This window comes from Providencia sp. PROV032 (assembly GCF_028484875.1).
Taxonomy (GTDB): Bacteria; Pseudomonadota; Gammaproteobacteria; order Enterobacterales; family Enterobacteriaceae; genus Providencia; species Providencia rettgeri_E.
This window is the reverse complement of the sequence record NZ_JAMPSX010000010.1, coordinates 1-57671: the sequence shown is the minus strand read 5'-3', so window position 1 is coordinate 57671 and position 57671 is coordinate 1. Positions and strand designations below refer to the sequence as shown.

Below are 57671 nucleotides of genomic sequence, written 5' to 3'. Positions count from 1 at the left end.
CTTCGCCTTTGCAGAATGCACGCTATTTTAGACAGTATTTAGTCTTTGAAATTCAACATGATTACTACAACAAGATGGGCTTTCGCCCACAACTATCTGAATATCCTTACAATGTATCTTCCATTTGAGGAGATAACAGTCGGATAACCTTTTCCAAGCAGTTAAGCAATATTTTAATTTTTAGTATGGCCAATAAATAGCACTGTGAAGTCCATTTTCCCTTCTTCAGAACTGTGTATCGGTTAAGCTAAAACGTAATCACTTCAACAGTAAAGAACAGACAAAATTATCACATATATCGCTTAATTAATCTCACTATTAATATGTACTTTTGTCATTTTGCGACTTTTTTTGCTGATTTTTGTCAATTTAATCGTTATTTCTTTATTGGCACTTTCAAGAGTGCCACCATAATCACCGATGGAAAGAAAAATTGATGTTCTTCTTCTGCATAATGATATCTAAAATATGTCCCACCAGCGACCCAAAATAGTTAAATGATAAGAATTACAGGTAATAGCCTGACCACCCCAAGAGCAGTCTAAATTAGGTTAATCAATCTGGTTTTCTACCATTTGCGTCAATCAACTTCCAGAACCCGTTATTGTATTGAAATGTCATTGTGAATTGATTATTAACCATCTCAGACCAGTAATCCAATATGATGGTGTCTTCTTCAATATAAATAACGCTTAAATGATGAGGGAAGTCAGGCTCATTAGTGCGACTATAAAAGTATCGTTGAACTTGGTTATCAAAGTCTGGAATCGCTCTACTAATTTCTACTATAAAGCCTTTTAAGTTATCAAAGTTAGCTATTTGCTCAGGCTCTAGTCCAATAACAATGTCGTGCTTTGGAGATACATTAACCTCATCACCACTGAGAATGACATCACCTAGCGTTGTAATAAAATCCTCGACCTGATACCTGTTGATTCTTTTCATCTCTTCACTCCCTCAATGAATTTCAATAATGTTAGCTTAGCGGGGGGCAAATTCTATTTGTCATCTAGTTTATAAGAGGTGTAACCAGAAGATCAATTTACTACACAAAAACAAAAAGAAAAAACCCGCTACATCAATGAGATGTAGCGGGTTCTTATTTGGTGCCGGCTACCGGAGTCGAACTGGTGACCTACTGATTACAAGTCAGTTGCTCTACCAACTGAGCTAAGCCGGCGAATATGGCGGAGAGATAGAGATTCGAACTCTAGGATGGTTGCCCATCGGCGGTTTTCAAGACCGCTGCCTTCGACCGCTCGGCCATCTCTCCATGGGGCGCGATTATGGAGGAATCCCACCAACTTGTCTACCCCTGAAAGTAAAAAAATTGATTTTTTTACTTCGTTTGGCTAATCTTCACTCAATTGTTCTCTGTTTTCCAATAAAAATGGTAATATCTGTGCAAAATCGGTGTCTATCCTTTCTCTAGGCGTATGATTTTTAACCTAATACTACTTTGCCGATGGGACGACTTGCCACAGTATGTACAAACAATCATTATTAAAACCGAGCACGCTTTTTCGTATCTTTGCCGCATTTATTCTGTTGCTAATTGTGATGCTCTGTTTATCACTCTTTAATTACTACCAAGCATTGGTTCAAAGCCGTCAAACCAGCTTAAACAGCATGGCCAGTCGGTTAGCATATCAAATCGAAGATTATCGTTATCAAGCGAGCCATATCTACAAAATTGCCAATGACAAATCTTCAGTCCCCCCTACCGATAACCTTGCTGTGACAGGTATCCGTCATGATATTTTTTGGCTAAGTAGTGCGAATCAATCCATTGATGCCATTGTATTTGGTAATAATAAGCAAAGTAATAATGTTTTAGCCTCTAAACTTGCAAATTATATGGAGATTGTGTGGGGAGCCCGTAACGAATATAACTCGATGTATTATCTCAATGGATTGGACAACACCTTAGTTTTAGTGACCACCCATTCAATTCTTAAACCTGAGCTCCGTTTTAAAGAAAGTTATCTCACATTAACAGCTGAAGAAAAGCGTGCTGATATGTTGACCCAATCAACATTGTTAGATCGACGGGAAATAATTTCAAATATTCAAAAATACTCTCCCGATAACCTTTTCTACTATACTTATCGGCTAATGTTCAATTCACCGGGGCAGTTAACTAGCGTTATATCCTTTGATATTTCTATCAATTCACTGATCCCTCCAAGTTTAAATGGGAATTTTTTTACGATTAATGCGCGCCCTTCAAGTACGGGAAGCAATGAATCACATTCAACTTGGTCAGGGACCAACCTCATTTTCTCCCACCCTATTGATGGCACTGGATATCAGCTTTACTACCATGTTTCATTAAAAAGTATTATTTTTAATGTTATTAGTTATAACTTATGGCTAATGACAGGCATGCTTATCATGATCTTATTCGCTTTACTGATCATGATTTTTATTCGTAAGCGCCTTATTTCACCCAATACCAATATGTTGCAAGAGCTGAGTTTTAATGCCTCACTGACTAGCGACATTATCAGTCATATTTCATATGGCATTTTAGTTTATGACTTTAACACTAACAAAAAGATCCTGAGCAATGACATTGCTAACCAACTATTACCTTCGATGGATCTTGTTCACATTAAAGAAATGGCGATGGAACACCATGATGTGATTCAAGTTTCTATCGAGAATATTGTATATGAAGTTATACTTGTCGATAACATGTCAAAATCAAACACTGCGCTCTTTATTATTATGGACAAAGATAAAGAGGCGTTGACACAAAAACGCCAAGAACTTGCTAATCGCGAATACAAAAAAAATATTCACATGCGCAAGGTAGTATTTGAGAATATGTGCAGTGAAATATTACCCTCATTAATTAAAGTGGATAATCAATTAGCTAGATTAGCTGAAATAACCGATATAAATAACCGTGGATTTATTTTAAAAATTGAAAATCAGCTTTTCCTTATCAATCGTTGGTTTCAAAATATTAGCTTATTAAATCAGCTAGAGTCCCAAGCTGAACCTATCAAAACTGAGAATGTTTCTATCAGTAACTTAGTTAGCCAATTTTTGAAGCAAAATCTATCCCACTGTAATAACAAAGGGTTATCGCTTTATTTTCATAATAACGTTAATCCAGATTCACTTATCGTGGCAAATCCAGATTATTTAACGCAGTTAATACAACTTATTTGGGATTATTCTATTGCTACAACCTCTTTTGGAAAAATTTCATTCACGCTATCTTATGACCCCAGTAAAAATGTAATCCTGTTGAGCATAAAAGACAGTGGAACGGGAGTCAGTAACCAAGAACTGAGTAATTTACAAAGCCCCTTTACTGGGCAAATATTGAACGCTTCTAACTTTACACGCTCTGGCATAACGTTTTATCTATGTAAGTTACTGGTCAAAAAAATGAATGGTGTTTTTTCTATTCGCTCAAGTGATGCAATCGGGACTCATTATGAAATTACGCTTCCAGCAGCCAAGGAGATGCTCATCAATGACTACCCCGCTTTATTGGAAGATATTTGTATTCGCTTAAATATACATAATGCGGATATCTCTCGGATTGTGAGGAACATACTCACAAATTATGGCGCGGAATATTTGGATTTAAGTGAGAGTTCTCCCCATACTAACTGGGATCTTTTGATAACTGATAATAATGAGGAATGTTTTGAAAATATTGTTAAAGTGAATGGCTCTCTATCTGGAATCAATCAATTACAACCTCATTACATTGAAGCTAACTATAATTTTGCTGATGAATTAATTGATGCTATCTCATTGCTGATCGAAAATGCAGGTGATGAACATGACTATTATGGTAATTTGATTTCACACCATGTTGATACTCAAGTGCTTTCACAGAGCTCGAATGAATCAATAGAAAATGCAATTGTAAGTTATCAATTATCACTAGCAAATAGTGGATATCGAGATTTGTTTATCACAACAGTACCGATAGATATTAATAAACTGTATAATAGTGAAAGTGTTGAGGATTTGACCGAATTGAAAAACACTGCACATCGTTTAAAAGGAGTTTTTGCTATGCTCGAATTTACTTATCTTCATACGCTTTGTGAAGATTTAGAGCGTTACATAGCAGATGAAAACGGATTGGAAATAAAAAATTGCATTAGCATGCTGGATAATTCAGTCAAAAAACTAATGCCAGAAGGTAACCAATAATATGAATAACCTAAATGTCATTGTTGCCGATGATCACCCTATCGTTCTTTTCGGCATCAGAAAATCACTTGAACAAATTGAATGGGTGAATATCGTAGGGGAATTTGAGGACTCAACTTCTTTGATTAATAACTTAGCACGTTTAAATGCAGATGTGCTAGTTACTGATTTATCAATGCCAGGTGATAAATATGGTGATGGTATAACTTTAATCAAATACATCAAACGGCATTATCCTGACCTATCAATTATTGTTCTTACAATGAATAATAATCCAGCCATTCTTAGCGCGATCTTAGAGTTGGATATTGAAGGGATTGTGCTCAAACAAGGTGCACCGGCTGATTTACCTAAAGCGTTAGCGGCTTTGCAAAAAGGTAAAAAATTCACACCAGAAAGCGTGAGCAAACTGCTGGAAAAAGTCAATGCAAGCGGCTATGGTGACAAACGTTTATCACCAAAAGAAAGTGAAGTGCTACGTTTGTTTGCTGAAGGTTTCCTAGTCACTGAAATTGCCAAAAAACTTAACCGCAGTATAAAAACAATTAGTAGCCAGAAAAAATCAGCCATGCTGAAATTAGGCGTTGAAAATGATATAGCGCTACTGAATTACCTTTCTTCCGTCAGTATTGATAACTCGCCTTCAGAGTGATCTTATTTCAACTACAAGACTACACCAATAAAAACCCAGCTATGGGTTTTTATTTTTGCCTTTATTTTTCAGCCACTTTCAACAATAACGAGTCAAGGTCTCACGTAAAATTGCAATTGTTGTCGGTTTTGATAAACAATCATTCATTCCTGCATTAATACAACGTTGTTTTTCTTCTGCCATTGCATTAGCAGTTAATGCGATAATTGGTAAGTTAAACGTTAAACGCCGTAGCTCTTTTGCCAGCTGGTAACCATCCATATTTGGCATATTTACATCTGTTAAAATAATATCAACATGATGATTATCTAAATATTTTAATGCATCTAACCCATCTACTGCTGTGCCAGTAGTAAAACCGATAGTCGTTAATTGTTCACTCAATAATGCTCGGTTAATTGGGTGGTCATCAACAATCAATACATGACATTCACCTAACGTATGATCAGCGACCAACAGTTGATTTGTCATACTATTTTTTTGCGATTGTTCCATGGTTCTCATGATGGCTTTATCAATTAACATAGGTAATTTATCTAATTGATATGTATTATAAATCCATTGATTCTGTTTTATTTCCTGAAGCTCACCTGCATAACCACTTGATAACTGGATATGATGTTCGTAGATTATCCCCTCAACATGCTCATAATCGGTTATTAGTAAATTATATTTTTGTGTTTTATCAATTGTGCTATGGCTAACAACTGTAAATTGCTCATGACTTAACAAACGCAAGAGAAAGCTCATTAAAAATTCATTTCGACACAAAATAGCAATGCGATAATGTGCTCGATATTCTGGAATATTTTTCTTCGTATACTCTTGCCCATATAAAGGAATACGAATAGTAAATGAACTACCAAGCCCAATTTGTGAGCTGACTTCAATATCACCATCCATGAGGTTAACCAGTTTTTCACAAATAGCTAAACCTAAACCGGTTCCTTTATGACCCAAATTATTTTGCTCATAAACTTGAAAAAATGGGTCAAATAATTGCATAACCACTGAATGGGTCATTCCAATCCCTGAATCACGGATTTCTATCTTTAAATAATTTTCATCTTTCCAAACATAAAGCAATACAAAACCGGATTCCGTAAACTTAATACTATTATTAACAATATTGGAAATCACTTGTTGTAGACGAACTGGATCATTCAAAATGAGATCAGGAATATCTGGTTCAATATAGGAATATAATGATATTTTTTTCTTAGTCACTAATGGCAAATAGTTCGCTAATACAAACGCAAAAACCTCTCGACAATTAAATAATTTACTTTCTATTTTCAATTGCTTAGATTCAATTTTTGAAAAGTCTAAAATATCACTAATAATCTGTAATAAAAGTGATGATGAATTATCCATAGTTGAAACTAAACGTGTTGCTTTCTCTGATAATTCATAACGTTGTAGTAACTCTATGTTACCAATAATTCCATACAATGGCGTTCTTAATTCATGGCTAACAGTCGCCAAAAACATTGACTTAGCATGGTTAGCTTGTTCAGCTGCATCGGCCACATCTTGCAGCGATTTTTCCATTTGCACGCGAATGCTGATATCGACTAAAACACAAATAGCGACGTCTTCATTTTGATATCGTGAGTTTACAAAGCTAATTTGCAAGTGTGTACCATTGGTTGTCACTACATCAATATAGTTGCTCGTTTTCTGGCGAATAATTGTCAATATACGCTGTTTATCATCATCATTTAATAACCGAAAATAGTCATGAGCTAGTTCATTACTAAGAATATTACCGCCATCGGTTAATCTTAAGATGATGATACCCACAGGGGCTGATGCCACAATTTTATGGTTGAATTGTTCGTGTTCCTCAAGCCGTATCGCAGTGTTCTCTGCGGGTTCGAGCATTTTCCTTTCAAGTAACCAAATTAAAAAGAAAATCAGTCCACCCGTAAAAATATTTAGGAGGATACCGTAAAAAATGGTGTTTTCTAAACTCGCTAATATTTCCGACGTCGCAATTGAGAAAATGACCGTAATTTGAGAAGGTGCTAACCTTTTTTTGAAGATTAATTTTGAGTAATCTGAGTTAAAACCGAAAAATGAAGGCGCAGAAATATTGAGCAGTGCTGAGTCCTTAGGGTTGATATCTATCGGCGAATATAAAACAGGCTGGTTATAATCATTAATAATCAATATTTCAATAGCTTTATTGCGGCGAATATTAAATTGATTCAAATTAATTGTACGTTCTAGCCCAATAAATGCGGGGAGCAGATTATCATGCTTAATTGCTTGAATTAAGTAAACCTGTCCATAATCCGGCTGAGCACCATGCATAATTGTAAATAATTTACGCTCTTTGCCTTGTAGCCTTAAACCTTGATAAGTTCGCACACTTTCGTAACTGACTTTTTTTAGTATTTCTATATCCGATATGGTAGAACGAATAGGATAATCCACCAGACAATAACTTTTCGAACCCACTAAAAAGACATGATTTAAAGCTTGAGGCGCTGCAATACTCTCTTTCCAAAAATAATTTAATTGTTCAAAAGCCTGCAAATAGTTTTCAGCTTTATCCCTAAAATGATCACAATCCGTATTCGGAGTTAATTTATAGAACGAGTAATTAGAGGCATTTGGCAACTCCATAAATTTACTCGTAAAAGTATTTTCCTCTGTCGATTCTTGCAGCTTTATTTGGTACAGATCAGTCATCGACTGAATAGAATTCAGAGTCGCTGCCGTTTGCTGAATATAGACTTGTAGGTTTTCATACCCAGAATAGAACTGCTGACGAAGATCAGATTTGTATTCATTAAATTGCGAATAAAGGAAAAATAAAGTGATAAAAACACCCATGCCCCACAACATCAAGCCGAGGATACGAAATAAATCCCGAGAAAGTCTAAGTGATGTTTTAAACGAGGGTAAATATCTCAAGCGCTTTCCTGTATATTCGATACTATGATCGCTAATTATACTCGATTACATGATAAAAAAGCGACAAACATGAAAAGTAATAAAATAAAGACATTTAAATTAGAAACTAAAACGGGCAGCTAGTTATGCTGCCCGTTCATTAAATTAAACGTTGTGATTACTCTTGATCGTCGATATTTGCATCATCAACACCATTTTCTTCCGTGTTTTCATTTGCATTCTCGTTATCAATGTTTTCATCATCAATGTTTTCATCATCATCCGTTTCAGCAACGCGCTGTAAACCAACAACTTTTTCATCTTCAGCCGTTCTAATCAAGGTAACACCTTGTGTATTACGGCCAACGACGCTCACTTCAGACACACGTGTACGCACTAATGTTCCTGCGTCTGTGATCATCATGATTTGGTCAGTTTCATCAACCTGAATGGCACCAACAACATTACCGTTACGCTCACTCACTTTAATGGAGATAACCCCTTGAGTTGCACGAGACTTAGTCGGGTACTCAGCTTCTTCAGTACGTTTACCGTATCCGTTCTCTGTCACTGTTAAGATGTGCCCTTCGCCACGTGGGATAATCAAAGAAACGACTTTGTCGTTATCCATTAATTTAATACCACGCACCCCTGTAGCGGTACGTCCCATTGGGCGAACAGCATCTTCAGCGAAGCGGACGACTTTACCTTGAGCGGAGAACAGCATAACTTCATTTGAGCCATCTGTTAAATCGACACCAATCAGCTCATCACCGTCATTCAAGTTAACCGCAATGATACCTGCGCTTCTTGGGCGGCTGAATTCTTGTAAAGGTGTTTTCTTAACGGTACCACTTGCGGTTGCCATAAAGACATTATAGCCCTCTTCGTACTCACGCACTGGCAAGATAGCGGTAATTCGCTCATCTTGTTCAAGTGGCAATAAGTTAACGATTGGACGACCACGAGCACCACGGCTAGCTTCTGGTAGTTGGTAAACTTTCATCCAATACAAGCGACCACGGCTTGAGAAGCACAAAATAGTGTCATGCGTATTGGCCACCAAAAGGCGATCAATAAAGTCTTCGTCTTTCGTTCGTGCTGCAGATTTACCTTTACCACCCCGGCGCTGTGCTTCGTAATCAGACAGAGGCTGATATTTCACATAACCTTGATGTGATAATGTTACCACCACATCTTCTTGGTTGATCAGGTCTTCAATATTGATATCTGCAGTATTTTCAGTAATTTCTGTACGACGAGGGTCATTATAAGTATCGCGAATAATTTCTAATTCTTCGCGGATGACTTCCATCAAACGTTCAGGACTACGCAAAATAAACAGTAATGCTTCAATTTGTACGAGAAGCTCACGGTACTCTTCCAGTAATTTTTCGTGCTCAAGACCCGTTAATTTTTGGAGACGTAAATCCAAAATAGCTTGGGCTTGTTGCTCAGTTAGGAAATATTGCCCTTCATGGACACCAAACTGAGGCTCTAACCACTCAGGACGAGCGGCATCATCTCCCGCACGCTCTAACATCGCAGCGACATTACCTAAATCCCAAGAACGTGCAATCAAACCAGCTTTCGCTTCTGCTGGTGTTGGTGCTTTACGGATCAGTTCAATAATTGGGTCAATATTAGCAAGGGCGATTGCCAGTGCTTCAAGGATATGAGCACGGTCACGCGCTTTGCGTAATTCGAAAATCGTACGACGAGTGACGACTTCACGGCGGTGACGCACAAAAGCAGCAATGATATCTTTTAAATTCAGTATTTTTGGCTGCCCTTGATGTAGAGCCACCATATTGATACCAAAAGAAACTTGCAATTGAGTCAAGGAATATAAGTTGTTCAGTACAACTTCACCTACCGCATCGCGCTTGACTTCAATAACAATACGCATACCGTCTTTATCCGACTCGTCACGCAGTGCACTGATACCTTCAACACGCTTGTCTTTAACTAACTCAGCAATTTTTTCAATCAAGCGAGCTTTATTCACTTGATAAGGGATTTCGCTGACAATAATGGTTTCGCGACCATTTTTCTCATCGACTTCCACTTCAGCGCTTGCACGGATATAGACCTTGCCACGCCCTGTGCGATAGGCATCAATAATCCCACGACGGCCATTAATAATAGCTGCGGTTGGGAAGTCAGGCCCTGGAATGTGTTCCATTAAACCTTCAATACTGATGTCTTCATCTTCTATATAAGCAAGACAACCATTAATCACCTCCCCTAAATTGTGAGGAGGAATATTGGTTGCCATCCCAACCGCAATACCAGACGACCCATTCACCAACAGGTTTGGGATTTTCGTTGGCATAACTTCAGGAATATGCTCTGTTCCATCATAGTTTGGAACGAAATCAACGGTTTCTTTTTCAAGATCAGCAAGTAGTTCATGGGCAATTTTCGCCATACGGATTTCCGTATAACGCATTGCTGCTGCGGAGTCTCCGTCAACAGAACCGAAGTTTCCCTGACCATCAACCAGCATGTAACGCATTGAGAAAGGCTGAGCAAGACGAACGATTGTCTCGTAAACAGCGCTATCACCATGTGGATGGTATTTACCGATGACGTCCCCAACAATACGGGCAGATTTTTTATAGGGTTTATTCCAATCATTTCCCAATACATTCATCGCATACAGTACTCTGCGGTGTACTGGCTTCAGTCCATCTCGAACATCTGGAAGTGCACGGCCGACAATAACGGACATTGCATAATCCAAATACGAACTTTTAAGCTCTTCTTCGATATTAACTGGTGTGATTTCTCTGGCAATCTCGCTCATGGAACCACTGTCCCTCATAACTTCGGATTCAAAGAGTAGAACTATACCACAATTCGCCAATTTAATAAAAATAAGAGACGGGTATTTGTCTTCCAAGCTATGTATAATAGCGGAAAATTAAGTTTATGTGTCCGAAACTTGATGGTTTATCAATTAATAACTGCAATAATTACATTGTTGTTTATATTTTAGCCATCAATGCTTATCGGGCTACTATTCCCCCTATTAAACGTAGTTTAAATACAGTTTAAATATAACTATCGTTAATAGGCTTTCGGGTAATAGGTTAAAAATAGGAGCTTCTTTGTATGAATGACACCCAAACCCCAACCTACCTTAACGTCGATAAGCAAGAAATCGAAAAATTCGAGTCCATTGCCTCACGTTGGTGGGACTTAGAAGGGGAGTTCGCCCCACTACACCGCATCAACCCATTGCGTTTAGGTTATATTATGCAGCGCGTAGACGGGGTTTTCGGTAAAAAAATTCTTGATGTTGGCTGTGGTGGTGGCATTTTGTCCGAAAGTATGGCGCGTGAAGGCGCGGAAGTGACTGGCCTTGATATGGGCGCAGAACCCTTAATGGTTGCTCGCTTGCATTCTCTTGAGTCTGGTGTTCCAGTTGAATACGTACAAGAAACCGTTGAGCAACACGCAGACAAGCACCCACAAGCCTATGATGTTGTGACCTGCATGGAAATGCTTGAACATGTTCCTGACCCTCAATCTGTCGTTAGAGCTTGCGCTAAATTAGTGAAACCTGGCGGACATGTTATTTTTTCTACCATTAATCGCAATAAAAAGGCGTGGTTAATGGCGGTGGTTGCTGCTGAATATGTGATGAAAATGGTGCCAAAAGGTACCCATGATGCGAATAAATTTATTCGCCCTTCTGAATTGATTAGCTGGATTGATGGAACTCAATTAAAAGATCAGCACATCATAGGGTTACACTATAATCCGTTGACTGACAAGTTCTGGCTTGGCCCGAATGTGGATGTGAATTATATGCTCCATACCATTAGTGAATAACGATTTAGTCACTAAAAGAATAAATCACAAGCAGTACGTTTAAGAAAGCAGCAAACGATCGCATTTTACAAAATTTATTTTAGTCCTCATGTCGGAAGCATTTTTTTTATTAATGCCTTTTACCATGCAGCTTACCGACATGATCATTTTTCTTATCCAACCAGTTATCCACAAGATCCCGCTAATTTGTTCACTTGATAAAATCACACATTAACATTATCTTGTTATGGTATTCTAAACAAACTACTACATATAGTGGTACAACAAAACATAACACAACTAGTCTCATGGCATTACACCATGAGCTTTTTTATGTTTATTTTAAACTATTTGTAGTTCAACCAAGGTGTACTTGCTCATGAACCAGAGTCTGTTAGTCACAAAGCGTGATGGACATAAAGAACGCATTGATCTCGATAAAATCCACAAGGTAATCACCTGGGCTGCTGAAGGCCTAAGTAACGTATCCGTTTCTCAAGTGGAGTTACGTTCACAGATTCAGTTTTATGATGGGATCAGAACTTCTGACATTCACGAAACGATGATCAAAGCAGCAGCCGATTTAATTACGGGTGATACACCTGATTACCAATATCTCGCTGCTCGTCTTGCTATTTTTAACCTGCGCAAGAAAGCCTATGGTCAGTTTGAACCGCCTGCATTATACAAGCATGTTAAACACCTCGTTGAAATGGGGAAATATGACAAGCATTTGCTGGAAGACTACTCTGAAGCAGAGTTCGAGCAAATGGATAGCTTTATAGACCATTGGCGTGATATGAATTTTTCCTATGCTGCGGTAAAACAGCTTGAAGGGAAATATTTGGTTCAAAACCGCGTTACCGGTGAAATCTATGAAAGCGCACAGTTTTTATACATTTTAGTCGCTGCTTGCCTGTTTTCACACTACCCAAAAGAGACGCGTCTTGATTATATTCGCCGTTTCTATGACGCAGTTTCAACATTCAAAATTTCATTACCTACGCCGATTATGGCGGGGGTACGTACTCCAACACGTCAATTCAGTTCTTGTGTACTGATTGAGTGTGGCGATAGCTTAGATTCTATCAATGCAACCTCAAGCGCAATTGTGAAATATGTCTCACAACGTGCAGGAATTGGGGTAAATGCGGGTCGCATTCGTGCATTAGGCAGCCCAATTCGTGGCGGTGAAGCGTTCCATACGGGTTGTATTCCGTTCTATAAGCATTTCCAAACTGCGGTTAAGTCCTGCTCGCAAGGTGGTGTTCGTGGTGGTGCAGCAACTTTGTTCTACCCGATTTGGCACCTTGAAGTTGAAAGCTTATTGGTACTGAAAAATAACCGTGGGGTTGAAGGTAACCGTGTTCGCCATATGGATTACGGTGTGCAACTAAACAAGTTAATGTACGAACGTTTGATTAAAAACCAAGACATTACATTATTCAGCCCATCCGACGTTCCAGGTCTTTATGACGCCTTTTTCGCAGATCAAGACGAATTTGAACGTTTATATGTGAAATATGAAAAAGATGAAAATATTCGCAAATCGAGTGTTAAAGCAGTTGAGCTATTTTCATTAATGATGCAAGAGCGTGCGTCTACTGGCCGTATTTATATCCAAAACGTTGACCACTGTAATACACATAGCCCATTTGACCCACAGGTTGCCCCTGTTCGTCAGTCGAATTTATGTTTAGAAATTGCACTGCCAACTAAGCCATTAAATAACATTAATGACGAAAACGGTGAAATTGCACTGTGTACGTTATCAGCGTTTAACTTAGGTGCGATTGATAGTCTTGATGAATTAGAAGAACTGGCAATATTAGCTGTTCGTGCACTTGATGCCCTGCTTGATTACCAAGATTACCCAATTATTGCGGCTAAACAAGGCTCAATGGGACGTCGTACACTCGGTATTGGTGTGATTAACTACGCTTATTATCTCGCTAAGCACGGCGTTCGCTATTCCGATGGTAGCGCGAATAACTTAACGCACAAAACATTTGAAGCTATTCAATATTATCTATTGAAAGCCTCGAATGACTTAGCGAAAGAGCAAGGTGCGTGCCCATGGTTCAACGAAACAACCTATGCACAAGGCGTTTTACCTATCGATACTTATAAAAAAGAGCTCGATAAGTTAACGAATGAACCGTTACATTATGATTGGGAAGCATTACGTCAAGAAATCAAACAACATGGTCTGCGTAACTCGACGCTGTCTGCATTGATGCCTTCAGAAACATCATCACAGATTTCTAACGCAACCAATGGTATTGAACCACCGCGTGGTTATATCAGTATTAAAGCCTCTAAAGATGGTATCTTGCGCCAAGTGGTGCCTGATTACGAAAATCTGAAAGGCGCTTATGAGCTGCTATGGCAAATGCCTTCAAATAGTGGCTATTTACAACTCGTTGGTATCATGCAGAAGTTTATCGACCAGTCGATTTCTGCTAACACAAACTATGACCCGACTCGTTTTGAGAGCGGCAAAGTGCCAATGAACCAATTGCTAAAAGATTTATTGCTCGCCTATAAGTTTGGTGTGAAAACACTTTACTACCATAACACCCGCGATGGCGCGGAAGATGTTCAAGGCGATCTGGAAGAAGTTGTTGAGTCAGCGGATTCCGATTGCGAAGGCGGCGCGTGTAAAATTTAATAGGAATTGTTATGTCACATACATACACAACGTTTTCACAGAAAAAGAATGACCAAATGCTGGAGCCGATGTTTTTCGGCCAACCCGTTAACGTGGCGCGTTATGATCAGCAAAAGTACCCTATTTTTGAAAAGTTGATTGAAAAACAACTGTCGTTTTTCTGGCGCCCTGAAGAAGTTGACGTGTCGCGCGACCGTATTGACTACAATGCGCTGCCAGATCACGAAAAACATATTTTCATCAGTAATCTGAAGTACCAAACGCTGCTGGACTCTATTCAGGGCCGCAGCCCTAACGTGGCATTATTGCCACTAATTTCGATTCCTGAACTGGAAACTTGGGTTGAAACGTGGGCGTTCTCGGAAACTATCCACTCACGTTCGTATACACATATTATTCGTAATATCGTGAATGACCCTGCTATTATTTTTGACGATATTGTTGAAAATGAAGAAATTTTAAAACGTGCTAAAGATATTTCGGGTTTTTACGATGACCTGATCGAAATGACCAACTACTATCATATGTTTGGTGAAGGCACGCATACTTGCAATGGCAAACAAGTTACTGTTTCTCTGCGTCAATTGAAGAAGCAACTGTACCTGTGCCTAATGAGCGTTAATGCGCTTGAAGCCATTCGCTTCTATGTTAGTTTTGCCTGTTCGTTTGCGTTTGCTGAACGCGAACTGATGGAAGGAAACGCGAAAATCATCAAACTGATTGCGCGTGATGAAGCGTTGCACCTAACGGGTACTCAACACATGTTAAACCTGTTACGCTCAGGGCAAGATGACCCAGAAATGGCCGAAATCGCAGCAGAGTGCGAGCAAGAATGTTATGACTTGTTCGTTCAAGCCGCAGAGCAAGAAAAAGAGTGGGCTGACTACCTATTCAGTGAAGGCTCGATGATTGGTTTAAATAAAGATATTTTATGCCAATATGTTGAATATATTACGAATATTCGCATGCAAGCCGTCGGTCTAAAATTGCCATTTGAAACGCGTTCAAACCCAATTCCATGGATCAACGCATGGTTGGTGTCTGATAACGTACAAGTTGCGCCTCAAGAGGTTGAAGTCAGTTCTTATTTAGTCGGCCAAATTGACTCTCAAGTCGATACCGACGATTTGAGCGACTTCGAACTATAAGCATGGCTAGTCATAAAATCACCCTGCGGTTAACGCAGGGTGTTCAAATCCCCTTCCATACTGAAGTTCATTCGTGTTTGCTGGAAGCCTTAGAAGACAGCTGTATTCCTGTAGAATACCAATGCCGTGAAGGCTACTGCGGTTCATGCCGAGTGACATTATTGCAGGGGAAAGTAGGCTATAGACAAAAACCTATCGCATTTGTGCAGGACGGAGAAATCCTGCCTTGCTGCTGCCATCCGCTATCGGATATTGAAATCGGTTAATTTAAAATAGGTGATTGCACAGCGGCCTATCCGTTACTGTACAATCACTTTTTATTTACTTAATTTATTGGTTATAAATAACCATATAAACCAGCGAATACCCAGCCAAACACACAAGATACACCCACCCCAATTAACCCCGGTAAAATGAAGCTGTGGTTGATAACAAATTTACCAATACGTGTTGTTCCAGAACGGTCAAATTGAATTGCCGCAAGGTCACTAGGGTAAGTTGGTAAAATGTAATATCCATAACACGCAGGTGCGGAAGCGATAATATAAGCCGGGTCAACACCAATGCCTAGTGCAATTGGTACTACAGCAGCCAAAGCAGCTGCTTGTGAGTTAACAAACTTAGAGACTAATAATAAGATAACGGCATAAGCCCAAGGGAAATCTTTCACTAAAGCACCCAATGTGCCTTTGATTTCATCCATGTGGGCACCGAACATGGTTTCCGCCATCCAAGCAATACCATATACGGCGACAATCGCTATCATCCCGGAACGGAATACTTCATTCTTTGAAATTTGCCCCGGATTAGTCTTACAAATAATGATTATCAGCGCACCCGCTAATAACATAAACATCTGAATGACTAAAACCATCGATAACGGCTTACCATTAACTAGAGGTCTTAGCTCTGAGAATGCACCAAGTAGTGCCACAACAGCGATAGAGGCTAAAAAAATCCACATCGCGACCCAGTTAATTTTTGGCAATTTTGTATTTAGCAGTGTCACACTGTCACCATAAACATAATCATGGTTTTCAGGCACTGAGATAAACTCTTGGAATACAGGGTCTTTATCGAGATCTTTACCTCTAAACCAACTGAAAATACCAATGGCAAGAATACCAATTAATGTGGACGGGATAGTAATTGCTAACAAATCAAGGAATTCAAGTGATTGGCCATTGATTGTAACACCGTTTAGCATTGCCACTAATGAAACAACGGCCACTGAAACTGGACTGGCGATAATCCCCATTTGTGCGCCAATACTACTCGCCGCCATCGGTCTTTCAGGACGAATATTATTTTTAATCGCCGCATCATAGATGATAGGTAAAATGGTATACACCACATGCCCTGTACCACACAAAATGGTTAAGATACAGGTCACAAAAGGTGCCACAATAGAGATGTACTTAGGGTTTTTCCGCAGTAGTCGTTCTGCAATTTGCAGCATGACATCCAAACCGCCTGATGCTTGTAGCGTCGCTGATGCGGCAACAACAGCAATGATAACAAGCATAACATCAACAGGCGGTTTTCCAGGCGGTAAACCAAATCCAAAAACTAAAATAACGAGACCAACACCACCTAGTAGCCCGAGTGCCATTCCCCCTTTTTTTGCCCCATAGAATAAACAAACAAGGATAATGGCGAGTTGAATCATAAAGTCCATAGTTCCATCCTTTATATATATGTTTACATATATTATCGGGATGATTTTCAAGCATTAATTTGATTTATGATAACTTCAAAATCAATTTAGTTTTATTTTTTATGCTTTTATTTTGACCTCATCACATAATTTACATTAAGTAACTGACATACTATTCAGTTACCCACCACCTTCATAAAAATCAATCGATTATCATACCATTTTTAACAACTTACCCCATGTAAATTTACCTTTAGTTACTTTAAACCATCATTTTTTCTTTACTTTATTAACGTGCTTATTGCCTTTCATTTCCTACCTACTTGATTAATTGTGTAAATAAAAGATTACACTCCCTGTAATTTACATTTGACAGCGAACTTGCGATCGCATAATCTGCATCACTTGTTAATTATTCAAATTCAATTAGAGGAACTTGTGAAGAATCGTACGCTTGGCAGTGTGTTAATCGTTGCAGGGACAACAATAGGTGCAGGGATGTTGGCAATGCCACTTGCCGCTGCGGGAGTCGGTTTCACAAGCATCGTTTTCTTGCTTGTTGGATTATGGATGTTAATGAGTTATACCTCATTACTATTAGTCGAGGTATATCAACATAACCCCGCAAATATGGGTTTAGGCTCTGTTGCTAAAAAATATCTTGGTCCTGTTGGACAGATAGTGACCGGACTGAGTATGCTGCTATTAATGTACGCGTTAACAACCGCTTATATCGGTGGCGCGGGCGTATTAATTTCAGATAGCCTATCCTCATGGTGGGGAATTAAAATTTCAACCGATACTGCTATTATTGCATTTACTATTATTGGCGGTTCAATTGTCTGTATTGGTACGCATTCAGTCGATTTTATTAATCGAATTTTGTTCACGGCAAAAACAATTTTTTTAGTGATTATGTTAGTTGTGATGATGCCGCATGCTGAAGCCGTGAACCTAAGCACGATGCCAATTGAAAAAGGCCTTATCCTAGCTGCCGTTCCCGTTATTTTTACTTCTTTTGGCTTTCATGGCAGCGTGCCTAGTTTAGTTAACTATATGAATGGAGATGTGCGCAAATTACGCATGATTTTCATTACCGGAAGTGCGATCCCTCTTGTTGCTTATATTCTATGGCAAGTTGCAACGTTGGGCTCTATTCCATCACATACATTTATGGGGATCCTCGCTCAGGAATCCGGCCTTAATGGGTTACTCACAGCCATTCGGGATGTTGTCGCTACGCCTCGAGTCAATATTGCCGTTAGCTTGTTTATGGATTTAGCGTTAGCCACATCCTTCTTAGGTGTTGCATTGGGTTTATTTGATTACCTCGCTGATTTATTCAAGCGGAGCAATCATTTTATCGGTCGTGTTCAAACTGGTTTATTAACCTTTGTTCCACCATTATTAGCCGCCTTATTTTTCAGTAGTTTCGTACAAGCACTAACGTATGCCGCTGTTGCACTCTCGGTCTTAGCACTGATTATTCCTGCACTACTAACATTACGTGTGCGTAAATTAGAAACTCAAGGTGCGTATCAAGTTAAAGGCGGTACACCTATTTTAGCCCTAGTGTTGGTATGTGGTATCGCTGTAATTGCTATCCAATTTTCGATTGTTGCCGGTTTTTTACCAAACGTTGGCTAAATATCTTCCATATTAAGTATACGACCAGTCCCCAAGCATTGATTTATCAAGATTGGGGGCTTTATCCCCCCTTGATAATTAATTTGATTCTCTAAACTCAACCTATTATTCATCACATTTAAAAAACTTCGTTCTATTATTTCGATACTTATCAGAAAATAATTCTGAACAGACAACCTAATCGTTTTACCGTATCTTCGCCATATTGGGGTCTTAATAAGGCGAATTAGGTGAAGAAAAAACAAGTATCCAATATTCATGATGCGGCTTTTAAAGGCATCATGACGAATATCGAAAATGCACGAGATTTTTTTGATATCTATTTGCCTGCACAAATAAAATCATTGTGTGACTTCAATACGTTATCACTTACAAATTCCTCATTTATTGATGAGCAACTCCGCTCGCGATTATCAGATGTGTTATATTCAGTAGAAACAACACAAGGAAAAGGATACCTTTATCTTTTAGTTGAACACCAATCAACGCCTGATAAACTGATGGCATGGCGTCTGATGCATTATGCTTTTTTAGCCATGAATCAGCATATGCAACAAGGAAATAAGAAATTGCCCCTTGTCGTCCCTATCCTTTTCTACCATGGCGGTCGTTCGCCTTATCCTTATACCCAACTTTGGACTGACTGTTTCCCTTTCCCTAATATCGCTAATAATCTTTACACTCAACCATTTCCATTAGTCGATATAACTATCATAGATGATAATGAATTAGTTAATCATCGAAAGATTGCAATAATGGAATTAGCAATGAAACATAAGCACTTACGGGATGAATTTCAGCAGGTACTCCCGCTCTTGGCGCAAGCACTCAATAAACACTATAATAACGATAATGACATCATTACTATTATCAATTATCTGTTCATTGCTTTGGATTCTGCTAATTTCGAACATATCATTCAAGCATTGAGCGAAAAAACAGAAAAACATAAGGGAGCTATTATGAATATCGCACTGCGTTTACAGAACAAAGGCAGAATGGAAGGTCGCCAAGAAGGCAGAATGGAAGGTCGCCAAGAAGCCCAAATAACCATGGCACGCCACCTTCTTAAGAATGGTATTAGCCTGGATATTATCGTTGAATGCACTGGACTAAGCCGCGAAACACTCATGTCTTTAAGTAAAACTAAACACGGTTAATTTCTGGTGGATACCTCTTTGAGTGATTTCCTATTGAGCTAAAGGTATCACAGCCAGCTCCTAGCCATGTCACGACTAGGAACTGTAAATATATTACAACGAATTAGAAAGATAGCCCTGCACCAACATACCAACCATCGGCAAGCTTGTCGCTACTCTTACCATGCGTCCCTTTCATTTCGATCAAGCGATATCCTGCATCAATAGATAATGGCTTAAATACAGTATAACGAGCTCCTGCTTTGGCTTCGACATACGATTTGCTGCCTGAAGTCAGTTGCTCTGGAGCACCGTAAGCTTCACCGTAAATGTTCAGTGAAGGCAGTGCCTGCCAATTTAATCCACCACCTACAGCTAATGCAGAACCACTACTATTATGATCAGGTGATAAATATAACCCCTTACCACCAACGAATGCAGAGAAAGGCCCAACAGGTAAGCCAAATGTGGCACCAATGCTTCCCGTTTGTCCATCATGATCACTGCGAGCCCAAGAACCATTAAATGCTAACCCTGCATTTTGGTTACCTACCCCTGCTGACAGCTCAGTATAATGTTCCCCCGCTTGTGCGCTGACTGAAACTGCATGTGCGGTTCCAACGAATAATGGTGACATCGCAGCTGCCAATAATAATAATTTACGCATTGTTTCATCCTCTTGATATTATTACCTATAGATATTACGCGAATCCTACCCTATTTTCAGCCAATCTTACTTAGATTTACGCTATAGCCTCTATAAAAGCTTGCTTTATTCATTACAAAATTTCACGCATAAAAACATTCAGTGCAAAAAAACACGATAAATACATGTTTTTCGCCTGTAATCACAGTAATTGGTTATATTTATTAGATAATTAATTCCATAATAACTATACTGAATTATAAGTTCATTATATTGAGTTTTTTATTTTCTTACAAAAAATTAACTTATTAGTTAGGTTTGTGTAGTCATTTAATCCAATCAAAGGAGCATTGTGATGAAAAAGAAAGGCCTTACTACCGCCTCGGGCGCACCGGTCGCCAATAATAATAATGTGATGACAGCTGGTAAACGTGGCCCAATGTTATTACAGGATGTTTGGTTTTTAGAAAAGCTTGCCCATTTTGACCGTGAAGTGATCCCTGAAAGACGCATGCATGCAAAAGGTTCTGGTGCTTTCGGTACGTTTACCGTAACCCATGATATTAGCCGCTATACGCGTGCAAAAATTTTCTCTGAAGTCGGCAAAAAAACAGAAATGTTTGCTCGTTTTTCTACCGTTGCAGGTGAACGTGGTGCTGCTGACGCAGAGCGTGATATTCGTGGTTTCGCATTAAAATTTTATACTGAAGAAGGTAACTGGGATATGGTGGGTAACAACACCCCAGTATTCTATTTCCGCGACCCATTAAAATTCCCTGATTTAAACCATGTAGTGAAACGTGACCCGCGATCTAACCTGCGTACAATGGAACACAAATGGGCCTTTTTCTCTCAGTTGCCTGAATCTTTACACCAATTAACCATTGATGCGAGTGACCGTGGTATTCCACAAAGTTATCGTCATATGCATGGATTTGGTAGCCATACATACAGTTTCATTAACAGTAATAATGAACGTTTCTGGGTCAAATTCCATTTCCGTTGCCAACAAGGCATTGCGAATCTATCTGATGAACAAGCTGAGCTATTAGTTGGTAAAGATAGAGAAAGTTCACAGCGCGATCTGTTTGAATCAATTGAAAAAGGGGATTTCCCGCGCTGGAATTTGCAAGTACAAATTATGCCAGAGAAAGAAGCCTCTCAAGTTCCTTATAACCCATTTGACTTAACTAAAGTTTGGCCACATAAAGATTACCCATTAATTGATGTTGGATATTTTGAACTTAATCGTAATCCAGATAACTATTTTGCTGATGTAGAACAAGCCGCTTTTAGCCCTGCAAACGTGGTTCCAGGTATTGGTTTCTCACCGGATAGAATGCTACAAGGCCGTTTATTCTCCTATGGAGATGCTCATCGTTATCGCCTTGGTGTCAACCATCATCAAATCCCAGTGAATGCTCCTCGTTGCCCATTCCATAATTACCACCGTGATGGCGCAATGCGCGTTGACGGTAATAGCGGCAACCATGTGACCTATGAGCCAAATGAAGCCGGTTTATTCCAAGAACAACCCGACTTTAGCGAACCGCCATTATCTATTGAAGGTGCAGCTGACCATTGGGATCACCGTGAAGACCAAGACTATTTCAGCCAACCACGTGCATTATATGAGTTATTAGATGATGCAGAACACCAACGTATGTTTAAACGTATTGCTGGTGAACTTATTGACGCGACTGAAGCCACACAAGTGCGCCAAATCGAGTTATTTAAACAAGTTCATCCTGAATACGGTGCGGGTGTTGAAAAAGCGTTAAAAGCACTAAAATAGTGTAAGTCATTAAGTGGTGGGGATAACCCCGCCACTATTTTGCCCTATTCTTTTATTCTCGCTAACAACCACTTCTTCACTTGTTGCCTAGACACTTTTATTCCCCCTGCTTTCAATTCAGGGTCTAAATAATAAAATGCCATAGGATATTGGTATGGAGCGAGTTTATCTTTTAACCAATCCGCCAGCTGATTTAAATCCACTGACTCATCTGCTTCAATAACCGCGACAGGACGTTGCCCAAACTGCACATCATCAATAGGTATAATAAAACTTTGGCTAACATCAGGATGTGAATTTATGACTGATTCGATATCTTCAGGTTGAACACACTCCCCACCGCTGATAAATAAATTGTCTAGGCGACCAATAATTTGATACTCACCATCAATAAATATCCCTTTATCATTCGTTTTGAACCAGTCATCAATACAATTTAAAGGCTTAATATTCCCATCAAACCAATAACCCAGTGCTTGGCTGTTTGATTGGATCTGAATTTCATCATCCAAGAGACGAATTTGCTTACCTTTCAAAGGTAAACCTACACCTTTCTTGCCATCTGCTCGTTTAGCACAAACTGTAGAAGCCATTTCTGTCATGCCATAGCCGCTCCAACAAGCAATACCATGTTGTTGAGCAAGATCCGTTAACGTTGAAGGAATACTGGCTCCGCCCAATAAAACAGCTTTTAGCGTAAGCTCCACCACCCGTTTATCATTTAATAACCGCCATAACTGGGTCGGTACCAAAGAGGCATGAGTAACGTCATGTAATGCTTGAGCCAAAGGAAGATCTTTTACCGCAAGTGAGCCCCCTTTCAGAAGCCAACGCCAAACAATACCCTGACCAGAGACATGGAATAACGGCAACGACAGTAACCAGCAATCTTCTTGCTGGTAATTCATTAGATTAACAACACCTTCAGCACTATTTAAGTGCGCAGCAACACTGTGAACGGCAGCTTTAGGTAGGCCTGTTGACCCCGATGTTAAAATCAATGTGGCAGGCTGCTGAATAGCCTCTTGAAAAACAGTTAAAGCAACCTCTTCATCACCAATAAAATGATAATAGAGCTGATAATCTAAATTACGATAATTTGCTAATAGATTTGATTCATCAGTAAAATCAATTACCGCACTAATATTCAGATGAGGTAATAATTCTGCTAATAACCGTTCTGGGAGGCGAGGATTTAGTGGTAAAACACGAGCACCACACGCAATAAGAGCCAGCTGACTCAGCAATAACTCAACTGAATTTTTCCCACGCAGAACGATACACTGCCCCTGCGCTACACCTTGCATTGAAAAGTAAGTACTGAGGTCAGTAATTTGTTGGCTAACACTTTCCCAAGTTAGGCGTTGGGAGTCGGTCACTAAGGCAATTGATTTTGGACAAAGATTGGCCCAATGTTGCCAAGGCCAATCTTTAAAGTCATCTAGTTCTGCCATACAAGCGTTAAATCATCTAACTGCTGAAGCGGAATATCACATTGTGGCCAAGGCCGTACCAATTGAGATTGAATAAGCGATACAGTGTCTAAACCAGGAATGGTATTTGGGGTTAACCAGTGTGCTATACGAGCAAGTTGTGTTAAGCCAAAGCTACTTTCAATAGATGAGCTGATCACCGCTTGTAACCCTAAGCGATGGGCTTCTTCCGCCAAATAACGGCAATAAGACAAGCTGCCTGTCAGGGTCGGTTTAATCACAATCGCAGACACCCCTTCTTGTGCCTCTACCATAAAGCCTTCTTCACGTACACTTTCATCCCAAGCAATGCTAATGCCAGTTTCTGCTGCAAATTGCAGTGACTCTTCACGAGTTTTACACGGTTCTTCCAAAAAAGCGATTCGGTCACGGTAGTCTGGATTAACATATTTAGCAAAACCGTCGGCTTTTGTTCGAGTCCAACTGCGATTTGCATCCAGACGCAATTTCAGTTCTGGAACAGCCTCGAGTAACAGGTTAACCACCATACCATCACGAACTGCTTCATATAAACCGACTTTAACCTTAGCGACTTTCTCACCTTCCATTGCATCAAGGCTTAAGATTAAATCGTCAGGATCACCACTACATAAAGGTGCTTTGCGGTAATCCGCTTGTTCGGGAAGTTCCCCTGTTAGCTCCGCGATAGCACAACTACAGCCAAAAGCCACTGAGGGTAATAAACTATTAGAAATTTTGCCTTCTTTCACCCATTCATTCAGTCGTACAATAGTTTCGGCAGTGGCCTCTTCTAATGTTTCACGGCTAAATTCAGGTAGAGGCGAAATTTCTCCCCAACCTTCGTTATCCCCATCTTGTAAACAGACCAAAAGCCCATCACGCGTTTTTAACCGCTGATAACGAAGGATAACGCCTGCCTCCATCGGCAGGCTGAACGAATAAATCTTGGCTTTACGCATTATGGGTTACGCTTATATTTAGAGAAATCAGGCGCACGTTTTTCATTAAAGGCGTTACGGCCTTCTTGCCCTTCGTCTGTCATATAGAACAACATAGTGGCATTACCAGCCAACTCTTGCAGACCTGCTTGTCCATCACAGTCCGCATTTAACGCTGCTTTTAAGCAACGCAGTGCCATCGGGCTATTTTCTAGCATTTCACGGCACCAGCGTACCGTTTCTTTTTCAAGATCTGCATATGGAACAACGGTATTAACCAAGCCCATATCTAATGCTTCTTGTGCATTGTATTGGCGGCATAAAAACCAGATTTCACGCGCTTTCTTTTGCCCTACGATACGTGCCATATAAGATGCACCCCAGCCGCCATCAAATGAACCAACTTTTGGCCCAGTTTGGCCGAAGATTGCGTTATCAGCGGCAATAGTTAAGTCACACATCATATGTAATACATGGCCACCACCGATAGAAAAACCAGCGACCATCGCGACAACAGGTTTTGGACAAGTACGAATTTGGCGTTGGAAATCTAATACGTTTAAGTGGTGTGTACCACTTTCATCACGATATCCGCCGTAATCACCACGAATTTTTTGGTCACCACCGGCACAAAATGCTTTTTCACCTTCGCCCGTTAAAATAATAGTTCCAACTTGGTCATCATAGCGTGCATCAGATAGAGCTTGGATCATTTCTTTCACGGTTTGTGGACGAAAAGCATTGCGCACTTCAGGACGATTAATGGTGATTTTTGCAATCCCTTCGGGGGATTTGTGATAGCGAATGTCTTCAAACCCTGTCGAGCAATCTTGCCATTCGATAGGTGCGTATAATTGTTCTTCACTTGGATAAATCATTATCAGATCCCTTTAACCACTTTATGATAAAAAACGATGAAGTGCAGCCGCATAGCCCATAGGGTTTTCCCGATGTGCATTATGCCCTGCATTTTCAATCAGCGTTAACGGCAAAGTATATTGTTGCGAAACGCTTCGAAATTTTTGGTCTTTTTCGCCACAAAAATAGCGATAAGGACAGGTCAATTGACGCAATTTGTCCGCTAGAAAAGGTTGCTTTGCTAATGATGTATTTTCTAGCATAACAGCAATACTCTGCGGATTATTTTGTCGACGTAATTGAATTAAACGTTGGCGCTGGAGCACCGACAAATCAGCAAATACCGTTTGTTGATACCAATCATCTAACACTTCGTCAATCGGCTCTGAACGAAAACGCTGGGCCCAAGCCGCATCATTAGCAGCGCGAGCAGTTCGTTCTTGTTCATTGGCTAACCCCACATTCCCACCTTCAATCACTAACCCTAATAGTCCGTTAGGTTGATAGTGACAGGCAAAATGCATCGCCAGCCGAGCGCCTAGTGAATAGCCAACCAAGTAATATTCATTAATTTGATGATACTGTAAAAGTGCGCTGAGTTGTTGATCAAAATCTGAAAAACCTAGGCAGGGTTCTGAATGAGAACCCCCATGTCCGGGTAAATCGACAGCTAACGATGGAAAAGCACCTGTTTGCTCAATCACCGGTAGCCAATCATCTGCACTGCCTAACAAACCATGCAACCAGATTATCCAAGGAGCGGATGAGGCAGAATGATGTCTCTGTGCGGATAACATTACAGATCCACAACTTCATTTAATAGTTGTTTTAAAGTACGCGCACCTGCATCACTTGCTACCTGTAATTCCACCAGCAAGGTGCCCTGTTGACGATGCCAAAATTGTTGTACGGTTTCTTTTAGTGTCCCCCAGTCTGTCGGAGCACAATATTGTAAGCCAAACATTTTCGCCGCTGGCTCGAAACTGACATTTTGCGGCATACAGTAATAATTTTGTCTTGCTTCATCTGGTGTAGGCAACATTGAGAAAATCTGCCCCCCATTATTATTCACAACAATAAGAACTGTCGGTGCGGAAGGTTCTCGCAATAGCGCCAAACTATTCAAATCATAGAGTGCAGAAATATCTCCAACGATAGCCAGTGTTGGCTGTGCGGTTGCTCGCTGAACGCCCGCCATGGTAGAAATCAAACCATCAATACCACTCGCACCTCGGTTACTATAAACAGGATAACCCAATGGAAGTTGGGCCAGTGCATCCACCAAACGGACAATTAAGCTATTACCGACAAATAATTGGCCTCGAAGAGGCAGCAGTTCAGGTAATTGGTGCGCCACCGCGGCTTCTGAAAACTGCTCATGCAAGTGTTGGCGCACGTGATGGTGCGTTTTTTGCGCTAAAGTCAGCAGCGATTCACACCACAAATTTCTCGGCTGTGCAGGATGGTTATCTAGCCAACCTTTAATGGAGCAAGTTAGCTTTCTTCCCATATGATTGGCTGGGTCTAACCGCTGAGGTATCGAATCGATAATCCAATACTCTTGCGGTTCACAATTGGCTTGCCATTGCAGTAACCGTTTTCCCGTTAAGCTTGAACCAAACTGAACGACTAATTCTGCCTGCTTTAAAATATGTTGAGTATCAGGGCGTTGAAGCCATAAATCGGCACAAGGGTATGGTTGTCCCGTTTGAGAGAGCACATCACCGATGACGGGCCATCCGAGTTCTTGAGCCCATTTGGCAACTAACTCACCTTCGCTCGCAGTCATTCGTCCCGCAATCACAATGCCTTTTTTCTGCCGCCAAAAATACCAATCTGCAACTAATGCAACAGAATGCGTTAATGGCTCGGTTAACCACGGATGATTTGAATTCCACCACTCTCCGAGTGTTTCCTGCCATGCATCTTCCCCGTCCATATCACCGTACAAGGGTTCGGCAAAGGGACAGTTAATATGAAATGCACCATGGTGTAGTTGATTCATGCCATTATCAATCGCTGTTACCAACCACTTAGCTGAAATATCTTGTGTCGGCCTTGGTAACATTAATGCTTGAGTAGGATGGGAAGCAAAAATATGGGTTTGTCGAATAGCTTGATTAGCACCACAATCAATCAATTCAGGGGGTCTGTCTGCAGTAAGAAAAATAACTTTCTCACCAGTTAAACCCGCTTCAATCAAAGAAGGATAAAGGTTTGCGACTGCCGTACCAGAGGTCACAATCACCCCTACAGGCTCACGACTGGCTTTTGCTAAGCCTAGCGCTAAATGCCCTAAACCACGCTCATCAAAATGGGTATGGCAATGCAATTTCCCATGGCTAATGGCAGCGAGGGTCAATGGTGTCGAGCGCGAGCCCGGCGCAATACAGATATGTTTCATTCCGTGGCGAGATAGTGCTTCAATTATTACTTCAGCCCAACGGAGATTAAAAGCAGAATTCGACATAATATGCTCAGCAAATTATTAGTTATCAATTAGTTTAGACTGGCTGAAAGAAATTTCTTGATCTCAGAACAATTTTTGGTGAACTAATTGAAATAAAAAGAAAATAACCATTTTTATTTTATGGTTTTTAGTTATTTCCAAATAAAGACATTAGCCCAGCAGCTTTATTCTCAATTTCTATCCACTCTTGCTCTGGGTCTGAACCACTGACAATGCCAGCGCCTGAATATAATGAGACATGGGCTCCCTCTATCTGTGCACAACGTAGAGAAACTGCGAATTCACTTTTATTTAAGCTAATAAACCCACCTGTTCCTGCATACCAACCACGAGAAAACGGTTCATTTTCTGCTAAAAATTGCCGTGCAACCTTTCGAGGCAAACCGCAGACCGCCGCTGTGGGTTGGAGACGCTGCAAACAATCGCTATCAGAAGGGCTAACTAATGTCGCAACAATTGAGCGGTAAAGGTGTTGAATTTTTCTCAAGCGGATCACTTTTGCCGACGATACATCAACCCCTGTCACTGCTCCTTGTAATTGTTGGCAAATATCATCAACAACCACTAAATTTTCATGTTGGTTCTTTTTATCTTCCATCAACCATTTAGCGTATTCCGCTGCGACCATGTCATCAGGGTCATTAGCGACGGTTCCTGCTAAAGCCTCAGAGTTCAGTTGTTCGTCTTGACGTAAGTATAAACGTTCGGGTGTTGACGAAATAAAACCTGAATGTGCGTTGAAGGCCATCATAAAATGGTAACAATGATGATTCACCTGCTGGCTTTGTGCTAAAAACTCAGCAACCGCAATTGGCTTAGACAGGGTGAGTTTTGTTTCCCTGGCCATAACCACTTTTTCCATTTTTCCTGACTTCATGTCATCAATAGCGCAATTTAATAAACGGCACCATTCATCATGCGTAGGAATATGTTCCTGTGCAGTAATATCGGCGTCCAGTGTCAATGTCTCTTGAGAAGCCGATTTTACTTGCTGTAAAAGATGGATAGCATTTAAGCGATCTTCTTCCCCTTCTATATTGACACTAACGCTAATCGTCGAACGCAACCGATGAATTTCAATTCGAGGCAAAAAACAAAAAGTTGCTTGGCGTTTTATCTCTTCAGGGATTCCATCTCCAACAGCATTCCAACCATTAAGCCCCCATAGGCGCATCTCTGGCACATTCGGATATTGTGATAAAAAAGCTTGTGCTGTATCTATCGAATCAAAGGACTTAACCATTCCAAGAGCGCTGCATTCTTCGGCTCCCGTCCGTTGATACCAGTAAAATTGAGGGTAGATTTCTTGTGCCGATAGCCATGAAAGACCAGGGAAAGTAGTTTGCGCATCTAACTGCCAGACAAAACGAGTATACGCTTTGGTGTTTAGTGTCAATGTAGACAAATGGTCCAAAATTTCAGTTATCAATCGATCAAATTTTTTATAGTTCACTTTAGATTCCCACTGCTACATCTCACAAATTCACTACGCGTTATTATATAGCGCAATACAAATTTTTAATACATTGATGACTAACAGTAAATGCTATGTCACTCATTCCGCGCTAAAAGCCGAACCCCGGCAATCAAAAAATTATTTATAATATTTCACTATTTTAGTACTTAGAACCCAATTGACGATAGCCAAGAACAACTACGTCAAAACAAACCTGTTTACACACATAGTGACCTTCAGGCTATTGATAGTATAGCTTATTATATATATTGCACAGTATTCTATTCATTTAATTAATGTGAAATGTGATTTCATCCCTTTTATTCATTTTTATTTCCTAAACTGCTTGTTTTTCACCCAAAAAAAATTCCATTTTGAAACGCAGTTATTGTTGTTCGTCAAGCCAATACGCCATGAAAAGTCTATTCCCCCAAAAGAAATCCATCTTGTATTTTAATTAACATGATATTTCTATTGAGCATTTTATTTAGTATAAAAATAAATGATTTATTAATACATATAAATAAAAATAATATTTTAAACATATACCAACCTCTTCAAGTGCTATTTTTTAGCTCTGTTTTTCATTTTTTAGTATAAAACTTTCAGTCATTTTCTAGTAGGTTAACAAATATGAAATTTATATTTTCATTTACAATAAATAGACACTTCAAGCATACAAGATTGCTAATGAAAATTAGCACACTGTCTTTAACTTAATTAACATGGAATTTAAAATGAACACAAAAGAAAATTACGACAGAATTATTGAAAAAGAACATATAGGCCATACAACTATAGCCTTATTAACGAATCAAGATGTACTTTCAACCCGTGAAGTCGGTATTTTCACATTAGAAGATTTAATGAGTATACGTCGGCACATTTACTTTTCCCTCTCTTTACCTTGGAAAAAAAAGGACATTCTAAAATGGTTTGGCATTACCTCATCAACCACTTTACCCATAGATACAGACGAATTAATTAATACTATCATCAACATTCGAGATCATGCCAACACCTGGGACAATGTCGAGCAACATGTTAAAGAACAATCTATTAACCTATCACTCGTTAGCCGAAACATAACTCAAACAGGTGGGCAAATTATTGAATATATAAACCACATGCCTATTTTGAGAAGAATATCAGATAGTCTGAATGACATTAATGAAAATGAGTTAGATCAAATATTTTATCAAAATGATGACCAACAAATAGCTACCGAACTAATTAATATTTTGCAATTAATTAAAGATGATATTAAAGATCAATCCATTAAGACAAGTAATATTAAAAATATCATTTCAGATTTTAGGGTACATATTACAGGAGGATACCTCTCTAATTATCAACATGTTGAATCTTTATTATTTAATATTAAAGGGTTATATAAACAGCTTGAACCTGCTAATAGCGAAAATACAGATACCTATTTACAAGAATCACTGAAAATGAAAAAACAGGAGCTACAGCAACTAGAACTAGAGTATTCACACTTTGTGAAGCTGAGTTTCACTGGCTTAGCAGGTGGTATTATTGGACTCATCATCACCGGTGGTATTTTCGGCTCTAAGGCTGAAAAAATTCGAGCAAGAAAAAACGAAATTTTAACAGAAATAACATCAATTAATGACCAAATCAACAAAGAAAATTTTGTCAAAAAAGTTATCTTTGACATTCAAATCAATCTCCACAAAATTGATGGTCTTTTTAAAGATGCCCGACTCGCTGTTGACCATTTAGACTATATGTGGCTCGTTCTTCTCACTGAAATAACTCAATCAATCGAGGTTTTCAAAAAAATTAATAATGCAGACAAACTTATTCAATTCATCACCCATTTTAAACGGGTGATTGCATCATGGCATACCATTCAAGAGTACTCAACACACTTAATAAAATTATTTGATGAAACACAACTAAGTAATACCCCTCCTCAATAAAAGGTACTAATATGCAAGATAAGCTAGACTTACCCATATTGCCCCCGATTGATATTTATCAATTAAGGAATATGTCAAATGAAATTTCCGCATTTAATAAAAATATAATACATTATGATTTTATCATCCACGGTAAAATACAAAAAATAGCAAGTAAAACCTTTAATATTAATGAGACTATCAGAAACTCGATACCAAAGCTAAAAATAAAATTGAATTACATTTTAAAAAGTGAATTAAATAATGAAAATACAAATATTCCAGAGGGATCTTTAGTCACAAGTTTTATTGAGGATTTAACTGACTTCAAATTAGAACTGGAAAGAATAATCACTAAATTCAGTTATACCACTGATTCTTTATCACTCATTCACCTAGAAGAAAGCAATCAACATAAATTACATCAATATGCTGAGCAAAAAGAACTTCTCGTCACATCTAAAAACAATAAAACCTTAAAGATAAATGAAATCAACCAACAACACTCCGTTATTACCGCAGCAGAAGATATCATCTTAAAATCTAAAATCACGGATTTTTTAAAAAAACATTTATTAAACGATGAATTAATTGATTCAATTGATATGCCAATGAATAAAAAACAAATATTAAAATCAGCTGTTGCCTTTATTAAGAATTTATTATCAGTCATTGATGATGGTTTAGAGTTTGCACAGCTTGTCGAGGTCAGATTAGATTTAGGAAACCAAATTTTAGAGTTAAAAGAAGAGGTTAATCACATTGATAAAACGATATTTAAACTAGCCCAACTCATGTTATTAGCTGACCAAATAACAATCATAGACTCACAAAAACTGTCAATTATCACTCAGATAGGTTTAATTAAAGATTATTGGTCGGAATGGTGTTATTTCATTAATGAAAAATCGTCTGAAAAAACATTGAATATTCAAGAGGTCAATATGGCAAGTCAAGTACTTATGTCATTCCTAGATGACATGGAATATCAATATCAACGCCAGTTACCTGATTAAAAAAAAACCGGCTACTCTAAAGTAACCGGTTTATTAACAATAGTATTTTTTGGAGCTATTAATTAAGTACAGCAAGCGCTGTTGATGTCATATCAATAAGGGGTTGTGGCCACACACCAAAGACGATAACCGCAATGGCGCATATAACAGCAACCACTGTCCCTAGCGTGGCTTTTTCAGGGCCTGTATAACGTTCTGCATGTTCTGCATCACGGCTATATAGGCTAGCCATAAAGCGTAGGTAGTAATATAAACCAATTGCACTACCAACAACGACAGCACCTGTTAACCACCATAACTCTGCATTCACCGCGGATGCAATCACATAGAATTTACCAATAAAGCCTAATGTAATTGGAATACCCGCTAGTGATAGCATCATCACCGTCATTACCGTTGCGAGAACAGGTTTATGCCAGAACAGCCCACGGAATGCACTGAAATCATCTTGGTCATCACCACGGTAAGGGCTTGAGATGATACTCACAACACCGAATGCCCCTAAACTCGCAAATAGATAACCCACTAAGTAGATTGCGATAGTGACTTGCGAAGCGACCGGATCGATACGAAGCGCAACCAGAGCAACCAATAAATATCCCATATGTGAGATAGATGAGTAACCCAGTAAACGTTTTGCACTTTTTTGCGTGATAGCCAGTAAGTTACCAAACAAAATAGAGGCTATCGCAATTACTGAAATGACAATCGACAATGTATTGCTATTGGTGATTGGTGCTTCCAGAAAGATACGTACTAATACGGCAAAGATAGCGATTTTACTGCCCGTTGCTAAAAAGGCTGACACTGGTGCAGGAGCACCTTGGTAAACATCAGGTGTCCACAGTTGGAATGGAAACAGTGACAGTTTAAAGCCAAAGCCTACAATGAGCATACCGAAACCAATCATCACCAATGGTGCGTGAATTTGGTTATCAGAAAGACTTTGACCAACCGCAGCAAAACTTAAACTACCCGATTCTGCATACAGTAACGCAATTCCAAATAACAGGAATGAAGACGCTGCTGCAGATAGCAGCATGTACTTGATCCCAGCTTCTAATGTGCGACTGCGCTCAAAGGTATAGGCAACTAAGCCAAACAGTGGCAATGAAATCAGTTCAATACCGATAAACATCGACGCCATATGGTTTGACATAGATAACAGCACACCACCCGCCACTGCAATAGCAACGAGCAAGTGGAACTCATCTCTATTATCACCAAAACCTTCTAACCAGTGGTAAGCAAAGATAGTCGTTCCGATACCCGCTATCAGGACTAATGCACTATAGAACAGCGCAAAGCCATCAACACGGATAAGCGAAGTCACATCCATTAGGTAGCCGTCGGCCACCCAAATGAGTGAAAGCAACGCAATAATAAAACCAGATACTGTCAGCGCGGCACTGGTCAGGTGATCGCGTCGCCACGCAATGGACAGCATCACAACCACTGCCGTCAACCCGACGATCATCAGTGGCAGTATTGCGATCAGTTCTTGAGGAGTTATTGTCATGGCGAATTACAGCCCTAATGTTGTAAGTGAAGCAGAATACAGGTTATGCAATGTTTCCATAGAACCCATTGATGTATCTAAAATGGGTTGCGGATAGAAGCCAATGATAACCAGTAAAGCAGCCAGAGCCAGCAGCACACCAAACTCACGCGCCGTTAACCCTTTCATTTCTTTTTCTGATTTTGGTGTGCCGTAGTAAGTCTGTTGCATCATCCACAGTGAGTAGATAGACGCAAACACCACACCAAAGACCATAATGCAGGTCACTAACGTGAATTGGCTGAAGCTACCGAACAGGATCATGAATTCACCAATAAAGTTACCTGTACCTGGCATTCCTAACGTTGCCGCAGCAAAGAACAGGGACATTCCTGGTAACCATTTAATGCGTTTCCATAATCCACCCATCATACGCATATCACGAGTTTGTGTGCGTTCGTACAACTGACCACTAATAATAATCAGGGCTGCACCGGACAAACCGTTGGTGATCATCTGAACCACCGCACCTTGGTAAGCCAAGGTTGAACCCGCGTAAATAGCGACTGTCACAAACCCCATGTGGGATAAGCTACTGTACGCCGCCAGACGTTTAATATCCGTTTGTTTGAACGCCAACCATGCACCGTAGAAGATACTGATCACACCCAACGTCATCGCCACTGGCGTGAACTGGATAGAGGCTTCAGGGAACAGAGGCAAAGTAAAGCGTAACAGACCGTATGCTGCGGTTTTTAACATGATACCGGAGATATCTACAGAACCCGCTGTTGGCGATTGTTCCTGAGTATCTGCCATCCAACCATGAAATGGAACCAGTGGCATTTTAACGGCAAAGGCGATAAAGAAGCCTAACATCAACATAAACGCAACGTTGCTAGAGAGCTCTGCTCCCAGCAGTTGGTTATAGTCGAATGTTAATACACCTGAAGTATTGTAGTTTGCTAGTGCCAATCCAATGATGGAGACCAGCATGATCAAACCACTCGCTTGCGTATAGATGAAGAACTTAGTCGCAGCTTTGATATGTTGTCTGTTTTCTGACCCTTTGTGTCCCCAATTGGCAATCAGGAAGTACATTGGGATCAGCATCATCTCCCAGAAGAAGAAGAACAAGAACAGGTCAACCGCGGTAAAAATCCCCATCACCCCTGTGATAATCCACAGCAGGTTAAAGTGATACGCACCTTGGTTCTTCTGGTTTTCACTCCAAGAGCTCAGAATCGAGAAAGCCCCCATGATAGCCGTTAATACGACCATCAACAGTGATAAACCGTCAATTGCTAAATGAAAGTCAATTCCCAATGACGGGATCCACGGCATCAAGAAAACAGATTGCCATTGTGGAATACCTTGTGGATTAACAAGCGAGTAATTCCCTTGTAACCACAATTGCACGGAAAGTATCAATGTTATTCCCATCGTCGCCAGTGCAATCCAACGCGGTGCGCGATGACTGAACCGGTCAGCCTGCCAGCTTAGCAGGCCTCCGATGAAGGGAATGAGTATTAGCCAGGGTAATAGCATGGCGCAATGTGTCCCTTAATTAAACCAAAAGCAGCAGAGCAAGAATCAGCACTGCACCCAGCCCCAACGAGGCAACATACCAACGGATTTGGCCGTTTTCACTCACTGCAAGCCCTTTATTTGCCCAACGTGAAAGATGTGCAGGGATATTCATCAGAGAGTTAATCGGATCGCTTTCCAGTAGCCATGCAATACCTTTAAACGGTTTTACAAAGACTACGTCATACAGCCAGTCGAAGCCCCACGCTTGATACCACCATGCGCTGAAGAAACGACCCACTGCAGTTTTTGCGATAGCATCGACTATGGAACGTCTAAACAGGTAGAGGAATACCGCAATCAACAGACCTGCGATAGCAAACCCGCCAGAAATCGCTTCGAGTAAGACTTTACCGTCTTCACTGCCAGCCGCTTCTGCAGGGAATACCCCTTCGAGTGGTTGGTGAATTAATGCACCAACAAACGTTGCAAGGATAGCCAAAATACCCAGTGGTAATGTGTGAGTGATGCCTTTAACCTTATGCGCTTTGATTTTTGCTTCACCGTGGAACACGATGAAAATCATACGGAAGGTATAAATTGCGGTCATTAATGCACCGAGGATACCGGCCCACAACAATACAGTTTGTCCATCAAGCTGCGCACCCCACAAAATGGCATCTTTACTGTAGAAACCAGCAGTAAACAGTGGCAATGCTGCCAGTGCGCTTCCGCCAATCAACATCACAGCGTAGATAAATGGAATTTGCTTACGCAACCCACCCATTTTGAAGATATTTTGCTCGTGGTGGCATGCCAAAATAACCGAACCCGCTGACAGGAACAGCAACGCTTTAAAGAAAGCATGTGTCATCAGGTGGAAAATTGCAGCATCCCACGCCTGTACACCGAGTGCCAAGAACATATAACCGATTTGGCTCATGGTGGAGTATGCAAGTACACGTTTGATATCCGTTTGAACCAGTGCAGCAAACCCAGCCAGTACCAATGTCACCGCGCCCACAACGCCAACTAAATGTAAAACTTCTGGCGCTAATAAGAACAGAACGTGAGTACGAGCCACTAAGTACACACCGGCCGTTACCATGGTTGCGGCGTGGATCAATGCTGAAACTGGCGTAGGACCCGCCATCGCATCTGCCAACCACGTTTGCAATGGTAACTGTGCTGATTTACCGACTGCGCCACCTAATAACATCAAGGTTGCCCAATTGATCGCACTCGAACCTTCAGCAAATTTCTGAGGTGCTAACACCGCCATTTCGCTGAAATTCAATGTGCCAAGCTCATTCCACAGAATAAACATACCAATGGCGAGGAATACGTCACCGATACGCGTTACAAAGAACGCTTTCATTGCGGCTTTACCGTTTTCTGGATTGGTATAATAGAAACCAATCAACAGGTAACTGCACAGCCCTACCCCTTCCCAACCGAGATACATCAGCATCATGTTATCAGCGAGGACTAAGACCACCATACTCGCGATAAACAGGTTAGTGTAAGCGAAGAAACGTGAGTAACCCTCCTCGCCACGCATATACCAAGAAGCGTATACGTGGATAAGGAAGCCCACACCCGTTACCACACCTAACATGGTCAGTGACAGACCATCTAACATTAGGGTGAATGGGATATTAAAGGTACCGACAGACATCCAAGTCCAAAGTGGTTGGATGAAAACGCTACCTGCGTCTTGAGCTAAAAATTCATTGCCAGCATAGAATGCGACGATGGCCGCTAAGCCGACCGACCCCGCACCAATAATGGCCGAAACGTTTTCTGACCAGCGTCCACGGGAGAAGGCTAACAACACCGACCCCAGTAAAGGCAACAGAATAGTTAAATAGAGTAGGTTCATCCGCGCATCTCACTGACTTTATCAATATTCAGGTTCTGACGATGACGATGGAGTTGCAGTAACAACGCCAGTCCAATACTCGCCTCCGCTGCAGCCAGTGCAATTGCCAAAATATACATAATTTGGCCGTCTGGTTGCCCCCAGAAACTCCCTGCAACAACAAATGCCAGTGCAGTTGAGTTAATCATGATTTCCAGTCCGATCAGCATGAAAAGCAAGTTACGGCGAATAACAAGACAGCTAAGTCCCATTACAAATAAAATTGCCGCTAAAATCAGACCATGTTGAAGAGGTATCATTTTTGCTCCTCCGCATTACGGTCACTGACAAGATCAGCACCGTTTTCTTTACGGTCACGTCCAACGTGGAATGCGACGACTAGACCCGCTAGCAGTAGCAGTGATGCCAATTCGACAGCCAGAACATACGGCCCAAATAGGCTAATTCCCACTTCTTTCGCACCAATGATGGTTCCCTCAATGCCTTCTTGATAAGACAACGAGGTAATGCCGTAAACTAAGATAGCCAGTAAAACTGCGGATAACACCGCAGGGCCAATCCAGTTTTTTGGCGTCAACCAAGCGCGCTCTTGTTCTTGAACAGAACGCCCTAAATTGAGCATCATTACGACGAACACGAACAGAACCATAATGGCACCTGCATACACGATGATTTCCAACGCCCCAGCAAAATATGCACCTAGGGAGAAAAACACCATTGACAGAGCCAGCAGAGAAACAACCAGATACAACAGTGCATGCACCGGATTTGTATTCGTTATCACCCTTAAAGTTGCTAAAATGGCAACTAGACCGGCGATATAAAATGTAAATTCCATGAATATCGCTCCTTATGGCAACAGGTCTTTGACGTTAATCGGTTTCGCTTCGTTATCCGCTTCACCTTTGTCTTTACCTGCAATCGCCATACCCGATTTACGGTAAAAGTTATAATCAGGATATTTACCCGGACCTGAAATCAACAGGTCATTTTTCTCGTAAACCAGATCCTGACGTCTCCAATCGGCCATTTCAAAATCAGGTGTTAATTGGATTGCCGTCGTTGGGCAAGCCTCTTCACACAGACCACAGAAAATACAGCGCGAAAAGTTAACGCGGAAAAATTCAGGGTACCAACGGCCATCTTCATACTCGGCTTTTTGCAATGAAATACAACCCACTGGACAAGCAACCGCACACAAGTTACACGCAACACAACGCTCTTCACCGTCAGGGTCGCGCGTTAACACGATACGCCCACGGTAACGGGGTGGCAGATAAACCGGCTCTTCTGGATACATTTGCGTTTCGCGTTTATCGAACGCATGGAGGCCGACCATCCAAATACTACGTACTTGGGTGGCGAAACCGACCAATAACTCTTTTAATGTCATGGTTCAATCACCCCTTACTGAGCGTTGTATAAAATCACTGCTGCAGTACCCAGCAGATTAAGCAGTGTCAACGGCAGGCAAATTTTCCAACCGAAAGACATCACTTGGTCATAACGTGGACGCGGTAAAGAGGCACGGATCAAGATAAACATCATCATGAAGAAGCCCGTTTTGATAGCAAACCACAAGAATGACGGCAGGAATGGACCATGCCAGCCACCAAAGAACAGCGTCACAATCAGGGCTGAAACCGTTACGATACCGATATACTCACCGACGAAGAACAGACCGAACTTCATCCCTGAGTATTCAACGTGGTAACCATCCGCAATCTCTTGCTCTGCTTCGGGTTGGTCAAACGGATGACGGTGACATACCGCAACGCCCGCTATCGCAAAGGTCACAAAACCAAAGAACTGAGGAATAATGTTCCACATGCCTTCTTGGGAGTTCACAATATCAATCAGGTTGAATGAACCTGCTTGTGCAACCACGCCCATTAAAGAAAGCCCTAAGAACACTTCGTAACTCACGGTTTGTGCTGACGCACGCATCGCACCTAATAATGAGTATTTGTTGTTACTTGACCAACCGGCGAATAACACCGCATACACCGCCAGACCTGCCATCATCAGGAAGAATAAAATCCCGATATTCAGGTCTGCCACGTGCCAAGTCGGGCTGACAGGCACAATAGCGAACGCGAGGAATAATGAACAAAATGCAATAACGGGTGCTAGTGTAAAGATTTTCTTATCCGCAAATTGTGGGATCCAGTCTTCTTTAAACAGCATTTTGAACATATCCGCGATTAACTGGCCCATCCCAAATGGGCCAACGCGGTTTGGACCATAACGGTTCTGGAACAGACCGAGAATACGGCGTTCTCCCAGACTCATGTAGGCCCCACAAGTCACAACAACCAATAAAATGACGACAGATTTAAGGATGGAAATTAACACTTCCATCACTTCAGGCGAAATCCAATCCATCATGCTCCCCTCCGCAGATTATTGACTGACACGCCAGCCATTGAAGGTGCGATACCCGGCATCCCTAACGGTAAGCCAATTTGACCTGTAGACAAGTGATTGCTGAGGCGTACAGTCAAGTTAAATGCTTGACCTGCATAGCTAAACTCAGCGTTAGTCCCCGCTGACAGGCCGAGTGACGCAGCATCTTGCGTGTTCAGCATGATATATGGCTCTGGCATACGCTCTTGGATCACCTCTGAACGCTGTGACATTTCATCACTGCCGAACAGGTGGTAATAAGGTGCGACAACCCACTGCGCTTCGCTAGCTTGATAAGCCGCTGGAATTTCAGTGAAGTAAGCCAATTTACCTTCTGTTGAATTGAACAAACGGATACCTGGGTCACCAAATAATAGATGTCCCCCCACTTCGGCTTGGAATTTGTTCCAGGCTTGCGGTGAGTTCCAACCTGGTGCCCATGCAAATGGAATTTGCTGGCGTGGCGCGGTTGGGCTGTTGTTCCCTTCCATTGAGAAAGCAAATGGAGAATCAATATCTTGCGGTTGACGAGGCTCATGGACAGATTGATTTGCTAGCATCGCTGTACGACCACTGTAACGATGTGGTTCACGCGCCAGCTTTTGACCTCGAATACGGAAAGATGCTTTCGGAGCAGCATCCACCATACCTGAGAATTGTGGCATGGCAGCAACGCAATCCGCGATAACGTGGTCCAGTTGAGACCAATCTGCATCACGCTCTTGCGCTTCAGTTTGCAGTGAATGCATCCAGCGCCAGCTTTCGTTCATTACGATAGCTTTGTCGTAATACGTTGGGTCGAAGACTTGGAAGAAACGTTGTGCACGACCTTCTTGGTTAATCAACGTACCGTCTGCTTCAGCAAAACTCGCTGCTGGCAGAACTAATGTTGCTTTATCCATGATGTCAGTTTGCTGATGATCCGCAACAATCAAGTGACTCAATTTCGCTAATGCACTATTGACGGCATCCACGCTGCTATGACGGTACAGGTCGTTTTCGATAACGACAGCCACATCGGCTTCATTTGCTTCAATACGAGCTAATGCGCTGTCTAGTGGTTGTGCATTCATCATTGCCAGACCGAAGCTATTGGCATGAGACGCTAAGTAAGATAACCCAACATTCGCACCTTTCGCTTTCAGTGCAAATGCCACGTTAGCGGCCGCTTGGATCATTGCCTCGCTTGCACTGTGGCTACCACTAATAATTAATGGTTTTTTCGCGCCCGCTAATGCCTGAGCAACGGTTTCCACTTTGGCTTTTAAGTCTGCCGGTAAATCATTCACCGCAGGGGCTTCGCCGTTAATCATATTGGCGATAGCAAAGCCAAAACGCGCTTGGTCAGCAACTGGTGCACGGTAATTAAAGGCAGCCACATCGTCTAAACGAGTATCATCAACGTTGGTGATAAACAGTGGGTATTTTGCATGTTGACCAATATTCATGATTGCCGCGATTTGCCAGTCAGCCACTTTCTGTGCTGCCGCCATTTCACGAGCTTTGCCTTTCACTGCTTGACGAACAGATAACGCCATACGTGCGCCTGTCTGAGTTAAATCTTCACCCAATACCAGTACCGCATCATAGCCTTCCACTTCACGCAGTGTTGGGGTATAGATCCCCCCATTTTGCAAAATGTTTTGCATCAGTGCTAAACGGCTTTGCTCACCCGCAGAAATACCTGAGTAGAAGTTTTCTGCGCCGACTAACGCACGCAATGCATAGTTGCTTTCAACGCTAGCACGCGGCGAACCGATACCAATCATTTTTTTCGCTTGATTGATAATTTGCGCACCACTTTGCATCGCTTCGATAGCCGAAATCACGTTCTTAACGCCATTTTTATTGAGTACGGCTTGGCGAGGGCGGTCTTTACGGTTGACGTAACCATAACCAAAGCGACCACGGTCACACAGGAAATAGTGGTTTACCGAGCCGTTATAACGGTTTTCGATGCGACGGATTTCACCATAACGCTCACCCGGGCTAGTGTTACAACCGATACTGCACTGTTGACAGATACCCGGTGCAAATTGCATATCCCATTTACGGTTATAGCGCTCTGAATGGGTTTTATCGGTGAATACCCCAGTAGGACAAACTTCAACTAAGTTACCGGAGAATTCGCTTTCCAGCGTACCGTCTTCAGTACGACCGAAATACACATAGTTATGTGCCCCATAAACCCCTAAATCCGTGCCATCTGCGTAATCTTTGTAGTAACGAACACAACGATAACACGCGATACAACGGTTCATTTCATGACTAATAAATGGACCGAGATCTTGGTTAATGTGAGTCCGTTTCGTAAAACGATATTTACGCATATTATGACCGGTCATCACCGTCATATCTTGTAGATGGCAGTTACCGCCTTCCTCACAGACTGGGCAGTCATGAGGGTGGTTGGTCATCAGCCATTCCACGACACTTTCACGGAATTGTTTGGCTTCTTCATCATCAATTGAGATGTAAGTCCCTTCCGTTGCGGGTGTCATACAAGACATTACTAGGCGACCGCGAGTGTCATCTGCGTTCTGATACTGCTTAACCGCACACTGGCGGCAAGCGCCAACGCTTCCCAGCGCCGGATGCCAGCAAAAATAAGGAATATCTAGCCCGAGAGAAAGACAGGCTTGTAACAGGTTTTCAGACCCGTTTACGTCATATTCTTTGCCGTCTACATATATTGTAGCCATAGTCAGCATGCTTCCCAAAGGCCCGCATAAAGCAGGCGTTAATCAAAAATACGTTCTTCGTGAAAAATCTCTTTAGCGGTTGCTCAATCGCTAAATAATTACCAGCGCTGCTTCAGCAGGTTGGGCTGGATACCCGCAATCTGCACAATGTTACGCAGATCTTTTTGCGAAATACCCGCTTCGAATTCATCACGGAAATATTTGATGGCACTTTGTAGCGGTTCGACCGCACCCGGTGCGTGAGCGCAGAAAGTTTTACCCGGCCCTAAGAAGCGACACAGCTGCTCTAGGGTTTCAATATCCCCCGGCTGACCTTCACCTTTTTCCAGCGCTTGTAAAATTTTCACACTCCATGGCAAACCATCGCGGCACGGTGTACACCAACCACAGGATTCACGGGCAAAGAAGGTTTCTAGGTTACGCACTAACGAAACCATGTTGATCTCATGATCAACCGCCATCGCCAATGCAGTCCCAAGACGGCTTCCTGCTTTGGCAATATTTTCGAAATCCATCGGTAAGTCGAGGTGGTCGTTGGTCAGGAAGTCTGTCCCTGCGCCACCCGGCTGCCATGCTTTTAATTTCAGGCCATCACGCATACCACCTGCGTAATCTTCCAGCACTTCACGTGCCGTGGTGCCAAATGGCAATTCCCACAGACCCGGGTTTTTCACTCGGCCAGAGAAGCCCATCAGTTTAGTACCCGCATCTTTACTCTTACCTGCGCTTAAATCGATATACCATTGGTCTCCGTGCTCTAAAATGGCTGGCACGTTACAGATGGTTTCAACGTTATTTACGCAAGTTGGTTTCCCCCAAGCACCTGATGTGGCAGGGAATGGTGGCTTAGAACGCGGGTTAGCACGGCGACCTTCTAAGGAGTTAATCAATGCAGTTTCTTCACCACAGATATAACGCCCAGCGCCGGTGTGAACAAACAGTTCAAAATCGAAACCCGAACCGAGGATATTTTTGCCTAATAGACCTGCCGCTTTGGCTTCTTCGATAGCGCGACGTAAATGCTGCGCCGCCTCAACGTATTCACCCCGTAAGAAGATATAACCACGGTAGGCTTTAAGTGCATAAGCACCTGTAACCATCCCTTCAACTAACAAGTGAGGGAGTTGTTCCATCAATAGGCGGTCTTTATAAGTACCCGGTTCCATTTCATCCGCATTACATAAAAAGTAACGCAGTTTCATGTTCTCGTCTTTTGGCATCAGGCTCCATTTCAGACCCGTTGAGAAGCCTGCACCGCCACGCCCTTTCAGGCCAGCGTCTTTCACAAGGTTCACAACTTCATCCGGTGCCATACTTTTGAGCGCACGCTCAAGACCTTTGTATCCGTTTTTACTGCGGTACTCATCTAACCAAACCGGCTGATTGTCATCACGCAAACGCCATGTTAGAGGATGAGTTTCGGCAGTACGGATCACTGGATTAACAGAATTTGTCATGGATACTGCTCCAGTAATTTTTGAATATTCTCAGGCTGCACGTAGCTGTGAGTGTCATCATCGATCATCATCGTTGGACCCTTGTCACAGTTACCCAAGCAACAGGTTGGCAGCAACGTAAAGCGGCCATCATCTGTTGTTTGACCCGGGCGAATATTAAGCTGTTTAATGATTTCAGCTTCTAAGCCCTGATAACCTGTAATATGGCAAACAACACTGTCGCAATAGCGAATAATGTGGCGACCCACTGGTTGGCGGAAGATTTGGCTATAGAATGTCGCCACCCCTTCAACATCACTGGCTGGGATACCTAAGACGTCAGCGATAGCATGGATCGCACCATCTTCAACCCAACCGCGGTTTTTTTGCACAATTTTCAGTGCTTCAATTGAGGCAGCACGTGCATCTTCGTAATGGTGTTTCTCACCTTCAATCTCTTCGCGCTCTTTCTCGGTTAAGACAAAGCCATGATTGACTTGCGGTTCAAACACATTCACGACATTGAGCTCGTTGTGCTTCTCATTTTCGTTATGTTCATTATGCATGGTTAGCGATCCACATCCGACATTACAAAATCGATACTACCCAGATAGACGATTAAGTCTGAAACTAAACTACCTCTGATAACCGCAGGAATTTGCTGCAAGTGAGCATAGCTCGGCGTACGAATACGCGTACGGTAGCTCATTGTGCTGCCATCACTGGTTAAGTAGTAGCTGTTGATACCTTTCGTCGCTTCAACCATCTGGAATGACTCATTTGCTGGCATCACCGGCCCCCAAGACACTTGTAAGAAGTGGTTGATCAAGGTTTCGATATGCTGCAACGTACGCTCTTTTGGTGGCGGAGTTGTCAGTGGATGGTCAGCTTTGAATGGGCCTTCTGGCATATTCTTGTAACATTGTTCAAGAATACGAATACTCTGGCGCATCTCTTCAACTTTGATCATCACACGGTCATAACAGTCACCGTTATGAGCGATAGGGATATCAAATTCAAAGTTTTCATAGCCTGAATATGGACGCCATTTACGCACGTCAAAATCAACGCCTGTCGCACGTAATCCAGCTCCTGTTACACCCCATGCCAACGCCTCCTCTTTTGAGTACATTGCTGTCCCAATAGAACGACCTTTTAAGATGGAGTTTTTCAGTGCGGAAGTGACATAAGACTCTAAACGTTTTGGCAGCCAGTCTAATAATTCACGCAGCAGTTTTTCCCAACCACGCGGTAAGTCGTGAGCGACACCACCGATACGGAACCATGCAGGGTGCATACGGAAACCAGTAATCGCTTCAATCACGTTGTAGACTTTTTGACGGTCAGTAAACGCAAAGAAGACCGGGGTCATCGCACCAACGTCTTGGATATAGGTACTGATGTACAGTAAGTGGCTGTTGATACGGAATAACTCAGACAGCATGACACGGATCGTTTTGACGCGATCTGGCACTTCAATGCCTGCCAATTTTTCAACGGCTAACACATATGGCATTTCATTCACACAACCACCGAGGTACTCGATACGGTCAGTGTAAGGAATGTAGCTGTGCCACGACTGGCGTTCACCCATTTTTTCAGCACCACGGTGGTGGTAGCCGATATCCGGTACGCAGTCGATAATTTCTTCGCCATCCAATTGCAGTACGATACGGAACGCACCGTGTGAGGATGGGTGGTTTGGCCCCAAGTTCAGGAACATGAAATCTTCGTTTTCATTTCCGCGTGCCATGCCCCACTCTTCTGGTTTGAAAGTCAAGGCTTCCATTTCCAGATCTTGTTTCTGCTTAGTCAGCACAAAAGGGTCGAACTCAGTCGCACGCGCAGGGTAATCCTTACGCAGTGGATGACCTTCCCAGTTTGGTGACATTAAAAGGCGGCGTAGATTCGGGTGACCTTGGAACGTTATACCGAACATGTCCCACACTTCACGCTCATGCCAATTCGCATTCGGGAACAGTGAAACAATAGAAGGCACGTTTAAGTCTTTCTCATTAAGAGCGACTTTTAACATGATATCACGGTTACGATCGATGGAGATGATGTGATAGAAAACACTAAAATCTGCTTCTGGCAGACCTTGACGGTGAATTCGTTGACGTTCATCTACCCCATGCAAGTCAAATAACATGACATACGGTTTCGGTAATTTCTTTAGAAAATCAATCACTTCCAGCAACTGCTCACGGCGAACCCAAACCACTGGCATACCAGTGCGAGTTGCTTGAACAGAAAAGGCATCCGGCCCAAATTGATTGCGCAGTTCCAGAAGCACAGGGTCGTTTAAGTGATCCTGTGTCTGCCATCCTGGCTGGTTACTACTCGCTTGCGCTATCTGATCTGTCATCATTCTTCACCATAACGCTTGATCAGGTTTATTATTTCGCAACAACATTGCTCTGTTACGCTGTATGGCTTTAAGCCTTAAATTTCGTCTGGTGTACGCAGGTTTGTCACTGCAATACGCTCACCATGTTTTCTTTCTCTTTCTGATTGCATATTGGCACGGTAAACCCCTTGGTCTCCAACGACCCAAGACAGCGGACGACGCTCTTTACCGATAGATTCTTGCAATAGAAGCAGAGCCTGCATATAGGCTTCTGGGCGTGGTGGGCAACCTGGGATATATACATCCACAGGAATAAATTTATCGACGCCTTGTACAACAGAATAAATGTCATACATGCCACCAGAGTTGGCACATGAACCCATGGAAATAACCCATTTTGGTTCAAGCATTTGGTCATACAGACGTTGAATAACAGGTGCCATTTTTGTGAAACACGTACCTGCTACTACCATGAAATCGGCTTGACGAGGTGAAGCACGCAGTACTTCTGCACCAAAGCGGGCGACGTCATGAACAGCCGTGAACGAAGTCACCATTTCTACATAGCAACATGAAAGACCAAAGTTATATGGCCAGAGAGAGTTTTTGCGCCCCCAGTTAACCACATCGTGAAGTGCATGAGAAAGTTTCCCCATGTAAACACTGTTTTCAACTTGCTGCTCCAGTGGATCTGTTACGATTTCCTGGGTTTGCAGTGGGTAACGGTCGTTCTCACCGTTCGGATCTATGCGGGTGAGCGTATAATCCATTGTATAATGCCTCGCTTTTTACTGCGGATGACGATTGCTGATTTTAATAACTTCACTAGGATGCTTTACTTTTCCGCGGGAACGGACTGGAGTCCAATCCAATGCCCCAACGCGGACGAGATAAAACAGTCCCGCCAACAATACCAAAATAAAGATCGCGGCTTCGATGAAACCTACCCAACCGGCTTCGCGGATGGCAACTGACCATGCAAATAAGAACATGGCTTCAACATCGAAGATAACGAAAAACATGGCGACTAAGTAAAACTTAGCGGACATGCGGAGACGTGCACTACCGACCGAGTCGATACCTGACTCATAAGGAACGTGTTTTGTTCTGGCTTTGGCGCGGCTACCTAAAAAGTGACCCGCGACCAACATGAAAGCACAAAGACCGATAGTGCCGATAAGGAATATCGCAAACGCCCAGTTATGGGCTAACGCTAGGATTGATGTAGACATACTCGTTGCTTACTCATTACTTATGGTGTGTTAACTGCTCTTTTTTACATCACGGCAGTATTGCACCACAATTGCCCAGTTAATCGAGAAGAAAGACCAAAATTGATCACAAACTAAAATATCACCAAACTTAAATCAGTCTGTTGACTGCGTTTGGTTTGTCCTCTCTCATTACAATTTACCTTACTTAAATTAAGTAAAATAACCCGTATTTGTTACAAAAACTTCACACTACAAAAACAACGGAACAACAAAAAGTACCCATAATCTGCTAAAACGTGTCAGTGTAATGATACTCAAGTAAACACGCAAACTAGTTTAACTGATTATTCGTTTTTACTACACCATTATCTCAGGAAAAACCTGTCTTAACAGATGAAAAATTGCGCTTTTTATTTGATCTAACGCACACTTTTATTGAAAAAGTACTCAAATTGTTTACATAGCATTCAATTTAACTTTAAGTCTTCTTAACTCTTTTTAACGCATGACTTCAAGTAACTACCTGACATTCCAGTGCTATTTTATCTATTCAATAAAAAAACATTGTTAACAACATAACAAATCATTAACTAAACAATGAAATTCAGGTTATGCCAGCTACATCACAATTATTTCATGGTCTTTCTTATTTAACCATACTTATTAAGTGGTTAATTGTTTTTTTTATGACCAAATATCGATAAAAAATTGATAAATTTGAATTTGATAACCTATTAAAAATATCACTGAGGATTATTTAAACACCCGCAAGCACAAATTTCTCGATGCGATTTCCCAATATTGAAAATTTTGTTTCACTGTATGAGATAATCGTTTCAGTCATCGGCAGCGAGCCACGTTCATCTGCATCAAACCGCTTAACCTACTCGTGAGGGAGTCATTCATCCAATGAAAGCCATCTCAATCTCAGTAGCAGCTTATTTAGACTGTGATTAACACATTGATTTTATTTGAACACGGGCAATAACACATTGATCACAAACAAGTGATTCAGAAATAAACGGACAAAAAGAATATAAAAAAACGGCAATCCCAAAATAATTGGAATTGCCGTCAGTACACTAAATCGATTAAATATTATGCTTAATGTAATAAGTTGAATCGATTAAGTTAATTACCTTCTTCGTTGATATCCACCAATTCACTTACTGGGGTTGCAACATAAGGGATTTTTTTGTTTTCAATCGCATCGAATACCGTAAGAACAAAATCTTTTTGCTCATCTGCATTCTTATACAACCAATACTGAATATCAGGTAAACGTGGCAACCCATCAGTTTCATTCAAGATGCGTAAATCCGCATTTTGCATTTCCATAGGCCTTGCTGTTACCCCAACTTCTGCATTTACCGCTGCGCGAACAGCAGGTAAAGAAGCGGCTTCATACGCCACATGCCATGACAAACCTGCGTCATCAAGTGCACTCGTACAAAGTTTACGATATGGGTTAGTTTCGTCCATAACCACTAATGGGACAGGCTCATTAGGACGTAATTGAAAATCTGGTGCACTATGCCACAAAACAGGCACTGTTCTTAAAGCCGTTTTGGGATGATGGCTAATTCTTGCCGTTGTTAAAGCAAGGTCTATCTCATGGTTATCGAGCATTGACTCAATAAACTGAGCCCGTTTAATACGCACCTCAACCGCAATTCTTGGGTAAACAGACGCGATACGATTAAGCAAGAAAGGTAATAAGATATCGACGGTGTCATCAGATGCACCAATACGCAATTCACCATCTGCGTCATTATAAGTTAATGATGCTGTTGCATCATCATTGGCACGCAGTATTTGCCTTGCGTAACCCAGTAATTGTAATCCATGTGCAGTGAGCAACTTATTTCGCCCATGGCGAGCAAAAAGCTCACGGCCAACTAATTGCTCTAAGCGTTGCATTTGCTGGCTCACAGCAGATTGTGTTCGACAAACAGCTGCAGCCGCAGCTGCGAATGTGTTAAGATCAGCGACAGCAACGAAAGTACGTAGCAAATCAAGATCTAGGTTCATGATGGGACGATTGGAATTTATCATCGTTCATTCTCTTATATAATTTTATGTTACCTGGTGTTTCTGCTCTCCTCCATGAGAATCAGCGAGTTTATAGCGACTACTAAGCAAGTGCATTTCTAATCCATAGATCTGCAATAACTTCTCATTATTTTACTTTTTTGCACCCTGCTCGTTATTCATTGATAATAAGCCATGTGTACAAATAGCATACTTCCAAAAATCAAATAATCTTAATAAAAAGGCGAGGTTTTACTAAAAACAAGCTAAACGTGCTTTATAAGATTCGCCTAAATAGTAACATATTTAATGTAATCGCAATTATTTTAATGTAAGCACATTATAAAATTCGTTTCACTATTTTATAATAGATATAAATATCAAATAGTTAAAATTTTAAGCAGCACTTTTCGTTAAAAAAAACACCTCGAAACAATCAATATTACTAACAAAAACACACTAATTATTATAAAAAAAGGCCATTACAGCAAAAAAACCATGTCTGATTTAACCATTCAATGCTTAATATTACATTTTGATACAATTTTTCCTTCTTCAGCATTTTTATGCTTTTTTTTCTTTTTATACTCCAAAACATCAAAGAATATTAAAATTATAGTTCAACTAAATGCATATTTTAAGAACTAACAACCTACTTAAGCGATATAATAAGATACCAAACATTACATTTACGCGTAAACCAACCTTTTACACCAAAAATAACCTTGCATCTTCAAAAGCTTCTGAGGGAAGAGTACAGTAAAGGAATAAAGTCGGTTCGACCAATATAACCCTTAGGGGAATGAGATAACTATGAATAATCTAACTAAATCCAGTAAGCTCGATAATGTTTGCTATGACATTCGTGGGCCCGTATTAAAAGAAGCTAAGCGCCTAGAAGAAGAAGGCAACAAAGTCCTCAAACTCAATATTGGTAACCCGGCCCCGTTTGGTTTTGAAGCCCCGGATGAAATCCTAGTCGATGTCTTACGTAATCTGCCAAGCTCTCAAGGCTATTGTGATTCCAAAGGGCTCTATTCTGCACGTAAAGCTATCGTCCAGCACTACCAAGCTCGTGGTATTCACGAAATGACGGTAGAAGATGTTTACATTGGTAATGGTGTATCTGAACTTATCGTCCAAGCAATGCAAGCACTGCTTAATAATGGCGATGAAATGTTAGTGCCTGCCCCTGATTATCCACTATGGACTGCTGCAGTTTCCCTTTCTGGTGGGAAAGCCGTTCATTATATGTGTGATGAGCAGCAAGGTTGGATGCCTGATATTGAAGATATTCGTAAAAAGATCACCCCAAGAACGCGTGGTATTGTAGTTATCAACCCAAATAACCCTACTGGTGCGGTCTACAGTAAAGATCTATTAATGGAAATTGTCGAATTGGCTCGTCAGCACAACCTTATCATCTATGCTGATGAAATTTATGATAAAATTCTTTATGATGATGCCGTACATCACTCGATTGCTGCCCTCGCCCCTGATTTATTAACCATCACATTCAATGGGTTATCTAAAACGTATCGCGTCGCTGGCTTCCGCCAAGGTTGGATGGTATTAAACGGCCCGAAAAAACATGCTAAAAGCTATATTGAAGGTTTAGAAATGCTGGCCTCGATGCGCCTGTGTGCTAACGTTCCAATGCAGCATGCTATTCAAACTGCACTTGGCGGCTATCAAAGCATTAGCGAATTCATTCAGCCGGGTGGGCGTTTATACGAGCAACGTAATCGTGCATGGGAATTGATCAACCAAATACCGGGCGTTTCATGCGTCAAACCGCAAGGTGCTCTCTATATGTTCCCGAAAATAGATATTAAACGATTTAATATCTATGACGACCAGAAAATGATTTTAGACCTGTTATTGCAAGAAAAAGTGCTATTAGTTCAGGGGACCGCATTTAATTGGCCTGAACCCGACCACTTTAGAATTGTCACATTACCTTATGCGGACGACCTTGAAATGGCGATTAGCAAATTTGGCCGTTTTCTTGAAGGTTATCGCCAATAAAATTAGCGTCAATATATAAAATAAAAGCCTCCTATTCTGGAGGCTTTTAATATTCTAAATCTAGCCATCATTAATAGACTGTATTATTCTGATGATTAAAGAATGGAAATAAAATAAATTGCCACCAGGAAAAAACCCAATAATATAAATGGAAAATATTTCATACTGCCTCTTTATTTCTGGATTGAACATTCATTATATTTTTTTGATTATATAATTCAACACAATTAAAATATCAGTTAACTTACAATCTAAATCAGATGTTATTATTAAGATAATCTTAGTTTGATTGATAAATGTTAAAATATAATCTTTGAATAGTAACTTATTAAAAAACAATAAATTTATATCACAGTCACATTATTTCCGTTATAATTTTTGTTGTTTGCAGACACCATAAAAGAGGACTTATGAGCTACTTTTTCGCCCACCTAGCTAGAATGAAGTTAATCCACCGCTGGCCGTTAATGCGCAATGTCCGAATCGAGAATGTCTCTGAACATAGCCTTCAAGTAGCCATGGTGGCCCATGCGCTCGCAATCATTAAAAACCGTAAATTCGCAGGGAATGTCAATGCCGAAAAAATCGCATTGTATGCGATGTACCATGATGCTAGCGAAGTGATTACCGGTGACCTACCAACACCGATTAAATATCATAATCAGCAAATTGCCCATGAATACAAAAAAATAGAGAAATTCGCTCAGCAAAAGCTATTAGATATGCTCCCAGAGGAGTTACAAGAGGATTTTAAAGCGCTGCTGATAGAAGACATACAATCAGAAGAAGAGCATTTTATTGTTAAGCAAGCGGATACGCTGTGTGCCTACTTAAAATGTTTAGAAGAGCTATCCGCAGGCAACAGTGAATTTAAGTTAGCCAAAAGGCGCCTAGAAAAAATGTTAGCGGAAAGAAATAGCCCAGAAATGGAATACTTTATGAAAGTCTTTGTGCCTAGCTTTACACTTTCATTAGATGAAATTAGCAATTAGTAACTATTATAACATGTAGGAATACACTTCTATTCCTACATACATTCATTAGACCAATACTAATGGTGTACTACAGCCTGATGATGATGGGAATGCCACGTAAAGTGTTTTTGCTTCGCCATTAACACCTAATATAACTTTGTTATTATCACTTTCAGATAATGAACAATAGAACCGATTTTGGCTTTTATAGGTTTTGCCACTTTCTGTCGTCATTTTCACCCGCCAATAATCATAATTTTCTGCTATTCCATTAAGATGTGGAAATGATAACGCATGATAAACTTTTGTTTTATCAGCAATGTCCACGATAGTCTTTGAAACACTATATTGTTCTTTTCTATTCAATATACCTGATAAGAAATGAATAATTTCAACTGATACTAATCGCTCTCCCCAATAATTTTCAAAATCACAAATACCCAATTTAAATCTATATAAATCCGTATGTTTATCTTGTTGCATTTTAAATAACCTCTTTTTTATATTTCACAGAGTCAGTTTTAGTCAACTGTAAAAAATATTAGTCATTTATTCCTATTGAATAAAAAAATTCATTAAGAATAACTTGATGCTATCAAAAGAAGTTTTTTTTCCAATCTTAATTGGAGTAATAAATTAATATTTTATAACGCACTCTATAACTGATTAAATAACTCAGTTATAGAGCCGATGTTTATATCGTATTTTAAATTTAGAAAGGAAATAAAATGGGAATGACTGCAATACTAATGAACATCACAATAATGGTAAAAGGCACTCCAATCTTCAGAAAATCAGAAAACTTATAACCACCAGGACCAAGAACTAAGGTATTCACGGGGGAAGACACTGGCGTCATAAAAGCAGCTGATGCCGCAATACCAACAACCATGGCAAATGGCAGCGGTGAAACCTCCATTTGACGTGCTGCGGCAATTGCAATTGGCGCCATCAATACCGCTGTTGCAGTGTTGGAAATAAACAAACCAATCGTGGCGCAAAGAATAAATAAACACAGCAACATAACATGCGGCCCTAACCCCCCAGCTATCTTCATTAATGCATCAACCGCAAGTGCTATCCCGCCCGTTTCTTGCAATGCGAGCGCAAAAGGCATCATCCCAACAATCAATATAATACTCGGCCAGTGAATGGATTTATACGCGCTTTCCATGTCGATACAGCGAAATTTTCCCATAAGCAAACAGGCAATCAGCGCAGCAATAAAATTAGGAATTTCATTGGTCACCATCATCGCGACCATGAGCGCCAAACAAAATAAAGCATGAGGAGCTTGAGAGGCGGCAGGTGCAACAGCCTCGACTTCAGCAGCGAGATTCAGGACAATAAAGTTACGCGGCTTTGTTGATAAAATCCGAATTAATTTCCAGTCACCAATGACTAATAAAATATCCCCCAGCCTAAGCGGTTCATCAACTAACTTTCCATCCAATGCTTTACCATCACGGCGAATACCAACAACGTTCAAACCATAACGAGTACGAAATTTAATATCCTTTAACGATTTACCCAATAGTTCGGAATCTGGGTTCATCGATACTTCAGCCATGCCTACGTCTCGTGATTGCTCTGAAAAATAATCACCTCGCAAAATCATGGGTTCAAGGAGTTGTTCGCTACAAAACTGACGTAAGTCGTCATCACTCACAGAAATATCAATTAATAAGACATCTCGCTCGCGTAACTCCGTTCCCCCCGTAGCGCTGACCATCACACGACGGAATTTACGCCAACGCTCTATCCCTACCACGTTAGCTTCGTAACGAGAACGAAGATGCAGCTCATCAAGAGTATGGCCAATAAGTGGGGAACCTTTGCGGATAGCAAGACGGCGAGCTCTGCCCGTCAGCTTGTAATCTCGAATTAAATCACGGAAAGTACGCTGATATTTAACTGGTTGTTTATCAGTTTCATTACTGCCTAGCCAACGCCTTGTCAGCCACATGTAGGCGATACCCGCAAATAAAATTAAAATACCAATCGGGGTAATAGAGAAAAATTGAAAGCCTTTGATCCCTTCTCGTACCAATTCACTGTTCACCACCATATTAGGTGGCGTTGCTACCAATGTCATCATCCCACTGATTAACCCGGCAAAGCCTAATGGCATCATTAACCGGCTAGGGGATGTTTTCATGCGTGAGGCGACACTTAAAACAACGGGGATAAAAATAGCCACCACCCCCGTAGAACTCATAAAAGCCCCTAGCCCAGCGACGGTAAGCATTAAAAAAACTAACATTTTGCTTTCGCTGCTTCCTGCAACGCGAACAAGCCAGTCTCCCATTTGATAGGCTATCCCTGTGCGAACAAGGCCATCACCGATGACAAATAATGCGGCAATTAGCAAGACGTTAGGGTCAGCAAAACCGGCGGTAGCTTGTTCTAGCGTTAAAGTATCGCTCAAAACAAACGCGACAATGACAAGTAACGCTACCACATCCATACGGATCTTATTTGTGGTAAATAAAACTATCGCAATTAATAGGAGGGTCAAGACCCACAGCAATTCTCCGTTCAAAATATCCCCTTTCGACGAAAAAAAACATTGCTAAGAATTTTATTCAGTTAAGCATGTTTTGCGGAGAATTTCTTTGATTAAATCACCATTAGGTCAAATTAGACACGAAAAGTTCATAATCACCATTATTGTCAGGCCCCGTAACAGAGATTTGTGCTAATGAACTCACAATTACTTGGATTTCATCACGACGTGGCATGCCTTCTGGCGCATGGACTGCGACCACTTGGCAGCCTGCCGTTAATGCAGAATGGATGCCTGCCTGCGCATCTTCAAAGGCAATGCAGGATTTTGCAGGAAGAGAAAGTGCTTGAGCCCCAAGTAAAAACGGCTCGGGATCAGGCTTCCCATTTGTGACTTTCTCAAATGTCACCCAGTGCTTAGGTTCTGGTAGGCCTGCCGCTTGCTGACGACCATGTGCAATTGGCACTGTACCAGAGGTAACAATGGCCCACGGAGCCCCGATTTCATTTAAACGTGATAGCAAGGCAATCGCGCCAGGCAAGGCAACAACGCCCTCCACATCTTCGCTTTCCATTTTTTCTAACCAGCGAAAATAACCCATAATTTCTTCATCACTCGCCTCGGGTAAAAAATGGCGCAAACTGGTCATTGCAGGTTTACCATGAATATAGCTAATAACTTCGTCCGCACTTTTACCAATACGCTCACCAAATTTGCACCAGCAACGTTCAACAACTGCGAGTGAATCCGCTAACGTACCGTCTAAATCAAATAGGAACCCTTTTGCCTTTAATTTCACATCTACCCCTTTAATTTTGCAATTCGCATAACATAAAAAGTTGAATCGATTCTAGCCCACTAGTTAACGCTAAATAGACGCCCATACGCAACCTCAATATTAAAAATAGTTAAGAATTGAGCCTAAGACGTAAACTTGAATGCACGAGGGCTGTTGATCTTTGTGTTTTTTGAATGATTTGAACGACATGTTGATTTCTGTTGTATTTGCTTTTTTACGAAATCATTGTGAAGCGTCTATATTATTCCGAAAACATACAAATTTACAGTTTGCTAAAGTACCTTTCGATATTAATCACTAGTAATTGCGCAGTACCTAGTTAAATACACTATCAAATTAGACCGTTAATTTCATTGATAGTGAAATTAGTTGACGATTTTCATTTTAATTGTTTTAAATCAATGCATTACATCAAGCCTATCGGCTGTAATATTTAGTAACATAGTTTATTTCTATGTACATTAGAACTTACTGGGCTTATCGTGGTTTAGTCTGTTTTTTGTCCGATGATTATTCTGTTTTTACTTATTTGGGGTGTTTTTGTTAGCATTATATAGCGATATTTCAACCAGTTTACGCTAAGTCACTTATCCTAGAGAGATACGTAAGTAGTACGTGTATTTACACGCTATTCATCTGCTTTTATCATCCTTAACTCAAATCTTACCGTGCGCACGGGCTGAGATGACGGAAATTAATCGATAATTATGTCGACTTAACCCAATTTGTCATTCTGGATAAAGGATATCGCTATGCCAACTCCATGTTATATTTCCATTGAAGGAAAAACCCAAGGCAACATCACTGCCGGTGCATTTACGGCGGATTCTGTGGGCAACATCTATGTACAAGGTCATGAAGACCAAATGTTAGTGCAAGAGTTTTCTCACGTTGTGACTGTGCCGACTGACCCACAATCCGGTCAACCTTCAGGCCAGCGTGCGCATAAACCGTTTCGTTTTACCGTGGCGTTAAACAAAGCCGTTCCGCTGCTGTATAACGCATTAGCGTCTGGCGAGATGCTGCCGAAAGTGGAACTGAAATGGTACCGCACATCGGTTGAAGGTAAACAAGAGCATTTCTTCACCACCACACTGACCGATGCGACTATCGTTAATATCGATTGCCAAATGCCACACTGCCAAGACCCGGCGAAAGCGGATTTCACGCAGTTAATCGAAGTGTCTCTGTCTTACCGTAAAATTGACTGGGAACACACCGTTGCAGGCACCTCTGGTGCGGATGACTGGCGTGCGCCGCTCGAAGCATAAGTTCAAATTTAGCGAGCCTTTCGAGGCTCGTTTGCGTTTTTAGCTTTTTCTCCTGTAGAGGAAACTCCCATGTCTTGGAAAGACCCCAATAAAAACAAACGACTTGGCAGCCCCGAAAATAACCCACTTATTCACGGTGGCGGATACACGGGTGGCAGAACCTATGCACAGGACCAAGCCTTGCAAGAAGCTCATGGGCAACTGCTAGACCGTATTATGAATGGCGAAATGGGGACGGGATTAGTATTTACCTGCACGATTGGTGGACTCCCTGAAAATACGTTTCAAGTGACCCAGTTTGATTTGCAAGAAGGGCTTTCCCAACTCTTTTCATTGTCGATTCAGGCGGTCAGCCCGTTACCCGAGATTGATTTTCAAACGGTACTGGGTGTGGCCTCCTCGCTGACCGTAAAACGAGATGGAAAAATTCTTCGCACGGTGCAAGGTATCTTAGCGGGGGCTGAACAAGGCAATACCGATGGGGTTAAAACCTGGTATCACTTTGTGATACGCCCTGAAATGTGGGTGATGACGCTTAAGCAAGATAGCCGAATTTTCCAAAATATGACGGTGCCAAACATTCTTGAGACGCTATTAAGCGAGTCTCACATCAAATTTGACAAGCAGTTTTACCACCCCGAAGAGCATCTGAAACGCGAGTACATCACCC

43 protein-coding genes and 2 tRNA genes are annotated in these 57671 nt (G+C 41.2%); 15 read left to right on the top strand and 30 right to left on the bottom strand.

The features are described from left to right. Window positions 1-555 precede the first annotated feature (555 nt). The 3 genes from PSF42_RS09070 to PSF42_RS09060 all read right to left on the bottom strand — a co-directional run bounded on the left by PSF42_RS09070 (window position 556) and on the right by PSF42_RS09060 (window position 1273). Entirely contained in the window at window positions 556-945 is a 390-nt protein-coding gene (locus PSF42_RS09070; protein ID WP_125891264.1) for a hypothetical protein, read from the bottom strand. A gap of 159 nt (window positions 946-1104) precedes the next feature. Then, a tRNA-Thr gene (locus tag PSF42_RS09065) sits at window positions 1105-1180 on the bottom strand. A gap of 5 nt (window positions 1181-1185) precedes the next feature. Next, a tRNA-Ser gene (locus tag PSF42_RS09060) sits at window positions 1186-1273 on the bottom strand. Between the two features lie 212 nt (window positions 1274-1485). Between PSF42_RS09060 and rcsD the strand changes: the two genes are divergently transcribed. Next, entirely contained in the window at window positions 1486-4185 is a 2700-nt protein-coding gene (rcsD, locus tag PSF42_RS09055; protein ID WP_272679872.1) for a phosphotransferase RcsD, read from the top strand. A gap of 1 nt (window position 4186) precedes the next feature. Next, window positions 4187-4837 (top strand): response regulator transcription factor RcsB, encoded by a 651-nt coding sequence (rcsB, locus tag PSF42_RS09050; RefSeq protein WP_004259923.1) that lies wholly within the window; start codon window positions 4187-4189, stop codon window positions 4835-4837. Between the two features lie 78 nt (window positions 4838-4915). On the opposite strand, the gene rcsC is transcribed toward rcsB, so the two are convergent. Together rcsC and gyrA are read right to left on the bottom strand one after the other, a co-directional pair. Continuing rightward, window positions 4916-7702: a two-component system sensor histidine kinase RcsC gene (gene rcsC, locus PSF42_RS09045; RefSeq protein ID WP_442959224.1), complete on the bottom strand. Its 2787-nt coding sequence runs from the start codon at window positions 7700-7702 to the stop codon at window positions 4916-4918. Between the two features lie 214 nt (window positions 7703-7916). Then, entirely contained in the window at window positions 7917-10547 is a 2631-nt protein-coding gene (gene gyrA, locus PSF42_RS09040; protein ID WP_213912545.1) for a DNA topoisomerase (ATP-hydrolyzing) subunit A, read from the bottom strand. A 308-nt stretch (window positions 10548-10855) separates the two neighbouring features. Here gyrA and ubiG point away from each other — a divergent pair, with 308 nt between their 5' ends. The 4 genes from ubiG to yfaE all read left to right on the top strand — a co-directional run bounded on the left by ubiG (window position 10856) and on the right by yfaE (window position 15642). Next, window positions 10856-11578: a bifunctional 2-polyprenyl-6-hydroxyphenol methylase/3-demethylubiquinol 3-O-methyltransferase UbiG gene (ubiG, locus tag PSF42_RS09035; protein ID WP_272679870.1), complete on the top strand. Its 723-nt coding sequence runs from the start codon at window positions 10856-10858 to the stop codon at window positions 11576-11578. Between the two features lie 358 nt (window positions 11579-11936). Further along, a complete protein-coding gene (gene nrdA, locus PSF42_RS09030; protein ID WP_272679869.1) occupies window positions 11937-14228 on the top strand; it encodes a class 1a ribonucleoside-diphosphate reductase subunit alpha in 2292 nt (763 codons plus the stop codon). An 11-nt stretch (window positions 14229-14239) separates the two neighbouring features. Then, window positions 14240-15376: a class Ia ribonucleoside-diphosphate reductase subunit beta gene (gene nrdB / locus PSF42_RS09025; protein WP_004259897.1), complete on the top strand. Its 1137-nt coding sequence runs from the start codon at window positions 14240-14242 to the stop codon at window positions 15374-15376. Between the two features lie 2 nt (window positions 15377-15378). Then, entirely contained in the window at window positions 15379-15642 is a 264-nt protein-coding gene (gene yfaE / locus PSF42_RS09020; RefSeq protein ID WP_125891270.1) for a class I ribonucleotide reductase maintenance protein YfaE, read from the top strand. Window positions 15643-15713: 71 nt separating this feature from the next. Here yfaE and PSF42_RS09015 read toward each other — a convergent pair whose 3' ends face one another. After that, window positions 15714-17054 (bottom strand): anaerobic C4-dicarboxylate transporter, encoded by a 1341-nt coding sequence (locus tag PSF42_RS09015; protein ID WP_125891271.1) that lies wholly within the window; start codon window positions 17052-17054, stop codon window positions 15714-15716. 477 nt (window positions 17055-17531) lie between these two features. Here PSF42_RS09015 and tyrP point away from each other — a divergent pair, with 477 nt between their 5' ends. Together tyrP and PSF42_RS09005 are read left to right on the top strand one after the other, a co-directional pair. Then, complete coding sequence (gene tyrP, locus PSF42_RS09010) at window positions 17532-18680, top strand: tyrosine transporter TyrP (protein ID WP_248466648.1); 1149 nt, start codon at window positions 17532-17534, stop codon at window positions 18678-18680. 230 nt (window positions 18681-18910) lie between these two features. Continuing rightward, window positions 18911-19840: an Rpn family recombination-promoting nuclease/putative transposase gene (locus PSF42_RS09005; RefSeq protein ID WP_272679868.1), complete on the top strand. Its 930-nt coding sequence runs from the start codon at window positions 18911-18913 to the stop codon at window positions 19838-19840. Between the two features lie 103 nt (window positions 19841-19943). On the opposite strand, the gene PSF42_RS09000 is transcribed toward PSF42_RS09005, so the two are convergent. Then, window positions 19944-20486: a YfaZ family outer membrane protein gene (locus PSF42_RS09000; protein ID WP_125891274.1), complete on the bottom strand. Its 543-nt coding sequence runs from the start codon at window positions 20484-20486 to the stop codon at window positions 19944-19946. A gap of 334 nt (window positions 20487-20820) precedes the next feature. On the opposite strand from PSF42_RS09000, the gene PSF42_RS08995 reads away from it, so the two are divergent. Then, window positions 20821-22260, top strand: coding sequence for a catalase (locus PSF42_RS08995; RefSeq protein WP_185746869.1), 1440 nt, complete (start codon window positions 20821-20823; stop codon window positions 22258-22260). Between the two features lie 44 nt (window positions 22261-22304). Here the strand turns inward: PSF42_RS08995 and menE are convergent, their stop codons facing one another. The 6 genes from menE to PSF42_RS08965 form a co-directional block, all read right to left on the bottom strand. Beyond that, window positions 22305-23714: an o-succinylbenzoate--CoA ligase gene (menE, locus tag PSF42_RS08990; protein ID WP_272679867.1), complete on the bottom strand. Its 1410-nt coding sequence runs from the start codon at window positions 23712-23714 to the stop codon at window positions 22305-22307. Next, the gene (gene menC / locus PSF42_RS08985; protein WP_272679866.1) at window positions 23702-24673 is read right to left on the bottom strand and encodes an o-succinylbenzoate synthase; all 972 of its coding nucleotides are present in this window, start codon (window positions 24671-24673) and stop codon (window positions 23702-23704) included. The genes menE and menC overlap by 13 nt, the downstream gene beginning before the upstream one ends. Next, window positions 24673-25530, bottom strand: coding sequence for a 1,4-dihydroxy-2-naphthoyl-CoA synthase (gene menB, locus PSF42_RS08980; RefSeq protein WP_125891278.1), 858 nt, complete (start codon window positions 25528-25530; stop codon window positions 24673-24675). Before menB ends, menC begins: the two co-directional genes overlap by 1 nt. Before the next feature lie 21 nt (window positions 25531-25551). After that, window positions 25552-26307, bottom strand: a complete 756-nt coding sequence (menH, locus tag PSF42_RS08975; RefSeq protein WP_272679865.1) for a 2-succinyl-6-hydroxy-2,4-cyclohexadiene-1-carboxylate synthase — start codon at window positions 26305-26307, stop codon at window positions 25552-25554. Then, complete coding sequence (gene menD, locus PSF42_RS08970; protein WP_125891280.1) at window positions 26307-27980, bottom strand: 2-succinyl-5-enolpyruvyl-6-hydroxy-3-cyclohexene-1-carboxylic-acid synthase; 1674 nt, start codon at window positions 27978-27980, stop codon at window positions 26307-26309. The genes menH and menD overlap by 1 nt, the downstream gene beginning before the upstream one ends. A 127-nt stretch (window positions 27981-28107) precedes the next feature. Further along, complete coding sequence (locus PSF42_RS08965) at window positions 28108-29433, bottom strand: isochorismate synthase (RefSeq protein WP_272679864.1); 1326 nt, start codon at window positions 29431-29433, stop codon at window positions 28108-28110. A 740-nt stretch (window positions 29434-30173) separates the two neighbouring features. On the opposite strand from PSF42_RS08965, the gene PSF42_RS08960 reads away from it, so the two are divergent. Both PSF42_RS08960 and PSF42_RS08955 read left to right on the top strand, forming a co-directional pair. Continuing rightward, window positions 30174-31382, top strand: a complete 1209-nt coding sequence (locus PSF42_RS08960) for an alpha-xenorhabdolysin family binary toxin subunit A (RefSeq protein ID WP_272679863.1) — start codon at window positions 30174-30176, stop codon at window positions 31380-31382. Between the two features lie 11 nt (window positions 31383-31393). Continuing rightward, window positions 31394-32377, top strand: coding sequence for an alpha-xenorhabdolysin family binary toxin subunit B (locus tag PSF42_RS08955; protein ID WP_272679862.1), 984 nt, complete (start codon window positions 31394-31396; stop codon window positions 32375-32377). Between the two features lie 58 nt (window positions 32378-32435). On the opposite strand, the gene nuoN is transcribed toward PSF42_RS08955, so the two are convergent. The 14 genes from nuoN to PSF42_RS08885 all read right to left on the bottom strand — a co-directional run bounded on the left by nuoN (window position 32436) and on the right by PSF42_RS08885 (window position 49447). Then, window positions 32436-33896 (bottom strand): NADH-quinone oxidoreductase subunit NuoN, encoded by a 1461-nt coding sequence (gene nuoN / locus PSF42_RS08950; RefSeq protein WP_213912536.1) that lies wholly within the window; start codon window positions 33894-33896, stop codon window positions 32436-32438. Window positions 33897-33902: 6 nt separating this feature from the next. Further along, window positions 33903-35423 (bottom strand): NADH-quinone oxidoreductase subunit M, encoded by a 1521-nt coding sequence (nuoM, locus tag PSF42_RS08945; protein ID WP_125891285.1) that lies wholly within the window; start codon window positions 35421-35423, stop codon window positions 33903-33905. Between the two features lie 19 nt (window positions 35424-35442). Then, window positions 35443-37284 (bottom strand): NADH-quinone oxidoreductase subunit L, encoded by a 1842-nt coding sequence (gene nuoL, locus PSF42_RS08940; RefSeq protein ID WP_004259845.1) that lies wholly within the window; start codon window positions 37282-37284, stop codon window positions 35443-35445. Then, entirely contained in the window at window positions 37281-37583 is a 303-nt protein-coding gene (gene nuoK, locus PSF42_RS08935) for an NADH-quinone oxidoreductase subunit NuoK (protein ID WP_004921109.1), read from the bottom strand. Before nuoK ends, nuoL begins: the two co-directional genes overlap by 4 nt. Then, window positions 37580-38122 carry an NADH-quinone oxidoreductase subunit J gene (nuoJ, locus tag PSF42_RS08930; RefSeq protein WP_125891287.1) on the bottom strand — a complete coding sequence of 181 codons (543 nt, stop codon included), beginning with the start codon at window positions 38120-38122 and terminating at the stop codon, window positions 37580-37582. The genes nuoK and nuoJ overlap by 4 nt, the downstream gene beginning before the upstream one ends. Window positions 38123-38134: 12 nt before the next feature. Beyond that, window positions 38135-38677 carry an NADH-quinone oxidoreductase subunit NuoI gene (nuoI, locus tag PSF42_RS08925; protein WP_272679861.1) on the bottom strand — a complete coding sequence of 181 codons (543 nt, stop codon included), beginning with the start codon at window positions 38675-38677 and terminating at the stop codon, window positions 38135-38137. 14 nt (window positions 38678-38691) lie between these two features. Further along, the gene (gene nuoH, locus PSF42_RS08920) at window positions 38692-39669 is read right to left on the bottom strand and encodes an NADH-quinone oxidoreductase subunit NuoH (RefSeq protein WP_004912244.1); all 978 of its coding nucleotides are present in this window, start codon (window positions 39667-39669) and stop codon (window positions 38692-38694) included. After that, window positions 39669-42392, bottom strand: a complete 2724-nt coding sequence (gene nuoG, locus PSF42_RS08915) for an NADH-quinone oxidoreductase subunit NuoG (RefSeq protein ID WP_213912535.1) — start codon at window positions 42390-42392, stop codon at window positions 39669-39671. Before nuoG ends, nuoH begins: the two co-directional genes overlap by 1 nt. A 98-nt stretch (window positions 42393-42490) precedes the next feature. Next, the gene (gene nuoF / locus PSF42_RS08910) at window positions 42491-43849 is read right to left on the bottom strand and encodes an NADH-quinone oxidoreductase subunit NuoF (RefSeq protein WP_213912534.1); all 1359 of its coding nucleotides are present in this window, start codon (window positions 43847-43849) and stop codon (window positions 42491-42493) included. Beyond that, complete coding sequence (nuoE, locus tag PSF42_RS08905) at window positions 43846-44394, bottom strand: NADH-quinone oxidoreductase subunit NuoE (protein WP_125891290.1); 549 nt, start codon at window positions 44392-44394, stop codon at window positions 43846-43848. The genes nuoF and nuoE overlap by 4 nt, the downstream gene beginning before the upstream one ends. A gap of 2 nt (window positions 44395-44396) precedes the next feature. After that, complete coding sequence (gene nuoC, locus PSF42_RS08900; RefSeq protein ID WP_413776183.1) at window positions 44397-46199, bottom strand: NADH-quinone oxidoreductase subunit C/D; 1803 nt, start codon at window positions 46197-46199, stop codon at window positions 44397-44399. A 74-nt stretch (window positions 46200-46273) separates the two neighbouring features. Beyond that, window positions 46274-46948, bottom strand: a complete 675-nt coding sequence (locus PSF42_RS08895) for a NuoB/complex I 20 kDa subunit family protein (protein WP_004912254.1) — start codon at window positions 46946-46948, stop codon at window positions 46274-46276. Between the two features lie 18 nt (window positions 46949-46966). Further along, window positions 46967-47410, bottom strand: a complete 444-nt coding sequence (locus PSF42_RS08890; protein WP_004259806.1) for an NADH-quinone oxidoreductase subunit A — start codon at window positions 47408-47410, stop codon at window positions 46967-46969. Between the two features lie 1113 nt (window positions 47411-48523). Continuing rightward, on the bottom strand, window positions 48524-49447 hold the full coding sequence (locus tag PSF42_RS08885; protein WP_125891291.1) for a LysR family transcriptional regulator: 924 nt from the start codon (window positions 49445-49447) through the stop codon (window positions 48524-48526). Window positions 49448-50236: 789 nt separating this feature from the next. Here PSF42_RS08885 and PSF42_RS08880 point away from each other — a divergent pair. Further along, a complete protein-coding gene (locus PSF42_RS08880) occupies window positions 50237-51451 on the top strand; it encodes a pyridoxal phosphate-dependent aminotransferase (protein ID WP_125891292.1) in 1215 nt (404 codons plus the stop codon). 410 nt (window positions 51452-51861) lie between these two features. After that, window positions 51862-52443, top strand: coding sequence for a 5'-deoxynucleotidase (gene yfbR / locus PSF42_RS08875; protein ID WP_272679860.1), 582 nt, complete (start codon window positions 51862-51864; stop codon window positions 52441-52443). A gap of 48 nt (window positions 52444-52491) precedes the next feature. Here the strand turns inward: yfbR and PSF42_RS08870 are convergent, their stop codons facing one another. The 3 genes from PSF42_RS08870 to PSF42_RS08860 all read right to left on the bottom strand — a co-directional run bounded on the left by PSF42_RS08870 (window position 52492) and on the right by PSF42_RS08860 (window position 55730). Beyond that, a complete protein-coding gene (locus tag PSF42_RS08870; protein WP_125891294.1) occupies window positions 52492-52908 on the bottom strand; it encodes a hypothetical protein in 417 nt (138 codons plus the stop codon). 229 nt (window positions 52909-53137) lie between these two features. Next, entirely contained in the window at window positions 53138-54967 is a 1830-nt protein-coding gene (locus PSF42_RS08865) for an SLC13 family permease (RefSeq protein WP_125891295.1), read from the bottom strand. Between the two features lie 88 nt (window positions 54968-55055). Further along, window positions 55056-55730, bottom strand: coding sequence for a sugar phosphatase (locus tag PSF42_RS08860; protein ID WP_125891296.1), 675 nt, complete (start codon window positions 55728-55730; stop codon window positions 55056-55058). Window positions 55731-56482: 752 nt separating this feature from the next. Between PSF42_RS08860 and PSF42_RS08855 the strand changes: the two genes are divergently transcribed. Together PSF42_RS08855 and PSF42_RS08850 are read left to right on the top strand one after the other, a co-directional pair. Continuing rightward, complete coding sequence (locus PSF42_RS08855) at window positions 56483-57001, top strand: Hcp family type VI secretion system effector (RefSeq protein WP_004246976.1); 519 nt, start codon at window positions 56483-56485, stop codon at window positions 56999-57001. Between the two features lie 69 nt (window positions 57002-57070). Beyond that, the coding region (locus PSF42_RS08850; RefSeq protein ID WP_272679859.1) for a contractile injection system protein, VgrG/Pvc8 family at window positions 57071-57671 on the top strand (601 nt) is incomplete at its 3' end.

Excerpts from the sequence above, each read along its gene's own strand:
- ubiG (WP_272679870.1), top strand. The coding sequence starts at position 10,856 with ATGAATGACACCCAAACCCCAACCTACCTTAACGTCGATAAGCAAGAA.
- nuoN (WP_213912536.1), bottom strand. The coding sequence starts at position 33,896 with ATGACAATAACTCCTCAAGAACTGATCGCAATACTGCCACTGATGATC.
- menC (WP_272679866.1), bottom strand. The coding sequence starts at position 24,673 with ATGCGTAAAGCCAAGATTTATTCGTTCAGCCTGCCGATGGAGGCAGGC.
- nuoJ (WP_125891287.1), bottom strand. The coding sequence starts at position 38,122 with ATGGAATTTACATTTTATATCGCCGGTCTAGTTGCCATTTTAGCAACT.
- PSF42_RS08960 (WP_272679863.1), top strand. The coding sequence starts at position 30,174 with ATGAACACAAAAGAAAATTACGACAGAATTATTGAAAAAGAACATATA.
- nuoE (WP_125891290.1), bottom strand. The coding sequence starts at position 44,394 with ATGCATAATGAACATAACGAAAATGAGAAGCACAACGAGCTCAATGTC.
- PSF42_RS08885 (WP_125891291.1), bottom strand. The coding sequence starts at position 49,447 with ATGATAAATTCCAATCGTCCCATCATGAACCTAGATCTTGATTTGCTA.
- nuoL (WP_004259845.1), bottom strand. The coding sequence starts at position 37,284 with ATGAACCTACTCTATTTAACTATTCTGTTGCCTTTACTGGGGTCGGTG.
- nuoF (WP_213912534.1), bottom strand. The coding sequence starts at position 43,849 with ATGACAAATTCTGTTAATCCAGTGATCCGTACTGCCGAAACTCATCCT.
- nrdB (WP_004259897.1), top strand. The coding sequence starts at position 14,240 with ATGTCACATACATACACAACGTTTTCACAGAAAAAGAATGACCAAATG.
- menH (WP_272679865.1), bottom strand. The coding sequence starts at position 26,307 with ATGTTATCCGCACAGAGACATCATTCTGCCTCATCCGCTCCTTGGATA.
- menE (WP_272679867.1), bottom strand. The coding sequence starts at position 23,714 with ATGGCAGAACTAGATGACTTTAAAGATTGGCCTTGGCAACATTGGGCC.
- PSF42_RS08870 (WP_125891294.1), bottom strand. The coding sequence starts at position 52,908 with ATGCAACAAGATAAACATACGGATTTATATAGATTTAAATTGGGTATT.
- rcsD (WP_272679872.1), top strand. The coding sequence starts at position 1,486 with ATGTACAAACAATCATTATTAAAACCGAGCACGCTTTTTCGTATCTTT.
- PSF42_RS08995 (WP_185746869.1), top strand. The coding sequence starts at position 20,821 with ATGAAAAAGAAAGGCCTTACTACCGCCTCGGGCGCACCGGTCGCCAAT.
- PSF42_RS08880 (WP_125891292.1), top strand. The coding sequence starts at position 50,237 with ATGAATAATCTAACTAAATCCAGTAAGCTCGATAATGTTTGCTATGAC.
- yfaE (WP_125891270.1), top strand. The coding sequence starts at position 15,379 with ATGGCTAGTCATAAAATCACCCTGCGGTTAACGCAGGGTGTTCAAATC.
- PSF42_RS08895 (WP_004912254.1), bottom strand. The coding sequence starts at position 46,948 with ATGGATTATACGCTCACCCGCATAGATCCGAACGGTGAGAACGACCGT.
- menD (WP_125891280.1), bottom strand. The coding sequence starts at position 27,980 with ATGTCGAATTCTGCTTTTAATCTCCGTTGGGCTGAAGTAATAATTGAA.
- PSF42_RS09015 (WP_125891271.1), bottom strand. The coding sequence starts at position 17,054 with ATGGACTTTATGATTCAACTCGCCATTATCCTTGTTTGTTTATTCTAT.
- PSF42_RS09070 (WP_125891264.1), bottom strand. The coding sequence starts at position 945 with ATGAAAAGAATCAACAGGTATCAGGTCGAGGATTTTATTACAACGCTA.
- nuoK (WP_004921109.1), bottom strand. The coding sequence starts at position 37,583 with ATGATACCTCTTCAACATGGTCTGATTTTAGCGGCAATTTTATTTGTA.
- nuoM (WP_125891285.1), bottom strand. The coding sequence starts at position 35,423 with ATGCTATTACCCTGGCTAATACTCATTCCCTTCATCGGAGGCCTGCTA.
- PSF42_RS08955 (WP_272679862.1), top strand. The coding sequence starts at position 31,394 with ATGCAAGATAAGCTAGACTTACCCATATTGCCCCCGATTGATATTTAT.
- nuoH (WP_004912244.1), bottom strand. The coding sequence starts at position 39,669 with ATGGATTGGATTTCGCCTGAAGTGATGGAAGTGTTAATTTCCATCCTT.
- gyrA (WP_213912545.1), bottom strand. The coding sequence starts at position 10,547 with ATGAGCGAGATTGCCAGAGAAATCACACCAGTTAATATCGAAGAAGAG.
- yfbR (WP_272679860.1), top strand. The coding sequence starts at position 51,862 with ATGAGCTACTTTTTCGCCCACCTAGCTAGAATGAAGTTAATCCACCGC.
- PSF42_RS08855 (WP_004246976.1), top strand. The coding sequence starts at position 56,483 with ATGCCAACTCCATGTTATATTTCCATTGAAGGAAAAACCCAAGGCAAC.
- tyrP (WP_248466648.1), top strand. The coding sequence starts at position 17,532 with ATGTTGGCAATGCCACTTGCCGCTGCGGGAGTCGGTTTCACAAGCATC.
- PSF42_RS09000 (WP_125891274.1), bottom strand. The coding sequence starts at position 20,486 with ATGCGTAAATTATTATTATTGGCAGCTGCGATGTCACCATTATTCGTT.
- menB (WP_125891278.1), bottom strand. The coding sequence starts at position 25,530 with ATGATTTATCCAAGTGAAGAACAATTATACGCACCTATCGAATGGCAA.
- nuoI (WP_272679861.1), bottom strand. The coding sequence starts at position 38,677 with ATGACATTAAAAGAGTTATTGGTCGGTTTCGCCACCCAAGTACGTAGT.
- rcsB (WP_004259923.1), top strand. The coding sequence starts at position 4,187 with ATGAATAACCTAAATGTCATTGTTGCCGATGATCACCCTATCGTTCTT.
- nrdA (WP_272679869.1), top strand. The coding sequence starts at position 11,937 with ATGAACCAGAGTCTGTTAGTCACAAAGCGTGATGGACATAAAGAACGC.
- PSF42_RS08890 (WP_004259806.1), bottom strand. The coding sequence starts at position 47,410 with ATGTCTACATCAATCCTAGCGTTAGCCCATAACTGGGCGTTTGCGATA.
- nuoG (WP_213912535.1), bottom strand. The coding sequence starts at position 42,392 with ATGGCTACAATATATGTAGACGGCAAAGAATATGACGTAAACGGGTCT.
- nuoC (WP_413776183.1), bottom strand. The coding sequence starts at position 46,199 with ATGATGACAGATCAGATAGCGCAAGCGAGTAGTAACCAGCCAGGATGG.